This is a genomic window from Ruegeria sp. HKCCA5491 (genome assembly GCF_013034565.1).
Lineage (GTDB): Bacteria > Pseudomonadota > Alphaproteobacteria > Rhodobacterales > Rhodobacteraceae > Ruegeria.
This window is the reverse complement of sequence record NZ_WQGG01000002.1, coordinates 1-55,719: the sequence shown is the minus strand read 5'-3', so window position 1 is coordinate 55,719 and position 55,719 is coordinate 1. Positions and strand designations below refer to the sequence as shown.

Below are 55,719 nucleotides of genomic sequence, written 5' to 3'. Positions count from 1 at the left end.
CATCGACTTCATCGCATTTTCGGCCTCTTCCCGCGCACCCTGTGCTACGCCCATGGCGTTGGTCATCAATTGGGATACGTCGTCCAGAATCTTGTTGCGGGTCTGCATGGCTTTTCTCCGAAATCGCGGTTGATCCCTATATGGGTAAAGTTTGCGTCAGGCTCAAGGTTGACTTGCCCCATAAAGCACGGGCAATGAGACGCACATGCAGGCTGTTCTGAATTTCCCCGATCTGTCGCCCGAGCTGTTCTCAATCTCACTCTTCGGGATGGAGTTCGCGCTGCGCTGGTACGCACTGGCTTATATTGCAGGTATTCTGATCGCGTGGCGCTTGGGTGCAATGGCGCTGCGGCGGCCTGCCCTTTGGCCAGAATCGACCCCACCCATGAAGCCCGCGCAACTGGAAGACCTGCTCACATGGATCATTCTCGGCGTCATTCTGGGGGGTCGGCTGGGTTTCGTGTTGTTTTACCAACCCGCTTATTACTTGGCGAACCCGCAGGACATTCTAAAAGTCTGGCAGGGCGGAATGGCCTTTCACGGCGGACTGCTCGGAGTGGTCGTTGCCTCTTATCTGTATGCGCGTCGCCACAAGGTTCCGGTATTGTCCTTGGCCGACCTTATCGCACACGCGGTTCCGCCGGGGTTGTTGCTGGGGCGGTTGGCAAACTTTGTAAACGCGGAATTATGGGGACGCCCGAGCGAGCTGCCCTGGGCCGTCATTTTCCCCGGTGCGGCCGCGCAGGATTGCCCCGGCGTACTTGCTGGCATGTGCGCGCGGCACCCATCGCAACTCTATGAAGCGGCGCTGGAAGGGGTGCTGCTGGGGGCGGTACTGTTGTGGCTGGCCTATCGGCGCGGTGCGTTCAAGACACCCGGTTTGATCATGGGGGTTTTCCTGGCCGGTTACGGTGCCTCGCGATTTATTGTCGAGTTTTTCCGGCAGCCGGACGCACAATTCATCTCGCCCGGTAATCCGCTGGGGCTGGCGTGGCATATCGGCGGCTATGGGCTGACAATGGGTCAGTTGCTGTCAATCCCCATGATCGCACTTGGCTTGTGGTTCGCGCTGCGTGCGCGATCTGTTCGATGACTCTGACCGATCACCTACTTGCGCGCATCGCGCAAGACGGCCCGATGAGCGTGGCCGACTACATGACCGAATGCCTGCTGCATCCAACTCAGGGATATTACTCCACCCGCGACCCTCTGGGTACTCTGGGCGATTTCATCACAGCGCCGGAAATCAGTCAGATGTTTGGCGAACTGATCGGTTTGTCGTTGGCGCAAGCCTGGATAGATCAGGGTCACCCCAACCGCTTTGCGCTTGCCGAGCTGGGTCCGGGGCGCGGCACGTTGATGGCCGACATTCTGCGCACAACCCGAAACATTGAGGGCTTCCACGACGCCGCGGAAGTCACCTTGCTGGAGGCTTCCCCGATCCTTCGACAAATCCAGTCGGATACCCTGAAGGGATACACGCCACGCTGGATCGAAACGGTTGCCGACCTGCCCGATGCACCGCTGTTTGTGGTCGCGAACGAATTCTTCGACGCCCTCCCCATACGTCAATTCCTGCGCGACGGCGATGGATGGCGCGAGCGTCTGGTCGGGCGTGAAGGCGAATCACTGACGTATGGTCTGGGGGCACAGGCATCTCAGGTGGCACTGATGGATCGGCTGGACGATACACAAGATGGTGATCTCGTCGAACTCTGCCCATCCGCAATTCCAATTATCACCGTTTTGGCAGGCCGGATCGCGACGCAAGGCGGAGCCGGGCTGATTGTTGATTATGGCGACTGGCATTCGCTGGGCGATACCTTGCAGGCCGTTCGCAAGCATCAGCGGGCAGACCCTTTGCAGGCACCGGGACAGGCTGATCTGACCGCCCATGTCGATTTCGAGCCGCTGGCCACCGCCACACGCGCCGCCGGATGTGCCCACACGCGCCTGACGCCTCAGGGGGTATTTCTGGAGCGGCTGGGAATAACTGCGCGCGCGCAGAAGCTTTCTGCGACTCTCAGCGGGGTCGAGCTTGATAAACTGGTTTCCGCACATCGCAGGTTGACGCATCCGAATGAAATGGGAAACTTGTTCAAAGTACTGGGCCTCTACCCTTCCTATGCCGCCCCCCCTCCGGGACTGGAATCATGACACTGGAAATTCTGACTTCGGACATGCTGTCCTCTGTTCGCCACGGGTTCTTCAGCCGTCGCGGAGGCGCGTCTTCCGGCATATTCGCCGGGCTCAACTGTGGATATGGATCTTCGGATCAGACCGAGGCCGTAGCGATCAACCGCAATCGGGTTGCGGACGCAATGGAAGTTACGCCCGACGCAATGATTGGGGTTCATCAGGTCCACTCTCCAACCGTGCTGTCGGTCGACGGACCGATAAATGGGGAAAAGCCCAAGGCTGATGCGGTGGTAACATCGACGCCCGGTCTGGCGCTCACGATCCTGACAGCGGATTGTCAGCCAGTTCTGTTTGCCGACCCCGAAGCACAGGTCATCGGCGCAGCCCATGCAGGCTGGAAAGGCGCGCTGGATGGCGTGTTGGAGGCCACGCTCGACGCGATGGAGGCATTGGGCGCAAGTCGCACAAATACGATTGCAGTGATCGGACCGACGATTTCGCAGACAGCCTATGAGGTGGGTCCAGAGTTTCTGGACGATTTCGTCGCGGATTCCCCAGACAACCTGCGGTTTTTTGCGAACGGCACTGGCGACAGGCTTCAGTTCGACCTGCCCGCATTTGGCCTTCACAGGCTGCGACAGGCGGGAATCGGTCAAGCCGAGTGGACTCGGCACTGCACCTATTCCGATCCGGTTAGATTTTATTCCTATCGCAGGGCGACCCACGCCAAAGAAGCCGACTATGGCAGACTGATTTCAGCAATCAAATTGTAAACCAAGACCGAATTGTGGCGATATCGCCGCTTTTTCGCCACATTCTTTGTGTCTATCTGAGTCGGAACAAATTGAGTTTTATTGTCCGCTCTCAGGTGCTTATCTGCCGATGCTCCAGCAGTGCGAGACAGTATGAAGAAAGAGGAGCTGCCAACCTTCATTTTGTCCTGAATTGATCCCGGATCAGCCTTATCCGCGCCTCAATATGGCGTCACATTGGCTAACCATAGGGAACGGGGTGTCAAACCCCCGAGGAGCAGGAACACAAAATGAAGATCAAATCTCGCTTTCTCAGCGCCGTTGTTGCGGCGAGCAAAGAGAAGGGGCTGGAGATGCCGTGGAAACACGTTTCCAGCCGCTCGGTCAGAGTTGCGCGCCGTTTGGCAAAGCAAGGCTGACCGACATGCCCAGGGTACCAAGCTGCCGGTCCCCAGGGCCAAGAAACACGCCGGAGGGGTGCTCCGGTCCGGTGTGTGGCCTGCCGCAGGTATTCAAAGCGGTCAGGTTCAGGGGCATGTGTGCGCCGGTAATTTCAGCCTGCGTTGGTGTGAGTTTGTTTGGGGGGTCAAAATGTTGGCCAAAGGTCTGCGGATTATTTTTTCATCGCGTCGTCGAATCGACCGCCGCCTTAGGGTCGCCCTTTCAATCAAAACAAAAAATAAGACTAATCAGACGGGTCTCTTTCGAGAGGTCACTCCGTCTGAGCGGGTACTAGAAGGGACGGAATAACTATGCCTATTCCACATTCGCTCTCACGGGCTGCCAGGAATGCCGTTGATACTTCGGCAATGCTGCAAGATGCCTCAAGATCGCCGAACAAACCCAAGGCGCAGCTGCGGCGCTATGAGGTCAGTTCGCTGATGCCAAACGGTGACGTTTCGCAGACACGGCACATCGCACCGGCTTTGCCGATGTTTGAAGATGCATTCTGCGCATTTACGCGCGGTTCACTGGTTGAAACAAAGACGGGTCCCTTGGCGATCGAAGACCTGCTGCCCGGTGACACCGTTCTGACGCAGGACGGTTCCTCGCAAACTGTTTTGTGGAAAGGATCAGTCACTCTTGTCCCAGGGCGCGAGGACTCGCGCGGGCGCACCCGCCCCTTGACCCGCATCATGGCGGACACGTTTGGGATGCAGAAACCTTTGTCTGGCGTAATCGCGGGTCCGGCCGCGCGTATCGTCGGGACACCGGCCCATCTGCGCCACCTGCATGGCAACGAAACGATTTTGACACCGGTCCACGAATTTCAAGACGGGATGAGTGTTATCGAAACCCTTCCGCCCACTCCGATCGAGCTGTTTCACATCTGCCTAAAACGCCACTCGGTCATCAAGGTTGATGGGCTACAGTTCGAAACTTATCACCCGGGGGTCAACGCAGTTCGGATGATCAGTCATTCGCTGCGGTCAATCTACCTGAACCTGTTTGCGCATGTCGATTCGCTGAACGATTTCGGCCCGCTGTTGATGCCGCGTGCCGGTGACGGAGAAGTAGACGCAATCACAGCGTAAACACAAAAATATTGCTGCAAAGTGGGGGCTTTATGCAGATTTTACTAGGTTGGGCACTGTTCTTGCTCGTCACGGCGATTCTACCGCCATGTTGTGCTGCGCATAAACGCGCACGGTTCAAGCCATCCGGCTCATTCGTTCTTCCAGCACGTCAAAAGGTACGCCGGGCTCGTCCTTAGCGCCCCGGATCACAAGCGACGTTTTCACGCTTGCCACGTTCGGAGTGGTCAGAAGTTCACCTGTTAGAAATTGCTGAAAACTGCTTAGGTCCGGGGCCACGCATTTCAGGATGAAATCGACCTCGCCATTCAGCATGTGACACTCGCGCACCAGAGGCCAGTCGCGGCAGCGTTCTTCAAAAGAACTGAGTTCGGATTCGGCCTGACTTTCCAGTCCGACCATGGCAAAGACCTGAACTTCGAATCCCAACTCGCGCGCGTTCACCTCGGCATGATACCCACGGATCAGCCCTGAATCTTCCAGCGTGCGCACACGCCTTAGGCAGGGCGGGGCTGAAATTCCCACTCGCTTTGCCAGTTCGACATTGGTCATGCGACCGTCTGCCTGCAATTCCGCCAGAATCTTACGGTCAATCTCATCCAGCCGTGTCGCGACCATTCAATGCTCCTGAATTTTCGGTTGTTATATCAGCACCCCAAAGATGCGCAATAATCTTTCGCGTATGCGCAATTTTCTTTATTTTCAGTGTTCTTTTTTTAGGCGCTTTTCGCTGAACGCATAGCGGATGTGTGACAGGTAGGGGCTTTAAGCGCCGCACTGTGGTCGTTATATCCATTCGCCAAGGGGCCAAGCGCCCAAAACAGGCAGATCGAGTTGGGGGTACCATGGCCGAAACACGTCACACGAAGGTTCTGATCATCGGATCGGGACCGGCCGGTTATACAGCGGGCGTCTACGCCAGCCGCGCGATGCTTGAGCCGATTCTGGTTCAGGGCATTGAACCCGGCGGTCAGTTGACCACCACCACCGAGGTTGAGAACTGGCCCGGCGATACAGAAGTTCAGGGTCCCGATCTGATGGTTCGCATGCAGGACCACGCCAAGGCGATGGGTTGCGAAATCATCGGCGACATCATCAATGATCTGGACGTCTCGAAACGTCCGTTCACCGCCAAGGGTGACAGCGGAACAGTTTATACGGCCGATGCCGTCATTCTTGCCACGGGCGCCCGTGCCAAGTGGCTGGGCCTGCCGTCGGAAGAAAAGTTCAAGGGTTTCGGCGTATCCGCCTGTGCAACCTGTGACGGGTTCTTCTATCGCGGACAAGAAATCGTGGTGATCGGCGGTGGCAACACTGCGGTCGAAGAAGCGCTGTTCCTGACCAACTTCGCCAGCAAAGTGACATTGATCCACCGCCGCGACGAATTGCGGGCCGAGAAAATCTTGCAGGACCGGCTGCTGAAGCACGAAAAGATCGAGCCGCTGTGGTTCCACGAGCTTGAAGAAGTCATCGGCACGGATGCCCCGTTGGGCGTCGAAGGCGTGCGCGTCAAGAATGTGAAGACCGGCGAGGTCACCGAGATCCCGTGTAAAGGCGTCTTTGTTGCGATCGGCCACGCGCCTGCGAACGAGTTGGTCAAAGACTCGCTGGAAACCCATATGGGCGGGTATGTCGTCACCAAGCCGGGCTCGACCGAAACGTCGGTTCCGGGCGTCTTCGCGGCGGGTGACCTGACCGACCACATCTATCGCCAGGCTGTTACCAGCGCCGGTATGGGCTGTATGGCTGCATTGGATGCGGAACGGTTTTTGGCCGAGCAGGAGTAACGTGATGATGGAGTTCTCCGGCCCGGTCTGGAGAATTCTGTTTCTATCCCAAATTAGCGCCCCTTTGGTTCCCGCTCAGGCACCCGAGGGGCGTTTTCATTATTCCGGGCAAATCGCTCTCTACGCTTCTCTTAGCGCCGAAGGCGCGGGTGTTGCCATCCGTCGATATGTCTCGCCCAACGACCCACCAAGAATATTGCAGAGGGCAGAAGTATCGGGCGCAAGGTTGATCGATCTGCGCGGTCAGCACAAAGCGTCGATAGTTTGGCAAGATATCCATAAAGAACATGGCTTTTCACCAACATGGCGGTATTCCGACCAAGCTCGTGCCAAACACGCTGACGGTTTGATCTACAGCTCTCGGACCCGCCCAGAGCTGAGCCACATTGTGCTGTTCAATCTTTCCCAGGCCATTATTTGCGCCCACGCTCAGGCAACCCCGTGGGAACCATCCTATTCTCAACCATAACTTGACCCATAGCCCCAGCCGCTCCAGACTCGGGCGCAAGAAATGCGAATACAGGTGGCTTGATTGAAAAGCGTTCTTTGGCAAGGCGGGTGGGCAACCCGGCTGCGGATTGGCAGCGGCTTAATCCTGTTTGCCTTCGCTTTCTTTCACTTTATCAATGTTGGCCTGGGCCTATTCCACACCGATTATCTGCACGATATGCAAGACGGTCGCCACGCCGTCACACGCCATGACATCGGCAGCGCGGTTCTGTACGTGGCCTTGTTCACCCATTTCGGGCTTGCCCTGTATTCCATTAGCCAACGCCGCACATTGCGAATGCCGTTTAACACCGCCCTGCAAGTGGTACTGGGTTTGCTGATCCCGCTGCAATTGATCGCGCATATCGTGCACACGCGCTATGCACATGAGATATACAACGTCAACGACGAGATGGGGTATATTATCGCCCTGATGTGGCCCAGTTCCGCGATCTACATGCAAAGCCTTCTGTTACTGGTCGTCTGGGTTCACAGTTGCATCGGGCTGCATATGTGGCTTCGCCTCACCCGTTGGTGGTCAAACGTAGCCCCCTATCTGATCGGGTTGGCGGTTTTTGTTCCGTCCTTTGCCCTTGCAGGCCTGCTGACCGAGGGTCGCAGGATTTGGACCGATTTTGCTGATCCTTCACTGCGCGAACAATATATCGAACATTACAACTGGCCCTCACCCGAAGAGTTTCAGGCCCTTTTCAGTGTAAAAGACAACGCAATGATGGCGTTCTGGATTGCACTGGCTACGTCCATTGCCGTGTTTCTTGGTCGCAAACTCTGGCGGCGCAGACATTCTGTGCGGGTCAAATACGTCGAAGGCCCCGAAGTCGTGGCAGAGAAAGGCATGACGCTGCTGGAAATCTCACAGGCCAACGGCATCCCCCACACCGCCCTTTGTGGCGGCAAGGGACGCTGCACGACTTGTCGCGTGATCGTAGAAGACGGTGCCGAGAAACTTCCGGCCCCCAGTGACGTTGAAGCCCGCAGTCTGGCAGCCGTCAGCGCACCCGATGGTGCTCGGTTGGCGTGCCAGATACGCCCGACCGAACCGATCACGGCCTTTCGCATGTTCCGCCCCGACGGAGGGCGGCAGCGCGCACATGCCAGTCAGGGTCAGGAACGCAAACTGGCCGTGTTATTTCTGGATATGCGGGGATTCACCTCGCGGACCACGGGGCAGTTGCCTTACGACATTGTCTTTCTTCTGAACCGGTTTTTTGATGCCATCGTTCCGGCCATCACCGCTGACGGGGGTGTGGTTGATAAATACATGGGCGACGGGCTGCTGGCCGTGTTTGAAACGCCTGATGCCGAAAGTTCGGCAAAAGCGGGTTTGAAGGCAGCGGCAGATGTCAGTCACGCCCTCATGCGGTTCAATCAGCAGCTGGAAGCCGAAGGAAGCCCGCGCATTCGCATCGGAATGGGCCTGCATCTGGGCGATTTAGTTCTTGGTGAAATCGGTGCTGCGGGAAATGCCGCACGCACCATCATCGGCGATGCAGTCAATGTGGCCAGCCGGTTGGAGGCCGAAACAAAGGCATTGAAAGTGGAACTTCTTGTCTCAGACGACTTGCTGAAGATTGCCGGGTACCAAGGCGATCTGAACGGGATGAAGTCCTTTCAGCTGCGCGGTGTGACCCGACCGATTCCCGCTCTACCTGTCCAAAGCGCGGCGGACCTATTGGAAAGTGCCTCCTCATAGGAACACATTCACGTTTTGGCACCATTTTGCCGACCATTGCTGGAACCACGGTCGTAATTTCCGCCGGATGTCAGAAAATCCTTCCATTCCGCGAAAAAACCGCGCATTTCGTCCTTTGCTTCATGAATGTATATGGACTTCGCCCAACGGTCGGGGCAAATGCCCCGCAAACGCCCTTGAATCACTGGCAAAACCGCACTTCGACAAGAGTATTCCAATGACGATGTTAAGCAATCTCGCTCCGATCCCTGAACTATATGTTTCCTACGAATCCGCACAGAAACTGAAAGTAGAAGCCGCTGACCTGACAAGCTGGGACCTGAGCCCCCGCCAGATTTGCGATCTGGAGCTTCTGATGAATGGCGGGTTCAACCCTCTGAAGGGGTTTCTGACCGAGGCTGATTACGACAACGTCGTAGACAACATGCGTCTGGCCGACGGCACCTTGTGGCCCATGCCCATCACGCTGGACGTCAGCGAAGAGTTTGCCGATACTATCGAACTAGGTCAGGACATCGCCCTGCGCGACCAAGAGGGTGTGATCCTTGGCACCATGACCGTGACCGACCGTTGGACCCCGGACAAGGCGCGCGAGGCTGAGAAAGTGTTCGGCGCAGATGATGACGCACACCCGGCGGTGAACTACCTGCATAACGTGGCAGGCAAGGTTTATCTGGGCGGTCCCGTTGTCGGCATCCAGCAACCCGTCCACTATGATTTCCGCGCCCGTCGCGACACCCCGAACGAGTTGCGCGCCTACTTCCGCAAGCTGGGCTGGCGTCGCATCGTTGCGTTCCAAACCCGCAACCCGCTGCACCGCGCGCATCAGGAACTGACGTTCCGCGCAGCCAAAGAAGCGCAGGCCAACCTGCTGATCCACCCGGTTGTCGGCATGACCAAGCCCGGCGACGTCGATCACTTTACCCGCGTGCGCTGCTATGAGGCGGTTTTGGACAAATACCCGGCCTCGACCACCTCGATGTCGCTGCTGAACCTTGCCATGCGCATGGCAGGCCCGCGCGAGGCGGTTTGGCACGGCCTGATCCGCGCGAACCACGGCTGCACCCACTTCATTGTCGGGCGTGACCACGCTGGCCCAGGCAAGAACAGCCAAGGCGAAGATTTCTACGGCCCCTATGACGCACAGGATCTGTTCCGCAAGTTCCAGGACGAGATCGGCCTTGAGATGGTTGACTTCAAACACATGGTCTATGTGCAAGAGCGCGCCCAGTACGAGCCGAATGACGAGATCGAAGACAAGGACAACGTCACGATCCTGAACATCTCGGGCACCGAACTGCGCCGCCGTCTGGCCGAAGGTCTGGAAATCCCCGAATGGTTCAGCTTCCCCGAGGTTGTGGCCGAGCTGCGCAAGACCAAACCGCCGCGCAGCCAACAGGGTTTCACCGTGTTTTTCACCGGTTTCTCGGGCTCGGGCAAATCCACCATCGCCAACGCCTTGATGGTCAAGCTGATGGAAATGGGTGGCCGCCCCGTGACGCTACTGGATGGCGACATCGTGCGTAAGAACCTGTCGTCGGAACTGGGCTTCTCGAAAGAGCACCGCGACCTGAACATCCGTCGCATCGGATATGTGGCCAGCGAGATCACCAAAAACGGTGGCATCGCTATTTGTGCACCGATTGCGCCCTACGCAACCACGCGCCGCGCGGTTCGGGAAGATATCGAACAGTTCGGTGCCTTCTGTGAAGTTCACGTCGCGACCAGTATCGAGGAATGTGAACGTCGCGACCGCAAGGGCCTGTACAAGCTGGCGCGCGAAGGCAAGATCAAGGAATTCACAGGAATTTCTGACCCTTATGACGTCCCCCAAAACCCCGAGTTGAGCGTCGAGACCGAGAATGTCGATGTCGACAACTGCGCCCATCAGGTGCTGCTCAAGCTGGAAAGCATGGGCCTGATCGCAGCGTCCTAAGACAGCGCATATGTTCTATGAAAGGCCCCGCAGCGCGAGGGCCTTTTGCATTTCTGGTTAAAGTTCTGCGCGCAGGGCTGCGACCGCGCGGCCTTCGAAATCCCCAAACTCCGCAGCCTTGGCCTGAATCGCTTGCAACCGAGGCAAGCGGGCTGCGTAATCCTCGGGCGACAGGGATTGGATCGCTTGCTGAATATCAGCCTCGGATTCACATATGATCATGCCCGAACTATCCATGAAATCGTCGATATTCGGGCAACCCCAATAGATCGGCACAGTTGAACACAGGATCGCGTCGGTCAGTTTTTCGGAGAAATAGTTTTTCTCGCGCACGTTTTCGATCACTACGGAATAGCGATAAGGCGCAAGGCCGTCGGATTTTTGGTCAAAGGGGTTATAGCCCCGCCCCATGATATCCACGTCCGCATCAGTTTCCCGCACCCAGTCGATGACAGAGTGGCGCAACTGGTGCCCTTCGAGATCACGTTTGCCTGACGCGATCAACGAACAGGATTTTGACTTGGTCACATCCAATTCGCGCCAGTTTGGAATCATTGTGACGCCATAGGGCAGGAATACCGCGTTCGGGATACCTTGCAGCAAAACACCATGAAACGTCAGGACGCGGAAAAACCGCCGCCACGTCCAGCGCAGCATCCGGTCGTGTTTGGCGTGGATGGCCGAAGGTTCGCCCATCATCAGGGAAATCTGCGCACGGGTGCCCCGGCGCAGGCGTAGATGCACAGTTGAATTGGGGTACATGATCAAGTGATCGGTGGGCTCAAGGTCCCCGACGGATTTGCCGATCAGTCGCTCGGGGCACCCCTCGGGCCAGATCAGGTCAGCCAGGGGTAGCGATGACAGCTTTGGCCCCAAACGATTTCCATAAGGCAATATTGCAATGGCGGGTTCGGTCATACAGACACCTCTGGCAGGTTGACCTGACCACGCATCAGAACGTGACCACGCCCGGCAACCTTTATACCAGTCATCGCATCAGAAGGCCCGACGCGGGTCACGGTCGCTTGACCGGGGCGTCCCATGTCGTACCCCTGTTCGGCTGTGAACCTATCCTTCGCCATCAGACCGTGTTTCCACAGATAGGCGGCCATCGCCCCGGTTGCCGAACCGGTAAAGGGGTCCTCGGGCGGGCTGGGTGGCGCCAGCAACAAGCGCGAGAATGTGTCTCCTGCATCGGTTGCGCCCTTCAGCGTGACAAGAAAAGGTTCCGCCATGTCAGACCCAGAAAACCCTGCCATTTCTGACACATCCCGAAGCGCCTCGACATTCAACTTGGCTGCTCGCAAGGCGTCGTGATCATGCAGCACCGCAACGCAAAAAGGCAGTCCCGTAGATACAAACTGCGGAGGAGATATGATGTCGTCCTGAGACAAACCAATCGCCGCAGCCACCAAATCGGCGGGAACATACGCACCAAACTGTGGCGCGACCTGAATCATCTCGATCTCATCCCCGATCAGGCGGATCGAAACAACACCGGCACCAGTTTCCAGCGTCAGCGTATTTCCCTGAATTAACCCACGGGACCGCATGGCCGCGACAGTCGCAATGGTTGGATGACCGGCAAATGGGATTTCTCGGCTGGCCAGAAAGTAGCGGACCCGGATGTCGGCGACCTCGGACGGTCCTGTAAACGTGCACTCGACAAGCGAGGTCTCTTGCACAAAGGCCATCGAGGTGTTGTCTGATAGGGCCGCCCCACCGTGGACCACGGCGCAACCGTTTCCACCAAATGCCCTGTCGGTAAAGGCATCTACCCAGTCAAAATCAAACCAGCTCATTTCCGCGCGCTCTTTCTTATGCAAACCGTCTCCGGTTCGCATAACTCGCCCGACGGACAGCAGATGTCACGTGGAAAACGTCAGAGGGGCCGTGCTCAGTGCACGGCCACCGGCGAGAAGTCATGCTCGCGCGCAAGGTTGAACGCCAGCTTGCGGTCGGCGACCAGCGCCAGTTGCTGACCGTCCGAGTCGTGGACAGCATAGAGCAGATCCAGATCCCCTGCCTGTTCGCGCAGTTCCCGAGGCAGATCAGCGACTTCGACCGTTTTGACATAGACGATCCGGTCGCCTTCGGCGTTCAGTTCTATCGGTGTATTCATTGCTCTTACCCCTTTCTTATGTTGATCGTTTGCACCACGGTTTCCGGCACGGCGCGGGTCAGATCCACATGCAGCAGACCGTTTTCCATGATCGCCTCGCCCACCTCGACACCGTCGGCCAGCACGAACATGCGCTGGAACTGACGCGCCGCGATGCCGCGATGCAGGAAGATGCGCCCCTCGCTGTCGTCGCGTTGACGACCCCGGATCACCAGCTGGCGATCCTCGATGGTGATCGACAGATCCTCTTCCGCGAACCCGGCTACCGCCAGAGTGATACGATACGAAAAATCCGAGGTCTGCTCGATGTTATAGGGCGGGTATCCTTCATTTCCGGCCTTTGCAGACCGTTCCAAAAGGCGTTCCAATTGCTCGAACCCCAGAAGATGCGGGTATGAGCCAAGAGTAAGTTTTGACACGTATTTTCGTCCTTTATTGTCAAAGCGACGTGTTTTGCGGCCCCTTTTTGGCAACCGCATGCTATAGAATATGGGAAGAAACCAGGATGTCCACAAGGTCTGGCGGGATAACGCCTGACACACTATCTTGTGTGACAAGCACCACAATAACAACCGAGTCGCCCATGAACGCGCCCACCGATCTTTCAATGAAAACAGATGAGGTTTTAAGGGTGGAGCTGGAGGTTTTTCGCCGCCAGCACCGCGATCTGGATGAGGCGATCGAAGCGTTGCAGGCCAAGGGCACGTCCGATCAACTGACGATCAAACGGCTGAAAAAACAAAAACTGCGCCTGAAAGACGTCATCCGCCTGATCGAAGACCGTCTGACCCCGGATATCATCGCCTGAACGCTCTGTACTGCATTGCCACATAAGCGGATTTGGCTATAGTGCGCGCTCTTTCGAAACGCAGGGACACAAGCGGATGAGCGACGTGAAAGTGGGGATCATCATGGGCAGTCAATCGGACTGGCCTACGATGAAAGAAGCCGCAGACATTCTGGATGAATTGGGCGTGGCGTATGAAAAGCGCATTGTCTCAGCACACCGGACGCCTGACCGCCTTTGGGACTATGGGAAGACCGCCGTGTCGCGTGGCCTGCAGGTAATTATTGCTGGTGCGGGCGGAGCTGCACATTTGCCGGGCATGATGGCTTCGAAAACGCGGGTCCCGGTGATTGGGGTGCCCGTCCAGACGCGGGCGTTGTCCGGGGTCGATTCGCTTTATTCCATCGTGCAGATGCCCAAAGGGTTTCCCGTGGCGACCATGGCCATCGGGTCGGCAGGTGGCGCCAATGCCGGGCTTATGGCCGCTGGCATACTGGCGCTGCAGGACGATGCTCTGGCCGCACGGTTGGACACGTGGCGCGATGCGCTCTCGGCCTCGATCCCGCAGGAGCCTGTCGATGACTGAGATGCTGCAGCCCGGCGCAACGATCGGTATTCTTGGCGGCGGCCAATTGGGACGGATGCTGTCGGTTGCAGCGGCCCGTTTGGGATTTCTGACCCACATCTATGAGCCCGGCGCAAACCCTCCGGCCGGTCATGTGGCCGACCGGGTGACGACGGCAGCCTATGAGGACGCCGACGCTTTGAAAGCCTTCGCCGAGTCGGTTGATGTCATCACCTACGAGTTCGAAAACATCCCGACCGAGGCGCTGGACATTTTGGAAACCCACCGTCCCATTCGCCCCGGCCGCGAGGCGCTGCGCGTCAGCCAGGACCGCCTGACCGAAAAGACATTTCTGCAAGGGCTCGGCCTGCAAACCGCACCTTTTGCCGACATTACCGATCTGGACAGCCTGACAGCCGCGATTGAACAAATCGGAACGCCTGCGATCCTGAAAACCCGTCGTTTTGGTTATGACGGCAAGGGGCAGGCCCGACTACGCACCCCCGAAGATGCCGAAACCGCTTTGGCAGACATGGCCGGCGCGCCTGCAATTCTTGAAGGGTTCGTCGATTTCAGTCACGAAATCTCGATCATTGCGGCCCGCGGGCTGGATGGTCAGGTGGCCTGTTTCGACCCCGGCGAAAATGTGCATCGCGACGGCATCCTGCACACCACAACGGTCCCGGCACGTCTGCGCCCCGCACAGCGTACGGATGCGGTTTTGCTGGCGGCCAATATCCTGAACGCTCTGGACTATGTGGGCGTGATGGGGGTCGAGCTGTTTGTAACGCCCGGCGGCCTGATCGTGAACGAGATCGCGCCACGTGTACATAACTCGGGCCATTGGACGCAGAACGGCTGTGCCGTCGACCAGTTCGAGCAGCATATTCGCGCCGTGGCCGGATGGCCCTTGGGCGACGAGCAGCGCCACTCGGATGTGGTGATGGAAAACCTGATCGGTGCCGACATGAACCGCGTGCCGGAACTGGCGCAGGAGCGTAACGTGGCCCTACATCTCTATGGAAAGGCCGAAGTTAAGGCAGGTCGGAAGATGGGGCATTTCAACCGTATCATGCGCTAAGAAATCGCGCTGGCGTGCGATGCCCACGGTGGGGATATTTTTAGCCAGATGAAGCACGTGGATCAGGCTAGGAACCGGGCCGCGATATCACCAGCCATGTAGCTGATCCGACCCGCTGCCATTGTGGCGGCAACCCGGTGTGTCTTTGCGTCTAGAATGACCAAATCAGCACGTTGGCCTAGCGCCAGCGTGCCACGATCCTGTAATCCCAGAACCTGCGCCGGACCAGAGGACACAAGCGTCCAGGCACCGGCAAAATCCAGCAGACCGCTTTTGGCCAGCATCAAAGCGGCACGGCGTGGACTGGGGTAATGGTAATCCGAGGCTAGAGCATCGCACAGCCCCATAGCTATCAGGTCCAGCGCGCTGGCATTGCCTTTATGCGATCCGCCACGCACTACATTCGGGGATCCCAGAATAACGTGATCGCCGGCAGCGCGGGCGGCTTCGGCGGCCTCAAGCGTTTCGGGAAACTCAGAAATGCGCGCGCCCCGATTTCGCCAGTCGGCCCGGGTTGTCGAGGTCGCGTCATCGTGACTGCCCATGCGCACCCCCTGCCCCGCCAGCGTCGCGCAGAGATCATCCAGCGCCTGAGGCACCTCGGAGCTGCGAGCGTGCATGGATAGCAACATCTCAAAGTGTTTGTCTGGGTTGCGCCCAGCCTTCAGCGCCTGTCCAGTCAGGCGCGGCGGTTTGCGCCCTTCTACCAAGCGGTCATGCGGCAAGTGGTCGTTAAAGACGACATAGGGCACTTGCCACGCTGCGATACGTTCGGGCAAGCCCTTGTAATCGTCCAGCATATGCGTCTCAAACCGCAGTTGTGGCAGCAAGTCCGTTACGACCTGGCCTTTCACCGACGCGATTGCATCAAACACCTGCCCCGCAAATTCAGGGCCGCGCACGCCGCCTTCCCAACTATAGAACTGCGCCAAGACAGCGGTCGTGATCCCGTTGGCGGCAAGCTCGGCTTCGACCGACAGGATACCCTCATCCATCTGTTTCATCGCCCCCCGGCGCGGCGCGATGTGACGTTCGAATCCGTCACCGTGCAGGTCTATGATTCCGGGCAGCAACAAATACCCCGACAGGTCGATGGATCGTCCTGTACAGTCAGATTGAAAGACACCCTCGGCCAATGACAGGTTGGCAACGGTCAGACCGGCGTCCGGCAACAGAACCTCTGCACCTGTCAGCGTCAGGTTCAGAGTAGTCACTGAGAGGGCTCCGAGACAGGTTCAGAGCAATCCTGCCCAATGCAGATTTCATCAATAATATCCTGCACCCCGTCCAGCCAGGTGATTTCCGGATCGAACTGGCCAAACTCGATAAAATGCAGCGCCTGAGCCATGACGCGGGGGTTATTCATCATGAAGGTGTGGGTCACGGGCAAGACGATATGATCTTTCATCCCGTCGACCTTGGTGGTTTCGACAGAAACCTTGCCGTCATCCTTGCCGTCGATCATTGAGGAAAACAAAGGGTTCAGAGAATTTTCGCCGGCAATTACCCCCAACTCAAAATCAACCGGCGGTAACCGGGCCGGGATTCCTTCTGGGCCCGTTCCCAGCGCCAGACCCGCAGGCCCGTGCAGCATTCCAAACACCTCATATGCGCCCAACTCATCAACCAGTTGGCTTCCCTGATTGGGCGGTCCAAGCATGACCGCGCGGCCCAGATTTTCAGGCTGGTTACCCTGCAGCCAATACCGCAAAAGGATCCCCCCCATCGAATGAGCCACGACGTTGACTGTGTCGTCGCCGCAGGCCGCAAACGCCTCGGGCAGAGTTTGGTTGGCCAGCTCAGGGATCGGCAAATCCGTTGAAGGGTAACTAGGCCGCACGACCGTATAGCCATGCGCCTTGAACAACTGCTCCATCACGGTAAAGGACGCCTCGGTACGCGCAAGCCCATGCAACAACACGACGCACTTTGCCTGCGCCACGGCAGGAAAAAGAAATAGAACAAGGGCAAACAGGTATCTCATAGCGGCCAGATAAGCCCAAACAGGGTGCATTAAAACCCCTAGCGCGGCTTCAACTTAAGGACCGCCAGCGCAATGCCACCCAACACCAGTGTCGCACCAAGTATTAAGCGCACCGAAGCTGTCTCGCCCAACAAGATGACGCCGCCTACAATCGCGATGATCGGAACGCTCAACTGGACCACCGCTGCAGTGGTCGGTGCCAACTGCGGCAGGACACGATACCAAAGCGCATAGCCCATTCCAGACGTAACACCCCCAGAGAGGGCGGCCAGCAGGTAACCGTTAGCAGTCATGTGCCAATCGGTGCTGCCGGACCACAAGGCCAATGCGGTGACCGGCAACGCGACAACAAAGTTGGCCGCTGTGCCGGCCAATGCGTCCGGCTCGGATCGGCCAACCAATGAGTAGATGGCCCAGCCCACCCCAGCAGCAGTCATCAGGGCGGCTCCAACTGGGTCCACGCGCAGTTCACCTGACGGCCATAGCACCCAAGCTAGCCCGCCAAGCGCAATCGCGGCCCCGGCAATCTGGCGGGTGCCCGGAGTTGTTCCGGTCACCGATGTCACTGCAAACATGGTGATTTGGACCACCCCAAACAGGATCAACGCGCCCAGTCCCGCGTCCAGTGTCAGGTAGGCAACCGAAAAGCCGATCATATACAAAGACAGGGAACCCGCCCCGGCGATCCGACGCGTGTATCGCAGCGGCAAATGCCCACCTCTGAGAAAAACCAGCACCGCCAGCACCACAGCCCCTGCCAGAACGCGCATAACGGCAAAACCGGCGGGATCAGCGGCACCGCTTTCAATGGCCAACCGATTAAGAATCGAATTCGCCGCAAAAGCGCACATGGTCAGGGCAGAGAGCAAAAACAGTCGCATACCCATCGCATAGCGGGTTCCACGCCGTTTGCACACTCACTTTCCCGCAACCAAAACCCCGATCTTCTTCTGTTAAAAAATACTTCCGCCGGAGGCATGACCGCGCAGCGGGCATTTCAAACGAAACGGGGCCGCCCGAAGGCGACCCCATCCATAAGCACTAAGGCTTAGACAGCTTACATCATGCCGCCCATGCCGCCCATGTCGGGCATGCCGCCGGCAGGTGCCGCGCCTTCTTTGGCAGGACGGTCTGCAACCATCGCTTCTGTGGTGACCAGCAGGCCAGCAACCGATGCCGCGTCTTCCAGAGCGGTACGAACTACTTTGGCAGGGTCGATCACGCCGAACGAGAACATGTCGCCATATTCTTCGGTCTGCGCGTTGAAACCGAATGCCACGTCGCCGGATTCGCGGACTTTGCCCGCAACAACCGCACCGTCAACACCTGCGTTTTCGGCGATCTGGCGCAGCGGCGCTTCAATTGCCTTACGAACGATGTTGATGCCTGCATTCTGGTCAGCGTTTGCACCTTCCAGAGTTTCCAGCGCTTTACCGGCCTGAACCAGGGCAACACCGCCGCCCACAACAACGCCTTCTTGAACAGCAGCACGCGTTGCGTTCAGAGCATCGTCCACACGGTCTTTACGCTCTTTCACTTCCACTTCGGTCATGCCACCGACGCGGATAACAGCAACACCGCCTGCCAGTTTGGCAACGCGCTCTTGCAGCTTCTCACGGTCGTAGTCCGACGAAGTTTCTTCGATCTGAGTGCGGATCTGAGCAACACGTGCTTCGATCTCGGCTTTCTCGCCAGCACCGTCGACGATGGTGGTTTCGTCTTTGGTGATTTCGATTTTCTTGGCGGTGCCCAGCATGTCCATGGTGACGGACTCGAGCTTCATGCCCAGATCTTCGCTGATAACCTGACCGCCGGTCAGGATTGCGATGTCCTGCAGCATGGCTTTGCGGCGATCGCCGAAGCCCGGAGCTTTGACAGCAGCAATTTTCAGGCCGCCGCGCAGTTTGTTGACAACCAGAGTCGCCAGCGCTTCGCCTTCAACATCCTCAGCGATGATCAGCAGAGGCTTCTGCGACTGGATCACCTGCTCGAGCAGCGGAACCATCGGCTGCAGCGAAGACAGTTTCTTTTCGTGCAGCAGGATCATGCAGTCATCCAGATCTGCAATCATCTTGTCTGCGTTGGTGACGAAGTAAGGCGACAGGTAGCCACGGTCGAACTGCATACCTTCGACAACATCGGTCTCGGTTTCCAGACCTTTGTTTTCTTCGACGGTGATAACGCCTTCGTTGCCGACCTTCTGCATCGCGTCTGCGATTTGCTGGCCGATTTCGGCTTCGCCGTTGGCCGAGATGGTGCCAACCTGAGCAACTTCTGCCGAGTCTTTGACTTCACGCGACGCGTCTTTGATGCCTGCAACGACTTTGGCAGTTGCCAGGTCGATGCCGCGTTTCAGGTCCATCGGGTTCAGGCCAGCTGCAACCTGCTTCAGACCTTCGCGAACGATGGCTTGGGCCAGAACGGTTGCAGTGGTGGTGCCGTCACCGGCTTCGTCATTGGTGCGGCTGGCGACTTCTTTCACCATCTGCGCGCCCATGTTTTCGAACTTGTCTTCCAGTTCGATTTCCTTGGCAACCGAGACACCGTCTTTGGTGATGCGCGGCGCGCCGAAGGATTTGTCCAGAACCACGTTGCGGCCTTTGGGGCCCAGGGTCACTTTAACAGCATCGGCCAGGATGTTCACACCTGCCAGCATGCGGTTACGGGCATCGGTGTCGAACTTGACGTCCTTTGCAGCCATGTCGTTTCTCCTTGAGAAATAAGTTGGGAATGAAGATCAGAGAAAGCGCGCGGCTTACTCGATGATCCCCATGATGTCGCTTTCTTTCATCATCAGCAGCTCTTCGCCATCGACCTGAACCTCGGTGCCCGACCATTTGCCGAACAGGATCTTGTCGCCAGCTTTTACAGCCATTGCGATCAGCTCGCCGCTGTCCTTGCGTGCGCCTTCGCCGGTCGCGACGACTTCGCCTTCGCTGGGCTTTTCTTTTGCGCTGTCAGGAATGATCAGGCCGCCTGCAGTTTTCTCTTCGCTTTCGGTACGGCGAACCAGCACACGGTCATGAAGCGGTTTCAATGCCATCTTTGCAGCTCCTTGGGCTCAAAGTTGTTAATCCTCCCCTCGCCGGATGGCGGGGCGTTAGCACTCAGGGTATGCGAGTGATAACGACGCATAGCTAGGGAGTTCAAATCCCCGAGTCAACAAGCCGTGAAGGTTTTTTTGACGTGGGGTCCTATTCCGGCTGCTCCCAACTGTAAGCCCAGTGCTTCAGCCCTTCCTGCCCGGCTTCGGTCAGGCAATAGACGCCCTTTTCTACTTTGTCGAACCAGCCATAGTGATTGTCACGCATCAGGCGGGTGGCTTCAGAAACACCGGTGGCCTTGGCGACCTCGGCCCCCTTGGTGGCACCCTGTTCGGCAAGATGGGCAGCACATCTCAAAGCATCCTGACGGTAGGCAGTAACGATCCCATGCCGCGTGGCGCCCCCGGCGTTAGGGTCGCCTTCCAACCGATCAAATTCGCGCAACAACCGAGCAGCCTTGGCCTTGTTTTTGCGCGGAGCATAAGGGCCGGGGTCGCACTGAACCTCGACTGCACCATCCGCGCGGACAGTGATCAGGCCCAACCCCAAACGCCGGCACAGCGCAACATTGTCCTTCAAAGCACGTCGTGCTGTGCGCCCTGTCGGTTTGCTTACCCCGATATAGACCTGATCCGTTACTTTCAGCCGGGTGATGGCCTGATGGAACAACGCCAATGAAAAGCGCAGCTTCAACTCGACTATCACCGGCTCCTCGCTATCACGAACGGCTACGATATCAGCCGCGCCAACCTCACCTTTAACGGTATAGCCCTGACGCTCTAACAGCGCTTTGATGGGGGGATAGAGGTCCTGCTCGCGGTTCATCCTGCCATGCTAGGCGTTTTGCTGTGGAATGCCAGACACAGATCAGCCTTACCCGCATCCAAGTCGCTTGAACCGACACCTTGAGCAGGGCAAGGTCGCGACACATATAAGTACTTGGTTTAACGGGATGGTGCCGATGCGATTTCTTTTTGTCTTCCTCTTTTCGCTTTTGCCGCTGGCGGTTCATGCCGCCTGCGAAGGGCGGGATCTAAGGCCCGATATTTCGGCTGAGATGCAAGAGGAACTGCAGCAGGCCTTGAAAGATTTCCCATTTCCCGAAGGCAATCACTGGACGGCCACAAAGGGTGACACGGTTCTGCACCTGATTGGTACTGTGCACACCAACGATCCGCGTATGGATGCTGTGGTTGAAAGACTGGCCCCGACGCTCAGCCAAGCCGACGCGTTCTATTTCGAGGTGACAAAATCCGAAATGGACGCCTTCGAAAAGCAACTGGCGCAGGACCTCAGCCCGGTTCTGATCACGTCAGGACCCACTTTGATCGACATGGTGTCAGAAGAAGACTGGGCCGCGCTATCCAAGGGGCTGGCCGATCGCGGCATTCCCGGCTGGATGGGTGCGAAAATGCGCCCATGGTTCCTGAGCATGACCCTTGGCATCCCACCTTGCATGATTCAAGACCCGGAAGCCAATCACGGGATGGATGCACGCCTGACAGATCTGGCAGCCGAGCATAACATCCCGCAGCTCTCGCTTGAACGCATCGAAGACCTGATGGCGATGTTCGATGAATTCCCCATGGAACAGCAAGTGCAATCTTTGGTGCGCATGGCGGACGCGTTTGAAAGCAGCGAGGACCAGTTGGCCACCATGCTGAATGCCTATCTGGAAGAAAAACACGGCGAGATCATCCAGTTCGCCCGCCTTCAGGGGCTCGAATCTTCGGGTCTTTCAGAAGAAATCTTTGACGAGGAATGGGGCGGTTTCGAACAGCAGCTTCTGGTCGAACGCAACAACAACTGGATGCAGCATATTTTGGGGATTCAGGATCAGATGGCCGTGATCGCAGTCGGTGCTGGTCATCTGGGTGGAGAGCACGGCTTGCTTAACCAACTTGAGCAGGCCGGATACACACTGGAACGTGCCGCATTCTGAGGCAAAGATCACCCTTCGTCGCAGTTTACGCGAGGGCGGGTGACAAGCCCGCAGGACCGCCCTATAAGGCGCGCAAAATGACCATCCTCAGGATCCTGACATGACAACCCTCGTATTTGGACACAAATCCCCCGACACCGATTCCACCGGCTCTCCGATCCTGTGGTCGTGGTACCTGAACGAAGTGAAAGGCGAACAGGCCGAGCCCGTTCTGCTGGGCGAACCCAACACCGAGGCCGCCTTTATGCTGCAACGCTGGGACCTGCCCAAGCCGCGCATCATCGCGGACGTGGACGCAGACGCGCCTGTTGTCATCGTTGACACCAACAACCCTGCCGAGCTGCCCGCCAGCGTCAACAGCGCCGATATCCGCGCCATCATCGACCACCACAAGCTGGTCGGTGGTCTGGAAACCAAAGGCCCCATCGACATCACCGTGCGCCCGCTGGCCTGCACCGCGACCATCATGGTTGACCTGATGGGTGACGACGCTGCCAAAATACCCGACGCCGTAAAAGGCGCGGCGCTGACCTGCATCTTGTCGGATACGTTGGAGTTCCGCTCGCCCACCACCACCGCGCATGACCGCGCCGTGGCCGAGAAACTGGCGGCTGAGCTGGGTCTGGACGTTTCGGCCTATGCCGCTGACATGTTCGCAGCGAAGTCGGACGTGTCTTCGTTCTCGGACGCTGAACTGATCCGCATGGACAGCAAGGAATATGAGGTAGACGGCACCAAGTTCCGCGTCTCGGTTCTGGAAACCACCGCTCCGGGCGTTGTGCTGGATCGTAAAGACAGCCTGGCCGCGTCGATGGTTGATGTTGCCAAGGAAGACGGCGTCGATCAGGTTCTGCTATTCGTGGTCGACATCCTGAACGAAGAGGCCACCCTGCTGGTCCCCAACGATCTGGTCAAATCCGTCGCCGAGAAAAGCTTTGGCGCAAGCGTCGATGGCGATGCGGTCGTTCTGCCCGGCATCATGAGCCGCAAAAAACAGATCATCCCGAACCTTAAGGTCTGATCTGCCAACCCTGCGATTGAAAAGGCGCCCCCTCAGGGCGCCTTTATTGTTTGCGCCTAAAGATTTGCGACTTCCGTTTCCGTTGGTAATCTGTTCCAAGATAACTTGGGAACACGGGCCAAACCAATCACATGAGCATGCTCAGCTATAGCACGACGCGGGATATCCTGCGGTTTGAAGGCAAGGACCAAGCTGCTTATTGGCGGCGCTTTGCCATGCTGCTGACCTTGTCGGTGATCATCGCCACAATGGGTATGCTGCGCAATTCCGGCGCAGTTGTAATCGCTGCAATGCTGGTTGCCCCCCTGATGACGCCGATCCTCGGAATCGCCGCAGCCATGGTCATGGGGTGGCTAAAGCGGGCGCTGTTTCTGGCCTTGACCGTCTGTACCGCAGCGTTCCTGAGCGTTCTGCTGGCATGGTTCCTGGTCTACGTCGCGGACGTACCTCGGGGCATATTGATCCCCGATCAGGTGCTGGCGCGCACTGACCCGGGCACCGAAGACCTGATCGTCGCGCTGGCCGCCGGCGTGGCGGCAGCATATGTGCAGATCAACAGGTCAGAGGCCAGCTTGCTGCCCGGTGCCGCGATTGGTGTGTCGCTTGTGCCACCGCTATCGGCTTCGGGTGTATTGTTGTATTTCGGCGAACCCGCTGACGCCTATGAAGCCGGGTTGCTGTTTGCGACGAACCTTGGGGCAATTATCCTGTCCGCCTGCGCTGTCTATATAGTCTATGCTGCGCGGTCGGTGATGTTTAGCAAGGGCAAACGCAAACTCAGCTTTACAGCCAGCGTTTTCGTTACCCTTGCGTTTCTGGCTGTCGTGGTCCTGCAATTGGGGAAATCCACGTACAACCGGTACCTTGAAACCAGAACCGAGGCTCGCGTCGCTCAGGCGATCCGCGATTGGGCTGACCCGGTTTCGGTCGAGATCATCCGCATCGACGTCAGCGCCAAGCGCAAACACGCAGACCTGTGGCTGATCGTCGACCTGCCCATCGAAGCAGCCTTCAAGGTGTCCTCGATCGCGGGGCTACTGCCTGACGGCCTACGAGAAACTCCGCTAGTGGACGTATTGGAGGATGAGCTGGGCCCTGGCTACCTGATTGTCGTAAGGTTCCAGAACAGAATTGGTGCGCAACTCATCCTGGGGACCGAGAATGTCCAGCAGGCCCCGGACGTGGACAAGCTGTCAGAAGAAAACTGATAAGCACCCACACAAACGTCAGGAAATTGCATTGCGGGATGGTCAAAGCGCATCAGCTTTGCCATAGCTGACGCAAATGCGATATCTGTGCCCGGGGGCGATCAAATGACCCAGATCATTCATACACTTTCTGACATTTCTGACCGATACAAAGCCCTGTTCGTGGACCTGTGGGGCTGCGTCCATAACGGCATCACCGCCTACCCCGAGGCAGTCGCGGCTTTGCAAGACTACCGCGCCAAGGGTGGAGTTGTTGTTTTGGTCACCAACTCCCCTAAACCCCGCGCGGGGGTGGCAGAGCAACTCGTGCAGTTCAACGTCCCCGAAGACGCCTATGACACAATTGCCAGCAGCGGCGATTCTGCCCGTTCAGCCATGTTCCAGGGCGCTGTCGGTGAGAAAGTTTACTTTATGGGGGAATGGGAGCGGGATGCAGGTTTTTTCGAGCCGCTGAAGCTTTTGCATCATCCCATCCAGATTGAGCGGGTTCCCCTAAGCGAAGCCCAAGGGATCGTCTGTTGCGGTCCATTCGACCCAATGGCGGACCCGTCCTTGAACCGCGCAGAATTTCTTTATGCCAAGCAAAAAGGCATGAAGCTGCTTTGCGCCAACCCAGACATCGTTGTTGATCGCGGTGAGGTACGAGAATGGTGCGCCGGCGCTTTGGCCAAGCTTTATACGGATATGGGGGGCGAAAGCCTGTATTTCGGCAAACCGCACCCGCCAATCTATGATCTGGCACGTCGCAGGTTACAAGAACTGGGTCACGACTTCCCTGATGGCGATCTTTTGGTGATCGGTGACGGGCCACATACTGACATTCTGGGCGGAATGGGCGAAGGGATTGATTCTCTGTTCATCTCGGGCGGGCTGGCCGCCGCTGAAACCAAAACGTCGCACCATCCCCACCATGAATCCCTAACCGATTATATTACAAGGGAAAACATCAATCCAACCTACACAATCGGCCGATTGCGCTGATCAGAAAGGGCTTGATTTTCTGCGCTTGCGAAGTAATAAAGTTGCCCAATATGGGCGACTTTAGTTTTTTTGTTGCCCAATCGAATCGAGTGAGGGCGACATGTTGGACAATCTTCCACGCGGCACGATCTGTATTGAAGACATCGAAATGGGCATGACCCGTCACCTGCGCAAAGTGGTGACAGACGAAGATATCGAGATGTTCGCGCAGGTTTCGACCGACCGGAACCCGGTGCATCTGGATGACGACTACGCCCGCGACACGATTTTCGAAGGGCGCATAGCTCACGGGATGTTGACTGCTGGGTTGATCTCGGCCGTGATTGGTGAGCAATTGCCCGGCCATGGCACCGTTTACATGGGGCAGTCGCTGAAGTTCCTTGCACCCGTCCGTCCCGGCGACATGGTTTATGCCGAAGTCAGAGTGATCGACATCGACTTTGCCAAACGTCGGGTAAAGCTAGATTGCCACTGCGCGGTTGACGGCAAAAAGGTGGTTGTTGGCGAAGCCATGGTTTTGGCACCGTCGCGCAAGTTCGACTGACCTCTCAACCTCTTGAACACCGGCTGTAGTCCCGTTAGGCAGTCGCTATGCGCATCATCCGGGATTTTCAGTTTGTCGAGCCTCAAGACCGTGGCGCCAGCGTAGCCATCGGCAATTTTGACGGCGTTCACATCGGTCACCAGTCGGTTATTGAACTGGCGCGGAACGCCGCGCCAGATGCATCGCTTGGCGTGATGACATTTGAACCGCATCCCCGCGAATACTTCGCCCCGGATTCTCCGCCCTTTCGCCTGATGCGAGGCAATGCACGTGCGCACCGGTTGCAGAAACTGGGCGTGAAGAAATTGTACGAACTCCCCTTCAACGCTGCGCTGGCCGGGCTAACGCCCGAGCAGTTCGCGCGCTCGGTGATTTGTGAGGGGCTTGGGCTATCGCATGTGGTTGTTGGGTCGGATTTCTGTTTCGGCAAGGGGCGAAGCGGGACGGCAGAAGATCTGGTGCGTTTTGGAAATGAGATGGGGTTTGGTGTGATAATCGCGCCGTTAATGGAGCGGTCCGAAAACATCGTGTCCTCGACCGCGATCCGCACCGCGTTGACCGAAGGCAGACCGCGTGATGCCGCCACGATGCTCGGCCACTGGCACCGGATTGAGGGCAAGGTGATCGGTGGCGAACAGCGCGGGCGTGAACTGGGCTATCCCACCGCCAACATGTCGATTGAGGGGCTGCATCCTCCGAAATTTGGGGTTTACGCCGTGCTGGTCGATGTTCTGGATGGCCCGCATCAGGGCAGCTATCACGGAGCGGCCTCGGTGGGCACGCGCCCGATGTTCAACGGCGAAGTCCCGAATATCGAGACATTCTTATTCGATTTCTCGGGCGATCTTTATGGTGCCACTCTCTCGGTTGGCTTGGTCGAATACCTGCGCCCCGAGATGACCTTTGACGGACTGGAAGGGCTGATCACCCAGATGGATACCGATTGCGACACGGCCCGCACGCTGCTGGCGGCGCTATGACCACCGACCCGATTGACCGCAATGGTCTGGCCACCCGGTTCTGGGAACGCAAACCGCTGACCAAGATGAACCAGCGCGAGTGGGAGGCGCTGTGTGATGGTTGCGGCAAGTGTTGCCTGAACAAGCTAGAGGATGAAGATACTGGCGAGGTCGCCCTGACCTGCGTTGCCTGCCGCCTGCTGGACGATGAGACCTGCCGCTGCACGCAATATGACATCCGCCACCAATTTGTGCCGGAATGCATCGTTATGAAGCCCGACAATATCGACAGCCATGCCTATTGGCTGCCCCAGACTTGTGCCTATCGGCTGCTGTGGGAGGGTAAGCCCCTTTACGACTGGCACCCTTTGATATCTGGTACGCCCGACAGCGTACATTCCGCCGGGATCTCGGTTCAGGGGCGCACGGTGTCCGAGTTCGAAACCCCCATGGAAGAGTGGGAAGATTATATCATCGAGGAGCCTAGCTGATGTATTTCGCCTCTGACAATTCCGGGCCGGTACACCCGCAGGTCATGGCCGCCTTGAACGCGGCCAACGAAGGCTATCAGATGGCGTATGGCGCCGACACGCTTATGAACGAGGTGCGCGATCGTATTCGCGGCATCTTTGAAGCTCCGGGGGCGGCGGTCTATCTGGTGGCAACCGGCACAGCAGCGAACTCGCTAGCACTGGCAACGCTTTCCAACCCTTGGGATACCGTATTCTGTTCTCCGGTTGCGCATATCCACGAAGATGAGTGCAACGCGCCCGAATTCTACTCTGGCGCAAAACTGACGCTTGTCCCGGGCAGCGACAAGATGGACCCCGATGCGTTGCGTGGCGCAATTCTGGCAGAGGAAACCCGCGGCGTACACGGCCCCCAACGTGGACCGGTGTCCATCACACAAGTGACCGAGCGCGGGTCGGTGTATTCGTTGGGTGAATTGCAGGCATTGTGCGGCGTGGCAAAAGAATACGGCCTGCCCGTGCACCTTGACGGCGCGCGCTTCACCAACGCTCTGGTCGCGCTGAACTGTTCCCCAGCTGAGATGACATGGAAATCAGGGGTGGATGTCGTCAGTTTTGGCGGCACCAAAAACGGCCTGATGGGCGTTGAAGCCGTTGTATTCTTTGACGAAACAAAGGCTTGGGAATTTGAACTACGGCGCAAACGCGGGGCGCACCTGTTTTCCAAGCACCGTTACCTATCGGCGCAAATGGCGGCTTACCTTCAGGACGATCTGTGGCTGACAATGGCGCGCCAGGCCAACGCCAACTGCGCACGGCTTGCGGACGGGCTGCGCGCGAAAGGGGCCTCGTTTCTGCACGAACCGCAAGCCAATATGATCTTCGCCGAGTTTTCGCGCGCGCGTCACAGGCAGTTGCACGATGCTGGCGCGGTCTATCACCTGTGGGGCGCGGACCTTGATGGAGCAGACGAGGAAGAACCCCTCGCCTGCAGGCTCGTTTGCGACTGGTCAATAAGTTCGGATGATATCGACCGCTTTCTCGCTTTGCTCTGAAAACTCTCAGAGCAAACGCCAGCTTATTCAGATGACCCGGTGGTTTTCCAGAAATTCTGCACAAGCTTTGCGGTAGCTGCGGGATGGGAAATCGGCAGCATGTGCCCGGCTCCTTCGACGACATCGTAAGACGCGTTGGGCAGACGGTTCTGTAACCCCTTACCGATCACTGGCATGACGGGGTTCGATTTTGTGCCACTCAGAATCAAAATGGGCACGGTTGCACGATCTAGAACACCAGGCTTCAAAAAGCCCTTTTGGTCGTCAAACACCGCCTCTTTCACGGCAGGCACAACGGGCACGCCCCGTATCATCGCAGCGCGGGTCTTTTCCTGCATTTCTGTCCATCGTGGGCTGACATCCGCGCTCCACATCCTGTTGAACAGACGAGCGGCCAACTGCATATCCCCAGCGGCCAAGGCATCGGCATAAGGCTGCGCCTCTTGATCGTGGCGTGCAAGAACGTCAGGCGCATCCTGCGCTGCCACGGCAAAGAAAACCGGTTCTATCAACACGGCACTGCGGACGCGGTCCGGGTATTCCAGGGCAAGCCGCAGCGCGACCATCGCACCGAAGGAATGGCCAATTACATCCATCGGCTCGGCCAACAGATCGGCAGAGATACCGGCCGTGAGATCAAAGAAATCCCCCTGCCCGTCCCAATCCGGGCTGTACCCATGCGAAAGCATGTCCGGAGCGGTCAAAGTGGCCTGGTCACCCAGCGCTGAAGCCAGACCGGCCCACACGCCAGAATGCGCGATTGTGCAATGAAGGGCGAGCACTTTGCGCGCGCCCTGTCCAAGTGTTCTGACGAAAACTGGGGACGTGCTTTCTGCGTCCTTCACCCCTTCATCTCCGACAGGTGCCGATCCAGATCGTCCAGTCGATCCTGACCCCAGAACCGTTGGCCGTCTTCAGTTATATAAAACGGGGCACCAAACACACCGCGGTCGACGGCTTCTTCCAGATTCGCGGAATAGGTCTCGGCCCCAACCAGCAGGCCGCTGTCGGCTAGCCCCGGATCAAACCCGGCTTGCGTCAGGCAATCGCGGATCACATCATCCTGCGCGATGTCTTTTTCCTCGGCCCAGCACGCGCGAACGAAGGAATGAACCAGCTTTCCAATATCCCCTGATCCATCCTTGATTGCAGCGATTACCGCATAGGACGATGGCGCGGCGTTGGTTGGCCAATGTGCGGGTTGCAGGTTGAAGTCCATACCCAGGTTTTTAGCCGTTCGTTGCAGATCCTGCGCCCGGTACTCGATGCGCGAGATATGCCGATCCTTTGGGGGTGTTCCCCCCGTGCGGCCGAAAAGGGCCATAATATCCAGCGGTTTGTAGTTGATTGTCGCGCCGTGTTTCGCCGCCACCTCTTCCAACCGGGTTCCAGCCAGATAGGTAAAGGGCGAGAGTGTCGCAAAATAGTAGTCAATGGTGGCCATGTTCACTTTCTCCGCTGCGTTATCTTTGCGAGACGGTAAGGCCATGATAAGCGGTGTCAACATCACGAATCTGTCACATTGCTATTGCTGCCCGGGGAAAAACAGCCGATGCCGACACTCAACGAACCCAAGCTGATTGCTGGGAACGCCAACCTTCCTCTTGCCGAAACCATCTCGCGACGCATGAGCCTGTATCGCGGCGTCGATCAGGGTTTGGTCGATGCGCGCGTCGAACGGTTCAACGACGGCGAGATTTTCGTCGAAGTTTTTGAAAACGTGCGGGGCGAGGACATGTTCATCGTCCAGCCAACCTCGAACCCGGCAAACGACAACTTGATGGAGCTGCTGATCATCGCCGACGCGCTGCGCCGTTCGTCCGCGCAACGGATCACCGCCGTGATCCCTTATTTCGGCTACGCTCGTCAAGACCGCCGCACCAAAGCCCGCACGCCGATTTCCGCCAAGCTGGTCGCCAATATGCTGACCGGTGCCGGGATCGAACGCGTTTTGACCATGGATCTGCACGCCGCGCAGATTCAGGGGTTCTTTGATATTCCGGTGGACAACCTTTATGCCTCGCCGATCTTTGCGCTGGACGTGAAAAACCAGTTCAAGGACAATCTGGACGAGATCATGGTGGTTTCACCCGACGTAGGCGGCGTTGCACGCGCGCGAGAACTGGCCAAGCGCATCAATGCACCCCTGTCGATCGTGGATAAACGCCGCGAGAAGGCTGGTGAAGTGGCCGAGATGACGGTGATCGGCGACGTAAAAGACAAGATCTGCCTGATCGTAGACGATATGTGCGACACGGCGGGAACGTTGTGTAAGGCGGCGCAGGTGCTGCTGGATAACGGCGCCAAAGAAGTTCATTCCTACATCACACACGGCGTCATGAGCGGCCCCGCAGTCGAGCGCGTTACCAATTCGGTGATGAAATCACTGGTGCTGACAGACACGATCCAGCCCACCAAAGAGGTCGCCAAGGCCAAGAACATCCGCATCGTGCCGACCGCGCCGATCTTTACACAGGCGATCCTGAACATCTGGAATGGCACAAGCGTGTCGTCCCTGTTCGAGGATAAGACCCTGACCCCGATCTACGAATCCATGTACCATATGGACTGATCTGAACGGGCGGCCCACCAGCCGCCCTTTTTCGTGACCACCAAGTCAGGAGCTTCCCGTGACAGCCCCCAAACGTATTGTTCTTTCCAGTGACCACGCCGCAATCGAACTGCGCCAAGCGGTAGGCGACCACATCTCCGCCCAAGGCTGGGAGGTCATGGATATCGGCCCGACCTCGCCGGAAAGCACCCACTATCCTCTGCATGGCAAGGCCGCCGCTCAGGCCGTTGCCTCGGGCGATTGTGCGCTTGGGATCATTTTGTGCGGCACCGGTCAAGGGATCATGATGGCCGCCAACAAGGTGCCCGGCATCCGCTGTGGTGTTTGTTCCGATGCGTTCTCGGCGCGGATGATCCGTCAGCACAATAACGCCAATATGCTGTCCATCGGCGCACGTGTCGTTGGCGAAGGTCAGGCGCTGGACATCGTGGACGCTTTTCTGAACGCCGAATTCGAAGGCGGCCGCCACGCTACCCGCGTGGACATGATCGAACACCAGGACGAGTAAATACGGCCAAAACTCTTGATCAGTGGCTTATGAGATATCCCAATCATCGTCATGGGCCACCTCACCAATCGCAGTCCATTTAACGCGAATTCGGGCGATGCGCGTGTCTGACCAAGTACGGAACACAGCATTGAATCCAGTGGCCGTGACATCTTCGGCCACGACTTCTGCACGCAACGGCGCGGATGTGTCTACATCCCAAAGCGAAATGTTGACCTGAACGACAGGTACAGAGCGGAACGGCTGGCTGAACGAAACAGCCGAGCGCCTTTCCCGCGCGCCCTCGCCTGTCCACATATCCCCGCCGTTCAAAAAGTCAGAAAACAAGACTGTTTCGCCTTGGTCGATACCAATCGGGTGTGTTTGAAAAACCTTCATTTATGTCTTCGATTTTTGTTCTTTACCAAATATTCCGACAGCTTATTCGGAGGCATTGTCAAAATCACGACAAAAAAACGGCCCCGCTTTTGCAGGGCCGTCTTACTATCCGGGTATGATATGAACCTTACAGGCTCATATGTGTCCCAAGTGCTTCCATGTCAGCCAGCAGCTTGGCTGCATCGTCAACGATCGACTGATCCTCACCGGCCTTGGCAGCCTCGTGCGAAGCACGGGCCTCGGCGATCAGGTCATCCAGGTGCGACCGAGTCACTTCCGCAACCGGAATGGCCTTTTCTGCCAGAACCGACATGCCATCGCCGTTGATCTGGGCAAACCCGCCAGTGACCAGGTATTCGCTGGCTCCGGCAGGTGCCTCAACCTTCAGCAGACCGGGGCGCAGCGTGGTGATGGTGGGGGCATGATCGGGCATCGCCGTCATGTCCCCGTCCGCGCCGGGTAGCTGGACCGCGGTGGCCTCAAGCGAAGCAAGGCTCCGTTCGGGGCTGACGAGGTCGAATTGCATCGTGTTTGCCATCAGGGATACTCCTTAGGCGGCTTCTGCGGCCATCTTTTCCGCTTTGGCGATCACTTCGTCGATGCCGCCGACCATCAGGAAGGCCGCTTCGGGCAGGTGATCGTATTCGCCAGCCACAACGGCTTTGAACGAAGAGATGGTGACATCCAGAGGGACCTGAACACCCGGCGAACCGGTGAAGACTTCGGCCACGTCGAACGGCTGCGACAGGAAGCGTTCAATCTTACGGGCACGGGCCACGGTCAGTTTGTCTTCTTCCGACAGTTCGTCCATGCCGAGGATGGCGATGATGTCCTGCAGCGACTTGTAGCGCTGGAGGATCTGCTGAACGTCGGTCGCAACCGCGTAGTGCTCTTCACCCACAATCGCGGGGTCCAGCAGACGCGAGGACGAGTCGAGCGGGTCAACAGCCGGGTAGATACCCTTTTCCGAGATCGCACGGTTAAGAACGGTTGTTGCGTCCAAGTGGGCAAACGAGGTTGCCGGCGCGGGGTCGGTAAGGTCGTCCGCAGGCACGTAGATCGCCTGCACCGAGGTGATCGAGCCCGACTTAGTCGAGGTGATGCGTTCCTGCAGGGCGCCCATGTCAGTGGCCAGTGTCGGCTGGTAGCCCACAGCCGAAGGAATACGACCCAGCAGAGCCGAAACCTCGGAACCCGCCTGCGTGAAGCGGAAGATGTTGTCGACGAAGAACAGAACGTCGGTACCGGACTGGTCGCGGAACTGCTCGGCCAGGGTCAGACCAGTCAGAGCAACACGCGCACGCGCTCCCGGAGGTTCGTTCATCTGACCGTAAACCAGGGCCACCTGCGATTCCGACAGGTTGTCGGGCTTGATGACGTTCGATTCGATCATCTCGTGGTACAGGTCGTTCCCTTCACGGGTCCGTTCACCGACACCCGCGAACACCGAGAAGCCCGAGTGCACTTTTGCGATGTTGTTGATCAGCTCCATGATCAGAACGGTTTTACCAACGCCGGCGCCGCCGAACAGGCCGATTTTACCGCCTTTGGCGTAGGGGGCCAGCAGGTCAACAACCTTGATGCCGGTCACCAGGATTTCCGACTCGGTCGACTGCTCCGCGAACTCAGGCGCGGGCTGGTGGATTGCGCGGGTTTCCGACGCAACAACGTCGCCTTTTTCGTCGATCGGCTCGCCGACCACGTTCAGGATGCGGCCCAGGGTGGCGTTGCCAACCGGAACCGAGATCGGTGCGCCGGTGTCGGTCACAACCTCGCCACGGACCAGACCTTCGGTCGCGTCCATCGCGATGGTGCGGACGGTGTTTTCACCCAGGTGCTGAGCAACTTCCAACACCAGGCGCTTGCCGTTGTTGGTGGTTTCCAGCGCGTTCAGAATTTCAGGCAGCTGATCTTCGAAGTGCACGTCGACGACGGCCCCGATGATCTGTGTGACTTTGCCTTTTGCATTCGCCATGTTTCGTCTCCGGTATGTCTCTACAGCGCTTCGGCGCCGGAAATAATTTCAATCAGCTCGTTGGTGATCACGGCCTGACGCGAGCGGTTGAACTGGATCGTCAGCTTGTCGATCATCTCACCCGCGTTGCGAGTCGCGTTGTCCATCGCGGACATCCGTGCACCCTGTTCAGATGCTCCGTTTTCGAGCAGAGCCGAGAAGATTGCGGTCGCAACCCCCTTGGGCAACAGGTCGGCCAGAATGGCTTCTTCGCTGGGCTCGTAATCGAAAATGGCACCGCTGTCGTCACCCGCTGCGTCGTCCTCAAACGAAGCAGGAATGATTTGCTGTGCCGTCGGGATCTGGGTCACGACGTTGACGAACTTCGAGTAGAAGATCGTGGCAACATCGAACTCAGCCCCGTCAAAGCGAGACAGAATGTCCTTCGCGATGTCCTGCGCGTTGGTGTACCCAATGCGCTTGACCTCGCTCAGGTCGACATGTCCAACGAACAGATCGCCCAAATCGCGCTTGAGCGCGTCGCGGCCTTTCTTGCCGACGGTCAGAACCTTGACCGTCTTGCCCTTGCCGCGCAGCTCTTCCGCCTTTTGGCGGGCCAGCTTGGCGATGTTCGAGTTGAAGCCGCCGCAAAGGCCGCGTTCAGCTGTCATCACAACCAGCAGATGCACATCATCACTGCCCGTACCACGGAGCAGCTTGGGGGCGCTGTCGCTGCCCCCGACCGAAGCTGCCAGCCCCGCCATCACGGCATTGAACCGCTCGGCATAGGGACGCGAGGCTTCGGCAGATTCCTGGGCGCGGCGCAGTTTTGCTGCCGCGACCATCTGCATGGCCTTGGTGATCTTGCGGGTCGATTTGACCGACTCGATCCTGTTTTTAAGGTCCTTCAGACTAGGCATCGGAACCCCCCGTTACGCGAAGGTCGCGGCGTATTCGTCGATCGCTGCCTTGATCTTGTCGGACGCGTCACCTTTGATCTTCGGATCTTCGTCGGTGATCCACTTCAGCAGGTCGGCGTGCTTGCCGCGCAGGTGCGCCAGCAGACCGGCCTCATAGCGGCCAACGTCCGAGACGTCGATCTTGTCGAGGTAACCGTTGGTGCCCGCAAAGATAACGCAAACGATTTCCGCGTTGGTCAGCGGCGAGTACTGCGGCTGTTTCATCAGCTCGGTCAGACGCGCACCACGGTTCAGCAGCTGCTGGGTCGCCGCGTCAAGGTCGGAACCAAATTGCGCAAACGCAGCCATTTCGCGGTACTGAGCCAGCTCCAGCTTAACCGGACCGGCAACCGACTTCATCGCGTCAGTCTGAGCCGACGAGCCCACACGCGAAACCGACAGACCGGTGTTCACAGCAGGACGGATGCCCTGATAGAACAGTTCGGTTTCCAGGAAGATCTGGCCATCGGTGATCGAGATCACGTTGGTCGGAATAAAGGCGGAAACGTCACCACCTTGCGTTTCGATCACCGGCAGAGCGGTCAGCGAGCCTGCACCGAAATCTTCGTTCAGCTTGGCCGAACGCTCCAGCAGGCGCGAGTGGAGGTAGAAAACGTCACCAGGATAAGCTTCACGTCCGGGCGGACGGCGCAGCAGCAGCGACATCTGACGATAAGACACAGCCTGTTTGGACAGGTCATCATAGATGATCAGCGCATGGCGGCCATTGTCACGGAAGAATTCAGCCATCGCGGTCGCGGCGTAAGGTGCCAGGAACTGCATCGGTGCCGGGTCAGACGCGGTCGCGGCCACAACGATCGAGTACTCAATCGCGCCGGACTCTTCCAGTTTCTTCACCAGCTGTGCAACGGTCGAACGCTTCTGACCAACAGCCACGTAGATGCAGTACAGTTTCTTCGACTCGTCGTCGCCTGCTGCGTCGTTATAGACTTTCTGGTTCAGGATGGTGTCCAGAGCCACGGCGGTCTTACCGGTCTGACGGTCACCAATGATCAGCTCACGCTGGCCACGGCCAATCGGGATCATCGCGTCAACCGATTTCAGGCCGGTTGCCATCGGCTCGTGCACCGATTTACGCGGGATGATGCCGGGGGCCTTGACGTCCGCAACACCACGCTTCGACGCGTTGATCGGGCCTTTACCGTCCAGCGGGTTGCCCAGACCGTCAACAACGCGGCCCAGCAGCTCGTCACCAATCGGAACGTCCACGATCGAGTTGGTGCGCTTAACAGTGTCACCTTCTTTGATGTCACGGTCAGAACCGAAGATAACGACACCGACGTTGTCGCTTTCCAGGTTCAGGGCCATGCCCATGATGCCACCGGGGAATTCGACCATCTCACCGGCTTGCACATTGTCCAGGCCGTATACGCGGGCGATACCGTCGCCGACGCTCAGCACGCGGCCGATTTCGGCTACTTCGGCTTCCTGACCAAAATTCTTGATCTGGTCCTTCAGAATTGCAGAAATCTCTGCAGCTTGGATTCCCATTTATCCGACCTCTTTCATTGCATTCTGTAGGGAGTTCAGCTTCGAACGGATCGAACTGTCGATCATCTTCGAGCCGACTTTAACGACAAGACCGCCGATGAGGCTTTCATCAACGGTCGCATTGATTGTCACGGTTTTGCCCACACGCTCGGACAGCGTTTTGGACAGTTTATCGATTTGCGTCTTAGTCAACGCCTTGGCCGAGGCGACATCGGCGGTCACTTCGCCGCGCTCTTCGGCCAGCATGTCGCGCAGAACCTGAATTAGTTGCGGTGCAACAAACAGGCGGCGTTTCTGCGCCATCAGACCCAGCGTATTACGCAGGATGGCATTCAGACCCATTTTATCGGCAATTGCAGTAATGGCGCCTTCCTGTTCGGCGCGCGAAACCAGAGGCGAGGCAATCAGGTCGCGCAGTTCGGCGCTGTCGCCCAAAGCTGCTGCCAAATCGTTGATTCCGGTTTCCAGACCTGCAAGGTCCTTGTTCTCTTTCGCGATCTCGAAAATCGCCGTGGCATAGCGTTCAGCTATGCCAGTGGAAATCGAAGCTGGTTCGGACACGTCCACCCTTCCGAATATTAGGCCCCGAAAAACCGCGCGCGCAGCCATCCCGGGGGCGTGAAGAAACCCCGCCCTTACGGCCGGGGATCAAAATCACCGGGGATGTAGCAGAGCCGAACCCAGCTAGCAATACGTTATAATCCCCTCCGCGTTATCCACAAAATACGCCATTTCAAGCACTTACGGTGGGTGCGACCCTTTTTTCCTGCTGGAGGGCGCGAAAAATGTTACCAAACTGTAAGTTTTTGCGATTCCTGCGGCCTTTTTGCCGCAATTTCTACGCCCGACGCGGCGTAAAACGCCTGGCTTGGCCTAGGCCGGTTTCAGCAGACCATCAAGCGCCTTGATCGGACGCCGTTCGGCGTCTTTCGTAACGCTGCCGCTGGGCGGTCGGATATGCTTGGTCACTTCGACCATTAACACCCCACCCGCCATGATCGTCGGCAGACGTTGTCCGGTTTTTTCGATCAAGCTTCCGGATTTCAGCCAAAATCGACGGAACGATGGCGGCAGATACAAAGCCGAGCAGTGGTTTTCCGGAATAAAGTGATGGGACTTGAGCTGGCTCTCAAGCTGCGACGCCGAATAAGGGCGGCCAAATCCAAAAGGCGTGCGATCTGTCCGCGACCATAGCCCCGCCCGGTTGGGCACAATAAAGAATGCCCGACCTCCGGGTCCCAAGACACGCCAGCATTCGTCCAACAATTCGCTGGGGCGCTGTGATGTCTCAAGACCGTGCATGACGACCAGCTTGTCGACATGACCCGTTTCAATCGGCCACAGTGTCTCTTCCGTCAGGACGGACACGTTGGGCATCCCCGCAGGCCAGGGCATCACGCCCTGAGGGCCCGGCATCAAACCGATCACACGCCGCGCCTCAGTCAGATAGGGTCGCAGCAGCGGGACGGCAAAGCCGAAGCCGACCACTGTTTGCCCTTTGGCTTCGGGCCATAATTCCGTCAAACGCCCGCGTATCGCAGCCTGCGCCGCACGACCCAGGGTGCTGCGGTAGTAAAAGTTCCTCAGATCCTGCACATCAAGATGCATTGCGGACACCCGGTCAATCGGCTTAGCTTCGGCGCAGTCTAGCAACGAAAGGGCAAAAGGCCATGCCTCTTGAGATCGTCACCATCCCATGCCTAAGCGATAACTACGCTTTTTTGGCCCATGACGCAGAAAGCGGCAACACCGCATTGATCGACGCGCCAGAGGCCGGCCCCATTCTGGCCGAACTGGAAAACCGGGGATGGACGCTTAGTCATGTATTGTTAACCCACCATCATTTCGACCACGTGGACGGCCTGCCCGCCATTCTCGAGAAACACCCGGCCAAGGTGATCGGCGCTGCCGCCGACGCACATCGCCTGCCACCGCTGGATCAACAGGTTGCCGAGGGCGACCAGTTCGAGATTGGTGGAGAGCCCGTGCAGGTCATGGATGTCTCGGGCCATACAGTCGGGCATATCGCATTCTACATGCCACAGAGCTCTGTCGTTTTCACCGCCGATAGCCTGATGGCCCTTGGCTGCGGACGCCTGTTTGAAGGCACCGCGCCGCAAATGTGGGCCTCGCTGTCGAAACTGGCCGCCCTGCCCGATGACACGTTGGTATGCTCGGGTCACGAATACACGCAGTCCAACGGGAAATTCGCGTTAACTGTCGATCCTGATAACACGGCCCTGCTGGAGCGTGTCGCAGATATCGCACGCGCCCGCGCCGCTAATGAGCCTACAGTGCCGTCCTCATTGGCGCTGGAAAAGGCCACAAATCCGTTCCTTCGCGCCACAGATCCGGCGATTCAGGCGCATCTTGGGATGGAAAATGCCGATCCTGCTGCAGTTTTCGCAGAAATCCGGGCTAGAAAAGATCGCTTTTAGTGCTTATTTCGCGCTCTTCACGGCCACGGTCACAATAAATGTGACTGTCAAGTGAAAGAAAACCCTTGAAGCCGGGCCGCGATCAACCAAACTCTAATAGTATGAGGACATGGTTGGGATGGGGATCCGGCCTAAAGCCCGCGCCCCTTCCGACCCAAGACAGAGGAGCACCCGCGTGCCTTCATTCTCGAGCACATTAGAACAAGCCATTCACGCGGCCTTGGCTGCTGCGAACGAACGGCGACATGAATTTGCAACGCTGGAGCATCTGTTGCTGGCGCTGTTGGAAGAACCTGATGCCATCCGCGTCATGAAAGCCTGCAGCGTTGATCTGGATGAACTGCGAAGCACTCTGGTCGAATTCATCGACGAAGACCTGTCGAACCTTGTCACGGATATTGACGGATCCGAAGCTGTTCCAACGGCGGCCTTCCAGCGTGTCATCCAACGCGCCGCGATCCACGTGCAAAGCTCGGGCCGGACCGAAGTGACCGGTGCCAACGTGTTGGTTGCGATCTTTGCTGAACGCGAAAGCAACGCAGCCTACTTCCTGCAAGAACAGGACATGACCCGCTATGACGCGGTGAATTTCATCGCGCATGGTGTTGCCAAAGACCCCGCCTATGGCGAGAACCGGTCGGTTTCAGGCGCGGATCAGGTCGAAGAAGAAGTTCAATCCACTGCGGGCGAAGGCGAGCAGAAAGAAAGCGCGCTTGGAAAATACTGCGTCGATCTGAACGTCAAGTCCCGTGCCGGGGATGTCGATCCGCTGATTGGACGTTCTGATGAGGTTGAGCGCTGCATTCAGGTGCTTTGCCGCCGCCGAAAGAACAATCCGCTGCTGGTGGGGGATCCCGGTGTTGGCAAAACCGCCATTGCCGAAGGTCTGGCCCATAAAATCGTCGCGGGTGAAGCCCCCGATGTGCTGTCCGAGACCACGATTTATTCGCTCGACATGGGCGCATTGCTGGCGGGCACCCGCTATCGCGGTGATTTCGAAGAGCGGTTGAAAGCGGTTGTGACCGAACTGGAAGAGCATCCCGACGCCGTGCTGTTCATTGACGAAATTCACACGGTGATCGGTGCAGGTGCCACGTCTGGTGGCGCTATGGATGCGTCGAACCTGCTGAAACCCGCGCTGCAGGGCGGCAAGCTGCGTACCATGGGTTCGACCACATACAAGGAGTTCCGCCAGCACTTTGAAAAAGACCGTGCGCTCAGCCGTAGGTTCCAGAAGATCGATGTGAACGAGCCTTCGGTCGAGGACAGCGTGAAAATCCTGCGCGGTCTCAAGCCCTATTTCGAAGAGCATCACGCCATCAAATATACCGCGGACGCAATCAAAACGGCGGTGGAATTGTCGGCAAGGTACATCAACGACCGAAAACTGCCCGACAAGGCGATTGACGTGATTGATGAGGCGGGTGCCGCACAGCATCTGGTGGCCGAAAGTAAGCGCCGTAAGACGATCGGCGTCAAGGAAATCGAGGCTGTCGTCGCCAAGATTGCCCGCATCCCGCCCAAGAACGTCACCAAAGATGATGCCGAAGTTCTGAAAGACCTTGAGACATCGTTGAAACGGGTGGTGTTCGGGCAGGATGACGCCATCGTGGCGCTTTCTAGCGCGATCAAACTGGCGCGGGCTGGCCTGCGTGAGCCTGAGAAACCCATCGGCAACTACCTATTCGCCGGTCCGACCGGTGTGGGTAAAACCGAGGTGGCGAAACAACTGGCGGATACGCTGGGCGTGGAACTGCTGCGCTTTGACATGTCGGAATACATGGAGAAACACGCGGTATCCCGTCTTATTGGCGCGCCTCCGGGCTATGTTGGGTTTGATCAGGGTGGCCTGCTGACCGATGGCGTTGATCAACATCCACATTGCGTGCTGCTGCTGGACGAGATCGAGAAAGCGCACCCGGACGTGTTCAACATCCTGTTGCAGGTGATGGACCACGGTGAGTTGACAGATCACAACGGCCGCACGGTGAATTTCCGCAACGTGGTGCTGATCATGACCTCGAACGCGGGTGCACAGGAACAGGCCAAGGCCGCAATCGGCTTTGGGCGGGACCGCCGCGAAGGTGAAGACACCGCCGCGATCGAGCGGACCTTCACGCCTGAGTTCCGCAACCGACTGGACGCTGTGATCTCATTCGCACCGCTGCCGAAAGAGGTCATTCTGCAGGTTGTCGAGAAATTCGTCCTGCAGCTTGAGGCCCAGTTGCTGGATCGCAACGTGACCATCGACCTGACACCCAAAGCGGCCGAATGGCTGGCCGACAAGGGTTATGACGACAAGATGGGTGCGCGTCCACTGGGCCGGGTCATTCAGGAGCACATCAAGAAACCGCTGGCCGAGGAGTTGCTATTCGGCAAACTGGCCAAGGGCGGTGTGGTCCGTGTCTCGGTCAAGAAGGGTGATCTGAACCTGGAAATTCTCGGCCCCGATCAGCCGCGTATCCCGGGCGACAAGCCGCCATTGCTAACAGCGGACTGAGAATTCCACTAACACTGACACAAAGCCCACCATCTTCTGATTGGCGGGCTTTTTCTAACCTGTGGCAGAACGATTAAAGCCCTGACAACGTCTCCATTGGTTGCCAACCTTGCAGCGGTTTCATTTGATCAAGACTGAACTGAAACCAATTTCCGCCTCCGTTCGGGCCCTGATCATAGCGGCGGTCAATCGGCAGACAGGACAAGGCGCAGTAAAGCAAAGTTCCCACACCTCCGTGACCAACAAACAGAATGTCGCCGCCATCGCCGCTGGGCAAACACGCCTTCACCGCGTTCAATATTCGCGCCTGCGCATCAATGGCCCGTTCCCATCCCCGTACTGAACACTCTGGCTGCGCAAAGAACTGATCAGCGACGTCTTCGAATACGTCAGGGGGCAGAAAACCCGTGCTTGAACGGTCATTCTCATGCATCTCGGGGTTCAACTCGACCCCAATCCCCAGCGCGTCAGCGAAGGGCTGGGCCGTTTCCAAGGCCTTGACCTCCAGACTGCTGACAATACGCGTGGTATGTTTCAATGCTCCTAGGTTCTCGGCCAAGTGCATTACCCGAATTTTGCCTGTTTCGTTTAACGACCAGCGTGTCACGTCGACTGCAGGATCAATCGAAACCTGAGGATGTGTCAGGTATCGGGCGACGCGCCCCTTGGACAGGTCCATTACCGCTCGGTCAGCTTCAATTCGATTCGACGGTTCTGAGCGCGGGCATCTGGCGTGTCGGCGGGGTTGACGGGTTGGAATTCTCCGAAACCGTTGGCTGCCAGCCGTTCGGGCGGGATGCCTAGCGCGTCCACCATGTAACGCACCACCGACAGGGCCCGTCCCTGACTCAATTCCCAGTTATCGCGGTAACGCCCTGTCCCAGCCAGCGGTACGTTGTCCGTGTGGCCATCGACCCTGATAACCCAGTTCAAGCCGTCTGGAATCTCTGCCGCTACGGTTCGCAGAATACTTGCAACTTTGGCGACTTCTAACTGCCCTTCCCCGGACAGAACGGCCGAACCTGTGTCGAAAAGAACCTCGGACGAAAATACGAACCGGTCACCTTCAATCCGAACACCTTCCTGATCACCCAAAACATCACGCAACCGACCAAAGAATTCTGAGCGGTAGCGTTGCAGGTCCTCTGCTTGGGCCACCAGTTCCTCGTTCTGACCTGACAATGCCTCAGCTTCGGCTTCCAAACGGGCGCGTTCGGCTTCCTCGAGCAAGCGGCGACGGCGTTCTTCTGACGCAGCGCGCGCGAGGGCCGCATTCAAATCCTGACCCAGCGACTGGATTTGGATATCCGCAGCCGCATTGCGCTCTTCATAGTCGTCAAGCAAAGCCTGCAGCCCGCCCAATTGCTGTCGCAGAGCGGCCATTTGCTGATTTAACAAGGCCGCCTCACGCTGCGCTTTTTCGGAAATCGTCTGCTCAACCGAAAGGGTGTCGCGCGCGACCGCAAGCAGGGCTGCGCGTTCTTCGGCCAGCGTCCGCTGCGCCTGAGCCTCATCCTGCGCTTCGACCTGCGCGGCAAGCGCAGCCTCTAGCCGGGCCTGAAGGTCTTGCGCGCTCAACTCTCCGAACTGCCGCTCCAATTCAGCCTTTGCAGCTTGCGCCGCCGCCAAAAGGGTCAGAGTGTCCTCAGCCTCTTTGCGCTGCGCCTCAAGGGCCAGCGTCATAGCCGTTAATTCGGCGTCGGCGTCTTGCAACCTGTTGCGCAGGTTTTCGGCAGCGGCGGCTTCGGCCAGTCTTGCAGCTTCTTCGGCGCTCAGTTGGTCCTCAAGTTCCGTGATAAGCGCCGACTGTGCAGTCTCGGTTTGCTCAAGATCAGCGATCAGCGCTTCAAGAGCCTCACGCCGGGCAGCGGCAAGGCGCGCGGCCTCGGTCTGTTCGTCAATCTCGGCGCGGCTTTGGGCAAGCGCCAGATTCAACGCGTCTTGCTCGGTCAACAGTTCATCGCGCTCTGCCTCAAGCCCCGCAATGGCGCCTTCCGCCCGCTCTTGTTCCGCCAATAGCGCGGTGACCTGATCCTCGAAGTCCGTTAGGCGAATTTGGGCTTGAACAAGTTCAGTTTCGACCTGCGTTAAAGTTGAATTCAAAACCCCTAGTCTTGCTTGCAAACGGCTGTTTTCACGCTCTTCCAAACCCAAAGCTCCGGCGAGCGCAGCGATTTCATCAGACAGCGCCGTCAGTTCATCCTCTTGCCCCGAGATCGTTTCGCGCAAGACAAACTGTACGACCATAAAAATGGTCAGCACGAATGTGAGAACCATCAACAACCCGGTGATCGCGTCCACAAATCCGGGCCAGACCGACCCCTGGAACCGTTGACCAGTGCGACGGGACAGCGCCATGGCTTACTCTCCTTCCGGAGCGGTACGCACGGCGCCTCGGGGAAGTGTGAGCGCCTTGACCAGCAACTCGATATCTTTGCGCAATTCGCTCATGCTTTCCTGACGGCCTGCCGAAATCTCTTCGAGTATCCGCAGCAGTTGCACGTCCATCGACCGCAGGCGCATCCGGCTTTCGGCATCGATACCGTCGCCTGTCCCCTGCTCGCGCATATGATCCAGCAAGGCATCCTGTCCCAGCGCAACACGTTCCAGCGCAGCCGTGACTCCTTCGCTTTCGGATTGCCTTTGATTCATGTCGCCAATCACGTCGACCAGTTGGCCCAGCTTGGCCGACAACTCCACACGGTCGCGCTCCTGCGCTGAAAATAGGTCCTGCAGCGCGTTCATCTGTTCCGACATCGTATCCAGAACCGGGGTCAGGACCGCCAGCTCGGCGCTGCTGCCTTCATCCCCTGCGGCAAATCCAACGCGTGTGATCGAGGACAGCCATTCTTCCAGTTCGCGATAGAACCGGTTTTGTCCGTGCCCCGCAAAAAGCTCTAGCAGACCCACGATCAGCGATCCGGCCAGCCCCAAAAGCGAGGATCCGAACGCAACGCCCATGCCCTGCAACTGCGATTCCAGCCCGACCATGAGGCGGTTGAAAACGGCAAGACCTTCTTCGCCTTCCTGCGGATTAAGGCTGCGGATCGTGTCGACAATGGCTGGAACCGTGGTGGCCAATCCAAAGAAAGTCCCCAGAAGGCCCAGATAAATCAGCACGTTGGTGATGTAGCGCGTGATCTCGCGCTCTTCTTCCACCCGTTCGGCCACCGAATCCAGAATGGACCGTGTCGAACTGGAACTGATCTGAGACCGCGCACCGCGTTCGCGCAGCAGCGACGCCAAGGGGGCCAAAAGCTGCGGGGTGCGGGCATCTTCGCGGACAACACCGCCGACAAACGCCTCAATCCACCGGACCGAGCCAATCAATTGGGTTACCTGATAAAAACAGGCAAAGACGCCGACCACAAAGACCAGCAGGATGAACCCGTTCAGGTAAGGGTTTGCGTAAAAGACCGGCAGGACATATGGCGTCGCCATGAAGACGCCCAACCCCGCCAAACCAATCGCGACCAGCATCGTTACGATCTGGCGAATGGGTTGCGAGAAATGCGGTCTCGCGCCCTGATGTGCCTGCGCCATGCGCGTGGTTCCCGGTTTTTTTCCTGCTCTGCGCTGAATCTAGCGAAATTCCGCCGGTTACGCCAAGGGTTTATGCGGCAATGGTCCGCACCCGTTGCGCCAACCACTCAAGATCAGGATCGTGCAGGCCAATCTCGGCCAGGTGTTCAGCCGTATTATAAAGGTATTCTGTATTCGGACCGCGCCCCCCAACCGCATACGCGATGATCTGCGCCTGCTCCTCCAGCGGCATCCCCCCGCAGTACTGCACATGGTCGGGGTCGATGACATAGGTCACCGCCGTCACGACCTCTCCATCGTGCAGATGCACGCCCAGCATTTTCTCAACATAGGCCGATGAGATCAGTTCGCGGTCGCGCAATTCCTGCAACGTGCGATCCTCGTGCCCCGCCTCAACTGCAAGGGCCAGACCAGTGCAACTCGCGTCAGCCTGTTCATCCAAAGCCAAAACCAGCCCCGGGTCTTCTTCGGTGCCGCGATGGTGGATCGAACTCATGCAAAATGAACGTGCATATCCGTGCAAGGTGGCATGTTCGCTTCGGGCTACGGGAAAGCCGGGATTCCACAAAAGCGACCCATATCCGAATACCCACATTGTCATTGCACTGGTCCTTGCTCGTTTGCGCCTATAAACATCAATTCCAAGGCGGGAAAAAGGGCCAACTGCCATGCGCGGTTTGATCAGAGCAGTCATATTCGTATTCGCGATCTGGAGCGCGTACTGGCTCATCGCCGGGTTTGGGCTGCGTAACGCAATAACGACCTGGTTCAACAAGCAGGAAGAAATGGGCTGGCAAGCGGACTTCTCTGCCGTTGAAACCGCGGGCTACCCAACGCATCACGTCACACGGCTGAACAATCCAGCCCTCGCCGATCCCGTCAACGGCACCGCCTGGAGCGCGGATTGGATTGAATTCCAAAGCCCTGCAATCTGGCCGGGTCGTCAAATGCTGCGGTTCGCCGACACGCCGCAGCGCCTGTCCTACTTCGATCAGACTGCAACAATTCAAGCCAGTGACCTTCAGGCAGAATTACAATTGCAACCCGGTGTGGCCCTTGTGTTGGAAAAGATGGCACTGACGGCAGGACCGTGGGCCATCACAGACGATGCCGAGGCGCTGGCAGGCGGCGAGACTCTTGGCTTGGTCATGGAACAAACCGATCTGCCAGAAGCCTATAACATCAGCGCGCGAATTGACGGCTTTACCCCCGGTGACGACCTGCGTGATCTCATGCGTTCAGCAACCACCCTGCCCCAGTCATTCGAGACGTTGGAATTGGACATGACAACCACCTTCGACAAGGTGTGGGATCGCTCGGCGCTTGAACAAAGCAGGCCCCAGCCAGAAAAGATCGACCTCCACCTGGCGGAGATGAAATGGGGTGCGCTACGCCTGTTCGCGACTGGTCAACTGGACGTTGACAATCAGGGCATTCCAACCGGTGAAATCGCGATAAAGGCCGAGAACTGGCGGGACATGGTCGCTATGGCCAATGCCGCGGGTGCCCTGCCCGATCAGGCCGTCAACCCGGTGACACGCGCATTGAATTTCATGGCAGGGCTTGGCGGCAATCCCAATGCGCTGGATATGCAGTTGAATTTCCGAGACGGGTTTGTTGCCTTGGGCCCATTGCCCCTTGGGCCCGCACCGCGCCTTATCCTGCGTTAACGGCAGTATGCCCCACGGCGATGGCGCGCCGTGTCCAAGTGGAAATGATCGCGGTGATACCGATCTGAGTTTGGCCCCAACACTGTGCCAAACGGCCCGCACGCGCCGCGCCAGATCTTGATCAACTGTTTCTGTGAAGGGTTCTTGCGCCACCCGTTCAGCACGGTCACGACCTCTCCGTCCGCCATCTTGAAGCCAGAGATATCAATTGCGCGCCCCTTACCGTGTTCAGAGATACGCGCGCCCTTTTGATTGTTTCGGGTCCGGCAGGCATAGTGCGCCGCGACTTGCAGTTCGACCACCGGACCACGTCGTTTGAAAGTCGGAATAACCGTCTTGTCCACCCATTCATTCAAAGCAATCGCCGTACCGCAGTCCATTGTCGACGGGCGACTTAACGCGACACCCGATATGGACGTGATCTGAACTGCATCCTTGATCCCGCAGGCCTTGATCTTGCCGGGAACCTTGCCAACGGCCTTGCCCTGTATTTGAATATCACCACAGACTGACCCTTTGCGAAGCTTGCGCTTTTTGAACAACGCCTCCTGTTCCAGCGCTTTCGGGCGCAGATAGGGCATAAGGGACGTATCTGGCCCAAGCGTCGGCACATTCACCGGGCGCGCAGCGACCGCCAGAACCTGAGCTGAAACAGGGCGCAACTCGGGGCGAATCTTGGATGGGGTCGGGCTTGCAAAGGCCAAGACCGGGGCCGCAGAGGGTCGCACCATGGGGATCAGGGAATGTTCCAAAGGGGCCGCGTTCGAAAGCGAGGCGCTGAGCGCCACAATTCCAACCGCCAGAACCCTTTGGACACCTATCATGAGCCAGCTTTCCCCCGTCCAAAATCGGGCGCATCTGTATCCTGCCCCGCATCAATGATCCCACGGCGGATCGCGCGGGTCCGTGTGAAATAGTCAAACAACTGATCACCGTCACCGGTACGAATAGCCCGCTGCAAGGCGAAAAGCTCCTCGGTAAAGCGGCCAAGAATTTCCAGCGTTGCGTCCTTGTTGGTCAGGAACACGTCGCGCCACATGGTCGGGTCCGACGCTGCGATACGCGTAAAGTCCCGGAACCCGGCAGCGGAATACTTGATGACTTCGCTATCAGTTACTCGCCGAAGGTCATCAGCAACGCCCACCATCGTATAAGCGATCAGATGCGGCGCATGCGAGGTCACGGCCAGAACCAGATCGTGGTGATCCGCATCCATCTCATCTACGTTTGAGCCCATCCCCTCCCACAATGCGCGCAATTGCGCGACGGCTTCGGGGTCGGTGCCTTCGACCGGGACCAACAGACACCAGCGGTTGTCAAACAACTCAGCGAAACCGGCTTCGGGGCCGGAATGCTCGGTTCCCGCCAGGGGATGCGCGGGGATGAAATGCACGCTGTCGGGGATGTGCGGCGACACCGCCTCAATCACATGGCGCTTGACCGAGCCCACATCCGATACGGTTGCACCCGGCTTCAATACTGGCGCTATATCGGCGGCTACCGCGCCCATCGCGCCAACCGGCACACAGAGAACGACCAGATCGGCCCCTTTAACGGCCTCCTGAGCCGTATCACAGACCCGATCGCACAGGCCAATCTTGCGCGCGGTTTCGCGCGTCGCGTGGGACCGGGCGTACCCCGTCACCTCACCCGCCAGACCCGCGCGTTTGATGGCCCAGAACATCGAAGATGCAATCAGGCCCAGCCCAATCAGCGCGACACGGTCGTAAACTGGGGTCATGCGGCGCCCTCTTTGAATTCAGTGATCGCAGCGACGACGCGGCGGCAGGCTTCTTCGTCGCCCACGGTGATCCGCAAAGCGTTCGGCAGGTTGTAACCCGCCACACGGCGCACGATCAAACCCTGCGTTTTCAGGTAATCGTCACATGCCTCAGCTTCGACCTGATCGCGGAACCGCGCGAGAATAAAATTCGTGCTGGACGCGTCCGACGGCACGCCGATCTTGGCAAGTTCATCCGCCAGCCACACCCGCAGCCGCGCATTTTCCGTGTGACAGAAGGTCAGATACTCTTCGTCCTTGATCGCTGCTTCGGCCGCCGCCAGCGCAGTCAGCGACAGGTTGAAGGGCTGGCGCACCCGATTCAACACATCGATAATCGCCTGCGCGGCATAGCCCCAGCCGACGCGCATCCCGCCAAGCCCGTAAATCTTGGAGAACGTCCGGGTCATGATCACGTTCTCGAACCGGTCCACCAGCGCTGCCCCACCGTCGAAATTTGCGACAAATTCCGCATAGGCCCCGTCGATGACCATCAGGCACGATTGCGGAAGGGCCTCGGCCAAGCGCACCAACTCGACCTCTGGGATCATGGTCGAGGTCGGGTTGCCCGGATTGGTCACGAACACGATCCGTGTCTGCCCGGTTACGGCCACCAGAATATTATCGACATCCACGCGACGGTCCGTCTCGGGCACCATGACCGGAGTTGCCCCCGCCATCTTTGCGATGATGGGGTACATAGAAAAGCCGTGCTCGGTATAGATGACCTCATCCCCCGGGCCAGCATAGGCTTGAGCCACGAATTGAAGCACTTCATCGCTGCCGACACCGCAAATGATCCGCGCCGAGTCCAGACCGTGGCGCGCACCAATCGCAGCGCGTAGGCTGGCGTGATCGGTGCTGGGATAACGATGCAGGGTGGCCGCACTGTCGCGCACAGCCTCAATCGCCTTGGGACTGGGACCAAACGGGTTTTCGTTGGAACTCAGCTTGATCACATGCTTGACCCCGGCCACATGCGACTGTCCGCCCTGATAGAGCGCGATGTCCATAATGCCGGGTTGCGGGGTGATCTTTGTCATAAGAGGCTCCGTTTATTGAAGCCTCTCATACCTGTCTCAACGCCTTGAGAAAAGCGGCAATTCCGTCACGCCGCTTTGAAGCGGGCCGTTGCCGGATCAGCATCGTAATAGGGCGCGAATTCCTCGGTCCGGTGGGACAGGTCATTGACGCTGTCGATTATGAATTGAACCGTCTCATCGCTCATCAGGTACGAAAAGTTTAGACGCACCCAGCCCGGTTTCTTCATCTCTTCCCCCGCCGACAAAGCCGCGTGCAGCCCCTCGGACGCGGCCTGGTCGATTCCCAGCAAACGATGCGCATAAGGTCCGGCGCAGGCGCAGCCCCCACGTGCCTGAATACCGTAGATGTCGCTGAGCATCCGGGTGAAGAGTTGCTGGTGAACCGGATGACCCGCATTGTCGCGCACAAGGAAGGAATAGATCGGTAGCCGATGCGGATGATCCGCGCCCAGCAAGGTCAGTTTCGGGTTGTCGCCCCATCCGTCCAAAGCCATTTGGTTATAGCGTTCCTCCCTTCTGGCAATCTCATCCGTGCCGACCACATCCTTGACGATAAAGGCCAGCGCAGCCCGAATATCTCCGATCACGTTCGGTGTTCCCGCTTCCTCGCGCGTGGCAAGGTCTTCGCTGTAATCGTGCCGCCATGGTGAGACAAAGCTGACGGTGCCACCGCCCGGCCAACTGGGGCAGTTGCGTTTGACCGCAGCCTTGTTGACGATCAAAACCCCGGATGCACCCGGCCCGCCAGGAAATTTGTGGGGTGAAACGACGATAGCGTCCTTGCGCGCATCTTCAGGCCCCATGTCCATTGGCAGGTACGGCCCGCCCCCCGCATAATCCCAAACTGACAAAGCCCCATGAGCCTTGAGCAGTCGGGTCACAGGATCCGGGTCGGTAACGATGCCGGTCACATTTGATGCCGCCGAGAATGACCCGATGATCAAATCCGACGCGGCATGATCTACCAGCATCCTCTCCAATACGTCGAGGTCGATGCCACCTTCCGGTGCCTCAGGAATCTCGATCACACGCGCTTTGCTTTCGCGCCAGGGCAGAATGTTGGAATGGTGTTCATAAGGCCCGATAAATACAACCGGCCGGTCAGCCGCTTCCACACCAAGCAGACTGACCAGCCGATTGAGACCCGCAGTGGCGCCGGCCCCAGTGAAGATCACCGCGTCCTCTTCCTTGGCACCAACAATGCGAGCGATCTCTGCGCGTGCCTCACGGCGCAGACGGGTCATGTAGGACCCGCAATAGGAAGCCTCGGTATGGCTATTTGCATAAAATGGCAGCACATGTTCAGCGACAAACTCTTCGACCTGCCGCAGCGCCCGACCCGAGGCGACATAATCCGCGTAAACCAGCGGAACATCCCCATGTAGACCAGGAATCAGAGCATTCTCTCCGATCAATCCGTCACGCAGACTTGTGATAGGAGTGGTGGCTTCTAGTGCTGCGCGAAATCTGGATAGGGTCATTTTATGGCTCCGTATTGTACCATCAAATATGATTGATGTTACTCAAATAAATTTCACCGTTCTTTTGGTAGTTTTTCGATTTTTTGTGTCATATGATTAGGTATGTCGAAAGAAATAGATCAAATAGATAATCGAATACTGCGTGAGCTTCAGAAGGACGCGACCTTGTCACAGCGGGAATTGGCAGATCGTGTCGGGCTGTCGCAGAACGCATGTTGGCGCCGGTTGAAGGCGTTGAACGAGGATGGGGTAATAACCGGCTCATCAGCCCGAATCTCGCGCGAGAAATTGGGCCTAAACCTGATTGTCTTTGTCATGCTACGCACCCGGCACCATTCTGCGGAATGGCTACAATCTTTCAGAAGCCACGTTCTGACCATTCCCGAAGTTGTGGATTTCCACCGGATCGGCGGCGACTATGACTATCAACTGAAAGTGGTGACCGAAGACATGGTGGCCTATGACAAGGTCTATCAGCGTTTGATCGAAAAAGTCGAACTGGACAGTGTGACCTCGTATTTCGCAATGGAAGCTATTGCCGAAGGTCGACCGCTGCCGATCTGACCCGCCTCTTCATCTGGCCAGAAATATCCCGGGGGAGTCGCGCAGCGACGGGGGCAGAGCCCCCACAAAAAAAGACCGCGCTGAAAGCGCGGCCCTTTGGATCATGTGTATCGGCGAAGATTAGTTCTTCGCGTAGAATTCGACGACCAGGTTCGGCTCCATCATGACCGGGTAAGGCACATCGCTCAGGCCCGGTGCACGAACGAAAGTCGCGGTCATTTTCGAGTGATCAGCGTCGATGTAGTCAGGCACATCACGCTCGGCCAGAGCAACAGCTTCCAGAACAACAGCCAGTTGCTTGGACTTGTCGCGCACTTCGATCACGTCGCCTTCTTTGACGCGGTAGCTGGGGATGTTGACCCGCTTGCCGTTCACTTTGACGTGGCCGTGGTTCACGAACTGACGTGCGGCAAACACGGTCGGAACGAACTTGGCGCGGTAGACGACGGCGTCCAGACGACGCTCCAGCAGACCGATCAGGTTTTCACCGGTGTCGCCTTTGACACGCTCGGCTTCGGCGTAGATGCGGCGGAACTGCTTCTCGGTCAGGTCGCCATAGTAGCCTTTCAGCTTCTGCTTGGCGCGCAGCTGCAGACCGAAGTCCGACAGTTTGCCCTTACGGCGCTGGCCGTGCTGGCCGGGACCGTATTCGCGACGGTTGATCGGGGATTTCGGACGACCCCAGATATTTTCGCCCATCCGGCGGTCGATTTTGTACTTGGCAGACGTGCGTTTGGTCACGGCTGATCTCCTTCGATTAGGTCGAGGCCCATGCAGGCCACTATGAAGGGCGTTGTCCTCTTGAGGTTTCCCCCATGACAGGCATCCCCTTGCGGGGGCCACCAACACCAATGAAGCCGCGCTTATATCCGCAGAAGCGGCAGAGTCAACACACCGATTGACACATAACCAGAGTTTTCAGAAACCTTTTGCCGGTCGCTTAGTCCAGCGCGGTACCCACATTCACCGCAGGCAGGGGCGCAAGCTCGCGGTGGTCCGCATTTGCCTGCAATCTTCCAGGAAACGCAACGACCCGATCATCGCCAGAAACGGCCTCGCCGCTGTACTGCCGCAACTGAACAAGTTCGCTCACCCAATAGTCCTGATCGCGGGCCGGGCATCCATTGTCGAAGACAAGAACCGGTGCTGGCTCGTCCAGTACAGAATACAGCACACCGGTGAATTCCTGCGCACCGTTGGTCAGAACGACTACTCCTGTCTCAGAACTATCCAGATCATCTATCGACAGAAACTGGTTCGGCATGACCACCGTCTGTGACGCCGCCTGCTCAACCGGGCCCACCAAAATCATTGCCTGGCCCCGCCAAGACCATGCAGCACCGATGTTCAGAAACGAAAGAGGTGCGGCCTCGAGCCCATCGAGTTCCGTCTGCTTCCATTGGATGACTACACGACCGCTTTGTCCGGCTCTCATTTTGTACCGCCCGCACCCTTCAACACGTCACTGCTCATGTGGTCGTTCTTATCAGCGAAGAATCTGGCAGAAAAGAGACGTTAACATACTGTTAACAAAAATGTGGCTAAAGAGATTCAACTTTTGGACGCCAGCGGGAAACTATCCCGCCGGCGAAAGGGTCATTATAGCCACCTGTTCCGTTGGGCATAAATAACCCACAATCGGCAGCCGCCAAAATCTAAAATATTGATTTTTATATATATTTAACATCACCATTGGTCATACCGCGGCCACTTCGCCCATCTTGACAACTCATTGTCGCCCACAAAAAAATTTGGGCAACAAAAAAGCCGCCCCAAAGGGCGGCTGCTACTTCAGCTTTTTGTTCTTCTAGAATTCTGAGGTTCTGTAGAGCTCCACTCCTGCCGCTTTGGGTTCCCAAACTGGCAAGATCCCTCGAGATTTTAACTTCCTTCGGGCTTCCGGAACTGTTGTTGCCATTCTCGTCGCAACGTCGGTGATCTTTTGGTAGTCCACCTTGAAACGGTCCACGCTAGCAGGGCTAACAAGATCACGCATCTGCCCCATGTGTCTAGTTTGTCCGCAAATTGTCAGAACCGGTTCCATTCCGTCTGGTGGAGTTCGTAGAAGGAAGTCGACTGAGGTGGCAGAAAGGCCAAGCTTTCGCGCGACATCCGAAATCGATTTCCCGGGAGAACCAGTTCGGCAACCGAGTTTTTCACCCACTTCTGCCACGTCAACAAGTACAGATTGGTAACGCAGTTCTTCGTCGAGAAGCTCAACTCCAGTTAGTTGCCTTTGGAGCAACAGTTCGACAATCCTGACAGCGGGCACTTTCAAGGCTTCAGCCGCGTTGGCAATTCCCAACACACCCTCTGAGGGTTCAGAAATGGACTGCCCGAAACTTCGCAAGCGGTTCACGAAATTGTCCAGGTCGTTGGCGTCAACTCCCTGAGCAATGCTCCTTCGGCCATCTCTACAGCCCGCGATTGGTTTAAGCATCCCAGCTTCGATGAGCTGCGCCACTTGGGGCCGTTTGCAGCCTAGATATTTTGGAACCTCAGAAATCGCTACCGAACGCCGCATCCTCCTAAGAAGGTCTTCAGCACATTCAACATCAATGGCTCCGAAATCCCGTTTCGCATCATAGTCCGCAGGCAGCAGATCGGCGACCATCAGCGCATTTTGAACAGTTCTGGGATGCACACCAAACTTCTGGCTCAGTGACACTACAGAATGACGCCGCCGCTGCAAAACGGGTTCTCCGAACAGAATCGTTCCGGCACCAATTGGCATGGTTTCCAGAATATGTTCACGGAAAACCTCCCGAAATGGCCCAATCGGTTTTCGGTTTTTTTTGAACTGAATCCACTTATATAGAACACCGAACACACCTTGCGGCCCGGCTTGGACCTTGGAGCATGGCGTCTTCTTCTGCACCGCTTCAAGCCCTTCTCGAACGCCTTCAGGGCCACGTCGAGTAAACTCGTACCCAACCTCCCCGGCCAAGTCCCAATCCGCTTGCGATAGATTTGGAAGATTTGCATTTGGACCAAATGCGATACACGCACCGAGCATTTCAGATGCACGTGAGGCTAGATCAATCAGCTGCCCGTCCAGCCACTCTGGCCCTGGGCGCCCTTCAAGCCTGGCTTCAAGGTAAGATTGCATTTCGGAGACGCGCCTCTGTTTCCCAACTTCGGCCAGCTTTGCCAATCGCGCTTCGTCTGGCATATGGGCAGCCAAGTCCAGAAAGAGATTGCCTCGGCCTCTCCCAGGCTCTCGGACCAAAGGAACGGAATGAACGGGACAAGTTCTCACAGGTGAAAAAGCCCAATTGATCTTCCCTACCGGCATTCTCAACGACTGAGGGCAGTCCGAGATGTCGTTCAAGATGCATTGCGGGCAATAACTTACCCGATTGCCCGCAACGAATTCTGAATGAAACTCTTCAGCTCGATGCTTGTAGTAGCGAAAGGCAAGCTGTTTCTATCCGCCCTGCGTAAGTCGCTCCGCAGGAATGCCGGTCAGCTGATGCATCTGCTCAACCGCGTTGTCCCGGGTCCTGGCGAGGTCCTGAAGCGGAATACGCACAAAAGAAGAAAACTCTTTCGCAGACATATCACATTGAACACGGGCGAACCGACTGACCCATGAAACAAAGCTCTCACCTGGCAAAATGGGCATCATTGGCAAAATTGTACTCAATGAATCAACCCCGTCCAACTTGCTGATGTTGCCGCCGGGTTCGTTCTGCATCAAACTCTTCGGCTTCGCTATCGATCTCCAGCGCTGCCCAATCATTGATCTCGAACACGTTTTGATCCCAAGAGCAGCCTTCTTGGATGCTCCAAGCTTCCGCAAAATGAGATCGCTTCAAACAGCAGCTCTCTTCGTAGAGGGCTTGTTCGATGGCCGCGAGGATAGTCTCGATTGCTCTTCCGAACAGACCCCGGCTGCCATGGATAAGTCGCCTCAGTGTATCCGTTTCGATGTTGGGTCGGATGCCGGCCATCTGACAGTATGTATCAATCAAGCCTTGAAGATTTTGTTCGTGGTGGCCCACGACGAGCGGTCGAGACATGATTTTTCTGAACCGTCTGTCAACTTGCTGGTCATAACGCGCCACCTCCAGAAGCCGGTCAGTGCCACTGAGAACGAGAACCACTGCTTGGTCTCCTTGCATCAACGATTTCAGCGTTTTGAGCATGTCGTCAATCTCACGTGCTGAGCGTGACAGGAAAACGTCTTGGGCTTCATCAATCCAAAGCACGACGATGCCCGACAACGACAAGCGATGCTTCACGACACGCCAGATGTCCCAAGCGGGAGCCCGCTCTGAAACATCGTTCAATCCAAGTTCTCCAAGAATGGCGCGGCCCAGGCTTTTGAGTGTCGCTGGACTTGGCACCTGAATGCGGATGTACCGAGGCAAGTCCTGCCCCGTCGCCGCTTGCAGCGCCGGATGGCGACTCAGGACCCTGTGAACCGCGGTAGTTTTGCCATCCCCCGGCTTCGCGACAACCATAAGCCCCCTGGCCTCAAGCCCCCCTGCATGGAGTTCCGGAGCAGGCAACCTACCACCTTGCTGGTCGGGTTGAAGCAAACGGTCGAGTTCACGCGTAATTTGGTGGTGCCGATTGTTTGTGAAGTACTTGGCCCGCAACGACTGCATAACCGTCTGAGGATCGATAACTGGGTTGATCTGGTGTCTGACGTCAGCGCCAATGGGACATTTTAGGTCGATTTGATAAGAGAGGGTTT

59 protein-coding genes and 1 pseudogene (1 of these 60 only partly in view) are annotated in these 55,719 nt (G+C 57.6%); 26 read left to right on the top strand and 34 right to left on the bottom strand.

The window, feature by feature from the left end; genetic code table 11:
• Positions 1-108, bottom strand: partial view of an accessory factor UbiK family protein gene (locus GOV88_RS03995; protein ID WP_170384762.1) — the start only. Its footprint begins 141 nt before the window's first position; the window shows 108 of its 249 coding nt (coding positions 1-108); its start codon is at positions 106-108; its stop codon lies off the left edge, out of view.
• Between the two features lie 97 nt (positions 109-205).
• Here GOV88_RS03995 and lgt point away from each other — a divergent pair, with 97 nt between their 5' ends.
• The 5 genes from lgt (at position 206) to GOV88_RS03975 (ending at position 4,426) form a co-directional block, all read left to right on the top strand.
• Positions 206-1,093 carry a prolipoprotein diacylglyceryl transferase gene (gene lgt / locus GOV88_RS03990; protein ID WP_171239609.1) on the top strand — a complete coding sequence of 296 codons (888 nt, stop codon included), beginning with the start codon at positions 206-208 and terminating at the stop codon, positions 1,091-1,093.
• Positions 1,090-2,157, top strand: coding sequence for a class I SAM-dependent methyltransferase (locus GOV88_RS03985; RefSeq protein ID WP_171239608.1), 1,068 nt, complete (start codon positions 1,090-1,092; stop codon positions 2,155-2,157). Before lgt ends, GOV88_RS03985 begins: the two co-directional genes overlap by 4 nt.
• A complete protein-coding gene (gene pgeF, locus GOV88_RS03980) occupies positions 2,154-2,912 on the top strand; it encodes a peptidoglycan editing factor PgeF (protein WP_171239607.1) in 759 nt (252 codons plus the stop codon). The genes GOV88_RS03985 and pgeF overlap by 4 nt, the downstream gene beginning before the upstream one ends.
• A 269-nt stretch (positions 2,913-3,181) precedes the next feature.
• On the top strand, positions 3,182-3,310 hold the full coding sequence (locus GOV88_RS20590; protein WP_255431604.1) for a hypothetical protein: 129 nt from the start codon (positions 3,182-3,184) through the stop codon (positions 3,308-3,310).
• Between the two features lie 333 nt (positions 3,311-3,643).
• Positions 3,644-4,426 (top strand): Hint domain-containing protein, encoded by a 783-nt coding sequence (locus GOV88_RS03975; protein WP_171122240.1) that lies wholly within the window; start codon positions 3,644-3,646, stop codon positions 4,424-4,426.
• Positions 4,427-4,543: 117 nt separating this feature from the next.
• Here GOV88_RS03975 and GOV88_RS03970 read toward each other — a convergent pair whose 3' ends face one another.
• On the bottom strand, positions 4,544-5,044 hold the full coding sequence (locus tag GOV88_RS03970) for an Lrp/AsnC family transcriptional regulator (protein ID WP_171239606.1): 501 nt from the start codon (positions 5,042-5,044) through the stop codon (positions 4,544-4,546).
• 227 nt (positions 5,045-5,271) lie between these two features.
• On the opposite strand from GOV88_RS03970, the gene trxB reads away from it, so the two are divergent.
• The 4 genes from trxB to GOV88_RS03950 all read left to right on the top strand — a co-directional run bounded on the left by trxB (position 5,272) and on the right by GOV88_RS03950 (position 10,352).
• Complete coding sequence (trxB, locus tag GOV88_RS03965; protein WP_171120255.1) at positions 5,272-6,213, top strand: thioredoxin-disulfide reductase; 942 nt, start codon at positions 5,272-5,274, stop codon at positions 6,211-6,213.
• 4 nt (positions 6,214-6,217) lie between these two features.
• Entirely contained in the window at positions 6,218-6,682 is a 465-nt protein-coding gene (locus GOV88_RS03960) for an RES family NAD+ phosphorylase (protein ID WP_171239605.1), read from the top strand.
• Positions 6,683-6,745: 63 nt separating this feature from the next.
• Complete coding sequence (locus GOV88_RS03955; RefSeq protein ID WP_171239604.1) at positions 6,746-8,416, top strand: adenylate/guanylate cyclase domain-containing protein; 1,671 nt, start codon at positions 6,746-6,748, stop codon at positions 8,414-8,416.
• Positions 8,417-8,633: 217 nt separating this feature from the next.
• Complete coding sequence (locus GOV88_RS03950; protein WP_171212209.1) at positions 8,634-10,352, top strand: bifunctional sulfate adenylyltransferase/adenylylsulfate kinase; 1,719 nt, start codon at positions 8,634-8,636, stop codon at positions 10,350-10,352.
• Positions 10,353-10,409: 57 nt separating this feature from the next.
• Here GOV88_RS03950 and GOV88_RS03945 read toward each other — a convergent pair whose 3' ends face one another.
• The 4 genes from GOV88_RS03945 to GOV88_RS03930 form a co-directional block, all read right to left on the bottom strand.
• The gene (locus GOV88_RS03945; protein WP_171239603.1) at positions 10,410-11,270 is read right to left on the bottom strand and encodes a glycosyltransferase family 10 domain-containing protein; all 861 of its coding nucleotides are present in this window, start codon (positions 11,268-11,270) and stop codon (positions 10,410-10,412) included.
• Positions 11,267-12,154: a PhzF family phenazine biosynthesis protein gene (locus GOV88_RS03940; protein WP_171239602.1), complete on the bottom strand. Its 888-nt coding sequence runs from the start codon at positions 12,152-12,154 to the stop codon at positions 11,267-11,269. The genes GOV88_RS03945 and GOV88_RS03940 overlap by 4 nt, the downstream gene beginning before the upstream one ends.
• Positions 12,155-12,249: 95 nt before the next feature.
• Positions 12,250-12,474 (bottom strand): DUF1150 family protein, encoded by a 225-nt coding sequence (locus tag GOV88_RS03935; protein WP_171120244.1) that lies wholly within the window; start codon positions 12,472-12,474, stop codon positions 12,250-12,252.
• A 5-nt stretch (positions 12,475-12,479) separates the two neighbouring features.
• Positions 12,480-12,893 (bottom strand): Hsp20 family protein, encoded by a 414-nt coding sequence (locus GOV88_RS03930; RefSeq protein WP_058275530.1) that lies wholly within the window; start codon positions 12,891-12,893, stop codon positions 12,480-12,482.
• 164 nt (positions 12,894-13,057) lie between these two features.
• On the opposite strand from GOV88_RS03930, the gene GOV88_RS03925 reads away from it, so the two are divergent.
• The 3 genes from GOV88_RS03925 to GOV88_RS03915 all read left to right on the top strand — a co-directional run bounded on the left by GOV88_RS03925 (position 13,058) and on the right by GOV88_RS03915 (position 14,907).
• Positions 13,058-13,282, top strand: a complete 225-nt coding sequence (locus GOV88_RS03925; RefSeq protein ID WP_171239601.1) for a YdcH family protein — start codon at positions 13,058-13,060, stop codon at positions 13,280-13,282.
• A 76-nt stretch (positions 13,283-13,358) separates the two neighbouring features.
• Entirely contained in the window at positions 13,359-13,847 is a 489-nt protein-coding gene (gene purE, locus GOV88_RS03920) for a 5-(carboxyamino)imidazole ribonucleotide mutase (protein ID WP_171120242.1), read from the top strand.
• Positions 13,840-14,907, top strand: coding sequence for a 5-(carboxyamino)imidazole ribonucleotide synthase (locus GOV88_RS03915; RefSeq protein WP_171239600.1), 1,068 nt, complete (start codon positions 13,840-13,842; stop codon positions 14,905-14,907). The genes purE and GOV88_RS03915 overlap by 8 nt, the downstream gene beginning before the upstream one ends.
• A gap of 62 nt (positions 14,908-14,969) precedes the next feature.
• On the opposite strand, the gene GOV88_RS03910 is transcribed toward GOV88_RS03915, so the two are convergent.
• The 6 genes from GOV88_RS03910 to GOV88_RS03885 form a co-directional block, all read right to left on the bottom strand.
• Complete coding sequence (locus GOV88_RS03910; protein ID WP_171239599.1) at positions 14,970-16,121, bottom strand: alpha-D-ribose 1-methylphosphonate 5-triphosphate diphosphatase; 1,152 nt, start codon at positions 16,119-16,121, stop codon at positions 14,970-14,972.
• On the bottom strand, positions 16,118-16,891 hold the full coding sequence (locus GOV88_RS03905; RefSeq protein ID WP_171239784.1) for an alpha/beta fold hydrolase: 774 nt from the start codon (positions 16,889-16,891) through the stop codon (positions 16,118-16,120). Before GOV88_RS03905 ends, GOV88_RS03910 begins: the two co-directional genes overlap by 4 nt.
• Positions 16,892-16,929: 38 nt before the next feature.
• A complete protein-coding gene (locus tag GOV88_RS03900; protein ID WP_171239598.1) occupies positions 16,930-17,772 on the bottom strand; it encodes a DMT family transporter in 843 nt (280 codons plus the stop codon).
• Positions 17,773-17,948: 176 nt separating this feature from the next.
• Entirely contained in the window at positions 17,949-19,592 is a 1,644-nt protein-coding gene (groL, locus tag GOV88_RS03895; protein WP_171120235.1) for a chaperonin GroEL, read from the bottom strand.
• A gap of 54 nt (positions 19,593-19,646) precedes the next feature.
• On the bottom strand, positions 19,647-19,934 hold the full coding sequence (gene groES, locus GOV88_RS03890) for a co-chaperone GroES (RefSeq protein WP_170352338.1): 288 nt from the start codon (positions 19,932-19,934) through the stop codon (positions 19,647-19,649).
• Positions 19,935-20,085: 151 nt separating this feature from the next.
• Positions 20,086-20,760 (bottom strand): DUF2161 domain-containing phosphodiesterase, encoded by a 675-nt coding sequence (locus GOV88_RS03885; protein WP_171239597.1) that lies wholly within the window; start codon positions 20,758-20,760, stop codon positions 20,086-20,088.
• A gap of 136 nt (positions 20,761-20,896) precedes the next feature.
• On the opposite strand from GOV88_RS03885, the gene GOV88_RS03880 reads away from it, so the two are divergent.
• The 8 genes from GOV88_RS03880 (at position 20,897) to GOV88_RS03845 (ending at position 28,115) form a co-directional block, all read left to right on the top strand.
• Positions 20,897-21,877: a TraB/GumN family protein gene (locus GOV88_RS03880; RefSeq protein ID WP_171120231.1), complete on the top strand. Its 981-nt coding sequence runs from the start codon at positions 20,897-20,899 to the stop codon at positions 21,875-21,877.
• Between the two features lie 100 nt (positions 21,878-21,977).
• Positions 21,978-22,898: a manganese-dependent inorganic pyrophosphatase gene (locus tag GOV88_RS03875; RefSeq protein ID WP_171239596.1), complete on the top strand. Its 921-nt coding sequence runs from the start codon at positions 21,978-21,980 to the stop codon at positions 22,896-22,898.
• A 131-nt stretch (positions 22,899-23,029) separates the two neighbouring features.
• Complete coding sequence (locus tag GOV88_RS03870) at positions 23,030-24,106, top strand: DUF389 domain-containing protein (RefSeq protein ID WP_171239595.1); 1,077 nt, start codon at positions 23,030-23,032, stop codon at positions 24,104-24,106.
• 105 nt (positions 24,107-24,211) lie between these two features.
• Complete coding sequence (locus tag GOV88_RS03865) at positions 24,212-25,087, top strand: HAD family hydrolase (protein ID WP_171239594.1); 876 nt, start codon at positions 24,212-24,214, stop codon at positions 25,085-25,087.
• A 100-nt stretch (positions 25,088-25,187) separates the two neighbouring features.
• Positions 25,188-25,631: a MaoC family dehydratase gene (locus tag GOV88_RS03860; protein WP_171239593.1), complete on the top strand. Its 444-nt coding sequence runs from the start codon at positions 25,188-25,190 to the stop codon at positions 25,629-25,631.
• A gap of 47 nt (positions 25,632-25,678) precedes the next feature.
• On the top strand, positions 25,679-26,611 hold the full coding sequence (locus GOV88_RS03855; RefSeq protein ID WP_171239592.1) for a bifunctional riboflavin kinase/FAD synthetase: 933 nt from the start codon (positions 25,679-25,681) through the stop codon (positions 26,609-26,611).
• Positions 26,608-27,081 (top strand): YcgN family cysteine cluster protein, encoded by a 474-nt coding sequence (locus GOV88_RS03850; RefSeq protein WP_171120221.1) that lies wholly within the window; start codon positions 26,608-26,610, stop codon positions 27,079-27,081. The genes GOV88_RS03855 and GOV88_RS03850 overlap by 4 nt, the downstream gene beginning before the upstream one ends.
• Positions 27,081-28,115 (top strand): low specificity L-threonine aldolase, encoded by a 1,035-nt coding sequence (locus GOV88_RS03845; protein ID WP_171120219.1) that lies wholly within the window; start codon positions 27,081-27,083, stop codon positions 28,113-28,115. The genes GOV88_RS03850 and GOV88_RS03845 overlap by 1 nt, the downstream gene beginning before the upstream one ends.
• Before the next feature lie 23 nt (positions 28,116-28,138).
• On the opposite strand, the gene GOV88_RS03840 is transcribed toward GOV88_RS03845, so the two are convergent.
• Both GOV88_RS03840 and GOV88_RS03835 read right to left on the bottom strand, forming a co-directional pair.
• The gene (locus GOV88_RS03840; RefSeq protein WP_171239591.1) at positions 28,139-28,960 is read right to left on the bottom strand and encodes an alpha/beta fold hydrolase; all 822 of its coding nucleotides are present in this window, start codon (positions 28,958-28,960) and stop codon (positions 28,139-28,141) included.
• Positions 28,957-29,559 carry a 2-hydroxychromene-2-carboxylate isomerase gene (locus tag GOV88_RS03835; protein ID WP_171212195.1) on the bottom strand — a complete coding sequence of 201 codons (603 nt, stop codon included), beginning with the start codon at positions 29,557-29,559 and terminating at the stop codon, positions 28,957-28,959. Before GOV88_RS03835 ends, GOV88_RS03840 begins: the two co-directional genes overlap by 4 nt.
• Before the next feature lie 108 nt (positions 29,560-29,667).
• On the opposite strand from GOV88_RS03835, the gene GOV88_RS03830 reads away from it, so the two are divergent.
• Positions 29,668-30,687: a ribose-phosphate pyrophosphokinase gene (locus GOV88_RS03830; RefSeq protein WP_171120214.1), complete on the top strand. Its 1,020-nt coding sequence runs from the start codon at positions 29,668-29,670 to the stop codon at positions 30,685-30,687.
• A gap of 58 nt (positions 30,688-30,745) precedes the next feature.
• Complete coding sequence (rpiB, locus tag GOV88_RS03825) at positions 30,746-31,195, top strand: ribose 5-phosphate isomerase B (RefSeq protein ID WP_171239590.1); 450 nt, start codon at positions 30,746-30,748, stop codon at positions 31,193-31,195.
• A gap of 27 nt (positions 31,196-31,222) precedes the next feature.
• Here rpiB and GOV88_RS03820 read toward each other — a convergent pair whose 3' ends face one another.
• The 7 genes from GOV88_RS03820 to GOV88_RS03790 form a co-directional block, all read right to left on the bottom strand.
• On the bottom strand, positions 31,223-31,573 hold the full coding sequence (locus GOV88_RS03820; RefSeq protein ID WP_171239589.1) for an H-type lectin domain-containing protein: 351 nt from the start codon (positions 31,571-31,573) through the stop codon (positions 31,223-31,225).
• A gap of 127 nt (positions 31,574-31,700) precedes the next feature.
• A complete protein-coding gene (locus GOV88_RS03815; RefSeq protein ID WP_171239588.1) occupies positions 31,701-32,111 on the bottom strand; it encodes a F0F1 ATP synthase subunit epsilon in 411 nt (136 codons plus the stop codon).
• Between the two features lie 12 nt (positions 32,112-32,123).
• Positions 32,124-33,548 carry a F0F1 ATP synthase subunit beta gene (gene atpD / locus GOV88_RS03810; RefSeq protein WP_171120206.1) on the bottom strand — a complete coding sequence of 475 codons (1,425 nt, stop codon included), beginning with the start codon at positions 33,546-33,548 and terminating at the stop codon, positions 32,124-32,126.
• A gap of 20 nt (positions 33,549-33,568) precedes the next feature.
• Positions 33,569-34,447, bottom strand: a complete 879-nt coding sequence (locus tag GOV88_RS03805) for a F0F1 ATP synthase subunit gamma (RefSeq protein ID WP_171120204.1) — start codon at positions 34,445-34,447, stop codon at positions 33,569-33,571.
• 12 nt (positions 34,448-34,459) lie between these two features.
• Positions 34,460-35,998 (bottom strand): F0F1 ATP synthase subunit alpha, encoded by a 1,539-nt coding sequence (atpA, locus tag GOV88_RS03800; protein WP_171120202.1) that lies wholly within the window; start codon positions 35,996-35,998, stop codon positions 34,460-34,462.
• Positions 35,999-36,559 (bottom strand): F0F1 ATP synthase subunit delta, encoded by a 561-nt coding sequence (locus GOV88_RS03795; RefSeq protein ID WP_171239587.1) that lies wholly within the window; start codon positions 36,557-36,559, stop codon positions 35,999-36,001.
• A 312-nt stretch (positions 36,560-36,871) separates the two neighbouring features.
• On the bottom strand, positions 36,872-37,606 hold the full coding sequence (locus tag GOV88_RS03790) for a class I SAM-dependent methyltransferase (RefSeq protein ID WP_171120199.1): 735 nt from the start codon (positions 37,604-37,606) through the stop codon (positions 36,872-36,874).
• Positions 37,607-37,668: 62 nt separating this feature from the next.
• Here GOV88_RS03790 and gloB point away from each other — a divergent pair, with 62 nt between their 5' ends.
• Both gloB and clpA read left to right on the top strand, forming a co-directional pair.
• Complete coding sequence (gloB, locus tag GOV88_RS03785; protein WP_171239586.1) at positions 37,669-38,436, top strand: hydroxyacylglutathione hydrolase; 768 nt, start codon at positions 37,669-37,671, stop codon at positions 38,434-38,436.
• Positions 38,437-38,611: 175 nt separating this feature from the next.
• A complete protein-coding gene (gene clpA / locus GOV88_RS03780) occupies positions 38,612-40,936 on the top strand; it encodes an ATP-dependent Clp protease ATP-binding subunit ClpA (protein WP_171120196.1) in 2,325 nt (774 codons plus the stop codon).
• A 73-nt stretch (positions 40,937-41,009) separates the two neighbouring features.
• Here the strand turns inward: clpA and GOV88_RS03775 are convergent, their stop codons facing one another.
• From GOV88_RS03775 to GOV88_RS03760, 4 genes are all read right to left on the bottom strand, one after another.
• Entirely contained in the window at positions 41,010-41,615 is a 606-nt protein-coding gene (locus tag GOV88_RS03775; protein ID WP_171127021.1) for a histidine phosphatase family protein, read from the bottom strand.
• Positions 41,615-43,294 (bottom strand): peptidoglycan -binding protein, encoded by a 1,680-nt coding sequence (locus GOV88_RS03770; RefSeq protein WP_171239585.1) that lies wholly within the window; start codon positions 43,292-43,294, stop codon positions 41,615-41,617. The genes GOV88_RS03775 and GOV88_RS03770 overlap by 1 nt, the downstream gene beginning before the upstream one ends.
• Before the next feature lie 3 nt (positions 43,295-43,297).
• Positions 43,298-44,479 carry a biopolymer transporter ExbB gene (locus tag GOV88_RS03765; protein WP_171127019.1) on the bottom strand — a complete coding sequence of 394 codons (1,182 nt, stop codon included), beginning with the start codon at positions 44,477-44,479 and terminating at the stop codon, positions 43,298-43,300.
• Between the two features lie 70 nt (positions 44,480-44,549).
• Positions 44,550-45,080: a gamma-glutamylcyclotransferase gene (locus GOV88_RS03760; RefSeq protein WP_171239584.1), complete on the bottom strand. Its 531-nt coding sequence runs from the start codon at positions 45,078-45,080 to the stop codon at positions 44,550-44,552.
• A gap of 67 nt (positions 45,081-45,147) precedes the next feature.
• Between GOV88_RS03760 and GOV88_RS03755 the strand changes: the two genes are divergently transcribed.
• Positions 45,148-46,149, top strand: coding sequence for a DUF2125 domain-containing protein (locus GOV88_RS03755; protein WP_171239583.1), 1,002 nt, complete (start codon positions 45,148-45,150; stop codon positions 46,147-46,149).
• On the opposite strand, the gene GOV88_RS03750 is transcribed toward GOV88_RS03755, so the two are convergent.
• The 4 genes from GOV88_RS03750 to GOV88_RS03735 all read right to left on the bottom strand — a co-directional run bounded on the left by GOV88_RS03750 (position 46,146) and on the right by GOV88_RS03735 (position 50,453).
• Positions 46,146-46,973: an extensin family protein gene (locus GOV88_RS03750; RefSeq protein WP_171239582.1), complete on the bottom strand. Its 828-nt coding sequence runs from the start codon at positions 46,971-46,973 to the stop codon at positions 46,146-46,148. The two genes, GOV88_RS03755 and GOV88_RS03750, sit on opposite strands and share 4 nt — an antisense overlap.
• The gene (locus GOV88_RS03745) at positions 46,970-47,890 is read right to left on the bottom strand and encodes a prephenate/arogenate dehydrogenase family protein (RefSeq protein ID WP_171127016.1); all 921 of its coding nucleotides are present in this window, start codon (positions 47,888-47,890) and stop codon (positions 46,970-46,972) included. Before GOV88_RS03745 ends, GOV88_RS03750 begins: the two co-directional genes overlap by 4 nt.
• Positions 47,887-48,972, bottom strand: coding sequence for a histidinol-phosphate transaminase (hisC, locus tag GOV88_RS03740; RefSeq protein ID WP_171239581.1), 1,086 nt, complete (start codon positions 48,970-48,972; stop codon positions 47,887-47,889). The genes GOV88_RS03745 and hisC overlap by 4 nt, the downstream gene beginning before the upstream one ends.
• A gap of 65 nt (positions 48,973-49,037) precedes the next feature.
• Positions 49,038-50,453, bottom strand: coding sequence for an aminotransferase class V-fold PLP-dependent enzyme (locus GOV88_RS03735; protein ID WP_171239580.1), 1,416 nt, complete (start codon positions 50,451-50,453; stop codon positions 49,038-49,040).
• 102 nt (positions 50,454-50,555) lie between these two features.
• On the opposite strand from GOV88_RS03735, the gene GOV88_RS03730 reads away from it, so the two are divergent.
• A complete protein-coding gene (locus tag GOV88_RS03730) occupies positions 50,556-51,017 on the top strand; it encodes an Lrp/AsnC family transcriptional regulator (RefSeq protein ID WP_171239579.1) in 462 nt (153 codons plus the stop codon).
• Positions 51,018-51,137: 120 nt separating this feature from the next.
• On the opposite strand, the gene rpsD is transcribed toward GOV88_RS03730, so the two are convergent.
• The 5 genes and pseudogenes from rpsD to GOV88_RS03705 form a co-directional block, all read right to left on the bottom strand.
• On the bottom strand, positions 51,138-51,758 hold the full coding sequence (gene rpsD, locus GOV88_RS03725; RefSeq protein ID WP_170325974.1) for a 30S ribosomal protein S4: 621 nt from the start codon (positions 51,756-51,758) through the stop codon (positions 51,138-51,140).
• Positions 51,759-51,957: 199 nt separating this feature from the next.
• Positions 51,958-52,452, bottom strand: a complete 495-nt coding sequence (locus tag GOV88_RS03720; RefSeq protein WP_171127013.1) for a hypothetical protein — start codon at positions 52,450-52,452, stop codon at positions 51,958-51,960.
• Between the two features lie 372 nt (positions 52,453-52,824).
• Positions 52,825-54,171 carry a hypothetical protein gene (locus GOV88_RS03715; RefSeq protein ID WP_254449161.1) on the bottom strand — a complete coding sequence of 449 codons (1,347 nt, stop codon included), beginning with the start codon at positions 54,169-54,171 and terminating at the stop codon, positions 52,825-52,827.
• Between the two features lie 84 nt (positions 54,172-54,255).
• Positions 54,256-54,642, bottom strand: a pseudogene (locus GOV88_RS20710) (TniQ family protein); the annotation flags it as partial.
• A gap of 25 nt (positions 54,643-54,667) precedes the next feature.
• Positions 54,668-55,719 (bottom strand): TniB family NTP-binding protein (locus tag GOV88_RS03705; protein ID WP_171239577.1); only part of this gene is annotated, 1,052 nt, incomplete at its 5' end.

Excerpts from the sequence above, each read along its gene's own strand:
- GOV88_RS03960 (WP_171239605.1), top strand. The coding sequence starts at position 6,218 with ATGATGGAGTTCTCCGGCCCGGTCTGGAGAATTCTGTTTCTATCCCAA.
- GOV88_RS03850 (WP_171120221.1), top strand. The coding sequence starts at position 26,608 with ATGACCACCGACCCGATTGACCGCAATGGTCTGGCCACCCGGTTCTGG.
- GOV88_RS03720 (WP_171127013.1), bottom strand. The coding sequence starts at position 52,452 with ATGAGAGCCGGACAAAGCGGTCGTGTAGTCATCCAATGGAAGCAGACG.
- GOV88_RS03935 (WP_171120244.1), bottom strand. The coding sequence starts at position 12,474 with ATGAATACACCGATAGAACTGAACGCCGAAGGCGACCGGATCGTCTAT.
- atpD (WP_171120206.1), bottom strand. The coding sequence starts at position 33,548 with ATGGCGAATGCAAAAGGCAAAGTCACACAGATCATCGGGGCCGTCGTC.
- GOV88_RS03870 (WP_171239595.1), top strand. The coding sequence starts at position 23,030 with ATGAGCATGCTCAGCTATAGCACGACGCGGGATATCCTGCGGTTTGAA.
- GOV88_RS03905 (WP_171239784.1), bottom strand. The coding sequence starts at position 16,891 with ATGAGATACCTGTTTGCCCTTGTTCTATTTCTTTTTCCTGCCGTGGCG.
- GOV88_RS03865 (WP_171239594.1), top strand. The coding sequence starts at position 24,212 with ATGACCCAGATCATTCATACACTTTCTGACATTTCTGACCGATACAAA.
- trxB (WP_171120255.1), top strand. The coding sequence starts at position 5,272 with ATGGCCGAAACACGTCACACGAAGGTTCTGATCATCGGATCGGGACCG.
- GOV88_RS03830 (WP_171120214.1), top strand. The coding sequence starts at position 29,668 with ATGCCGACACTCAACGAACCCAAGCTGATTGCTGGGAACGCCAACCTT.
- GOV88_RS03915 (WP_171239600.1), top strand. The coding sequence starts at position 13,840 with ATGACTGAGATGCTGCAGCCCGGCGCAACGATCGGTATTCTTGGCGGC.
- GOV88_RS03730 (WP_171239579.1), top strand. The coding sequence starts at position 50,556 with ATGTCGAAAGAAATAGATCAAATAGATAATCGAATACTGCGTGAGCTT.
- GOV88_RS03750 (WP_171239582.1), bottom strand. The coding sequence starts at position 46,973 with ATGATAGGTGTCCAAAGGGTTCTGGCGGTTGGAATTGTGGCGCTCAGC.
- GOV88_RS03775 (WP_171127021.1), bottom strand. The coding sequence starts at position 41,615 with ATGGACCTGTCCAAGGGGCGCGTCGCCCGATACCTGACACATCCTCAG.
- GOV88_RS03985 (WP_171239608.1), top strand. The coding sequence starts at position 1,090 with ATGACTCTGACCGATCACCTACTTGCGCGCATCGCGCAAGACGGCCCG.
- atpA (WP_171120202.1), bottom strand. The coding sequence starts at position 35,998 with ATGGGAATCCAAGCTGCAGAGATTTCTGCAATTCTGAAGGACCAGATC.
- GOV88_RS03950 (WP_171212209.1), top strand. The coding sequence starts at position 8,634 with ATGACGATGTTAAGCAATCTCGCTCCGATCCCTGAACTATATGTTTCC.
- GOV88_RS03945 (WP_171239603.1), bottom strand. The coding sequence starts at position 11,270 with ATGACCGAACCCGCCATTGCAATATTGCCTTATGGAAATCGTTTGGGG.
- GOV88_RS03970 (WP_171239606.1), bottom strand. The coding sequence starts at position 5,044 with ATGGTCGCGACACGGCTGGATGAGATTGACCGTAAGATTCTGGCGGAA.
- GOV88_RS03885 (WP_171239597.1), bottom strand. The coding sequence starts at position 20,760 with ATGAACCGCGAGCAGGACCTCTATCCCCCCATCAAAGCGCTGTTAGAG.
- GOV88_RS03875 (WP_171239596.1), top strand. The coding sequence starts at position 21,978 with ATGACAACCCTCGTATTTGGACACAAATCCCCCGACACCGATTCCACC.
- GOV88_RS03770 (WP_171239585.1), bottom strand. The coding sequence starts at position 43,294 with ATGGCGCTGTCCCGTCGCACTGGTCAACGGTTCCAGGGGTCGGTCTGG.
- groES (WP_170352338.1), bottom strand. The coding sequence starts at position 19,934 with ATGGCATTGAAACCGCTTCATGACCGTGTGCTGGTTCGCCGTACCGAA.
- groL (WP_171120235.1), bottom strand. The coding sequence starts at position 19,592 with ATGGCTGCAAAGGACGTCAAGTTCGACACCGATGCCCGTAACCGCATG.
- GOV88_RS03925 (WP_171239601.1), top strand. The coding sequence starts at position 13,058 with ATGAACGCGCCCACCGATCTTTCAATGAAAACAGATGAGGTTTTAAGG.
- GOV88_RS03765 (WP_171127019.1), bottom strand. The coding sequence starts at position 44,479 with ATGGCGCAGGCACATCAGGGCGCGAGACCGCATTTCTCGCAACCCATT.
- GOV88_RS03975 (WP_171122240.1), top strand. The coding sequence starts at position 3,644 with ATGCCTATTCCACATTCGCTCTCACGGGCTGCCAGGAATGCCGTTGAT.
- purE (WP_171120242.1), top strand. The coding sequence starts at position 13,359 with ATGAGCGACGTGAAAGTGGGGATCATCATGGGCAGTCAATCGGACTGG.
- GOV88_RS03745 (WP_171127016.1), bottom strand. The coding sequence starts at position 47,890 with ATGACCCCAGTTTACGACCGTGTCGCGCTGATTGGGCTGGGCCTGATT.
- GOV88_RS03755 (WP_171239583.1), top strand. The coding sequence starts at position 45,148 with ATGCGCGGTTTGATCAGAGCAGTCATATTCGTATTCGCGATCTGGAGC.
- pgeF (WP_171239607.1), top strand. The coding sequence starts at position 2,154 with ATGACACTGGAAATTCTGACTTCGGACATGCTGTCCTCTGTTCGCCAC.
- GOV88_RS03900 (WP_171239598.1), bottom strand. The coding sequence starts at position 17,772 with ATGCGACTGTTTTTGCTCTCTGCCCTGACCATGTGCGCTTTTGCGGCG.
- GOV88_RS03880 (WP_171120231.1), top strand. The coding sequence starts at position 20,897 with ATGCGATTTCTTTTTGTCTTCCTCTTTTCGCTTTTGCCGCTGGCGGTT.
- lgt (WP_171239609.1), top strand. The coding sequence starts at position 206 with ATGCAGGCTGTTCTGAATTTCCCCGATCTGTCGCCCGAGCTGTTCTCA.
- GOV88_RS03855 (WP_171239592.1), top strand. The coding sequence starts at position 25,679 with ATGCGCATCATCCGGGATTTTCAGTTTGTCGAGCCTCAAGACCGTGGC.
- GOV88_RS03845 (WP_171120219.1), top strand. The coding sequence starts at position 27,081 with ATGTATTTCGCCTCTGACAATTCCGGGCCGGTACACCCGCAGGTCATG.
- GOV88_RS03860 (WP_171239593.1), top strand. The coding sequence starts at position 25,188 with ATGTTGGACAATCTTCCACGCGGCACGATCTGTATTGAAGACATCGAA.
- GOV88_RS20590 (WP_255431604.1), top strand. The coding sequence starts at position 3,182 with ATGAAGATCAAATCTCGCTTTCTCAGCGCCGTTGTTGCGGCGAGCAAA.
- GOV88_RS03820 (WP_171239589.1), bottom strand. The coding sequence starts at position 31,573 with ATGAAGGTTTTTCAAACACACCCGATTGGTATCGACCAAGGCGAAACA.
- GOV88_RS03790 (WP_171120199.1), bottom strand. The coding sequence starts at position 37,606 with ATGCATCTTGATGTGCAGGATCTGAGGAACTTTTACTACCGCAGCACC.
- GOV88_RS03940 (WP_171239602.1), bottom strand. The coding sequence starts at position 12,154 with ATGAGCTGGTTTGATTTTGACTGGGTAGATGCCTTTACCGACAGGGCA.
- hisC (WP_171239581.1), bottom strand. The coding sequence starts at position 48,972 with ATGACAAAGATCACCCCGCAACCCGGCATTATGGACATCGCGCTCTAT.
- GOV88_RS03735 (WP_171239580.1), bottom strand. The coding sequence starts at position 50,453 with ATGACCCTATCCAGATTTCGCGCAGCACTAGAAGCCACCACTCCTATC.
- GOV88_RS03760 (WP_171239584.1), bottom strand. The coding sequence starts at position 45,080 with ATGACAATGTGGGTATTCGGATATGGGTCGCTTTTGTGGAATCCCGGC.
- gloB (WP_171239586.1), top strand. The coding sequence starts at position 37,669 with ATGCCTCTTGAGATCGTCACCATCCCATGCCTAAGCGATAACTACGCT.
- GOV88_RS03835 (WP_171212195.1), bottom strand. The coding sequence starts at position 29,559 with ATGGCCACCATTGACTACTATTTTGCGACACTCTCGCCCTTTACCTAT.
- GOV88_RS03815 (WP_171239588.1), bottom strand. The coding sequence starts at position 32,111 with ATGGCAAACACGATGCAATTCGACCTCGTCAGCCCCGAACGGAGCCTT.
- GOV88_RS03805 (WP_171120204.1), bottom strand. The coding sequence starts at position 34,447 with ATGCCTAGTCTGAAGGACCTTAAAAACAGGATCGAGTCGGTCAAATCG.